Annotated in this window: 45 protein-coding genes, 1 pseudogene and 1 CRISPR repeat array (2 of these 47 cut by a window edge); of the genes and pseudogenes, 29 read left to right on the forward strand and 17 right to left on the reverse strand. The window is 35.0% G+C overall.

The genetic code is table 11. The features are described from left to right. Positions 1–1,478, reverse strand: the 5' portion of a protein-coding gene (ycaO, locus tag GYM75_RS07270; RefSeq protein ID WP_220215312.1) for a 30S ribosomal protein S12 methylthiotransferase accessory factor YcaO. It extends 286 nt beyond the left edge of the window; the window shows 1,478 of its 1,764 coding nt (coding positions 1–1,478); the start codon lies at positions 1,476–1,478; its stop codon lies beyond the left edge, outside the window. A 148-nt stretch (positions 1,479–1,626) separates the two neighbouring features. Here ycaO and GYM75_RS07275 point away from each other — a divergent pair, with 148 nt between their 5' ends. Beyond that, the gene (locus tag GYM75_RS07275) at positions 1,627–1,914 is read left to right on the forward strand and encodes a DUF4282 domain-containing protein (protein ID WP_220215313.1); all 288 of its coding nucleotides are present in this window, start codon (positions 1,627–1,629) and stop codon (positions 1,912–1,914) included. A gap of 36 nt (positions 1,915–1,950) precedes the next feature. Here the strand turns inward: GYM75_RS07275 and tsaD are convergent, their stop codons facing one another. The 4 genes from tsaD to coaE are packed head-to-tail and all read right to left on the reverse strand — an operon-like array spanning position 1,951 to position 4,571. Beyond that, the gene (gene tsaD / locus GYM75_RS07280) at positions 1,951–2,973 is read right to left on the reverse strand and encodes a tRNA (adenosine(37)-N6)-threonylcarbamoyltransferase complex transferase subunit TsaD (RefSeq protein ID WP_220215314.1); all 1,023 of its coding nucleotides are present in this window, start codon (positions 2,971–2,973) and stop codon (positions 1,951–1,953) included. After that, positions 2,970–3,191 carry a DNA gyrase inhibitor YacG gene (gene yacG, locus GYM75_RS07285; protein WP_220215315.1) on the reverse strand — a complete coding sequence of 74 codons (222 nt, stop codon included), beginning with the start codon at positions 3,189–3,191 and terminating at the stop codon, positions 2,970–2,972. The genes tsaD and yacG overlap by 4 nt, the downstream gene beginning before the upstream one ends. Positions 3,192–3,222: 31 nt before the next feature. Beyond that, complete coding sequence (zapD, locus tag GYM75_RS07290) at positions 3,223–3,960, reverse strand: cell division protein ZapD (protein WP_220215316.1); 738 nt, start codon at positions 3,958–3,960, stop codon at positions 3,223–3,225. Between the two features lie 11 nt (positions 3,961–3,971). Continuing rightward, positions 3,972–4,571 (reverse strand): dephospho-CoA kinase, encoded by a 600-nt coding sequence (coaE, locus tag GYM75_RS07295; protein WP_220215317.1) that lies wholly within the window; start codon positions 4,569–4,571, stop codon positions 3,972–3,974. Positions 4,572–4,959: 388 nt separating this feature from the next. Between coaE and lexA the strand changes: the two genes are divergently transcribed. Together lexA and GYM75_RS07305 are read left to right on the forward strand one after the other, a co-directional pair. Further along, positions 4,960–5,583: a transcriptional repressor LexA gene (lexA, locus tag GYM75_RS07300; protein WP_220215318.1), complete on the forward strand. Its 624-nt coding sequence runs from the start codon at positions 4,960–4,962 to the stop codon at positions 5,581–5,583. Between the two features lie 47 nt (positions 5,584–5,630). Further along, positions 5,631–5,999: a hypothetical protein gene (locus tag GYM75_RS07305; RefSeq protein WP_220215319.1), complete on the forward strand. Its 369-nt coding sequence runs from the start codon at positions 5,631–5,633 to the stop codon at positions 5,997–5,999. A 181-nt stretch (positions 6,000–6,180) separates the two neighbouring features. Here the strand turns inward: GYM75_RS07305 and ptrA are convergent, their stop codons facing one another. Next, on the reverse strand, positions 6,181–9,078 hold the full coding sequence (gene ptrA / locus GYM75_RS07310) for a pitrilysin (protein ID WP_220215320.1): 2,898 nt from the start codon (positions 9,076–9,078) through the stop codon (positions 6,181–6,183). Between the two features lie 333 nt (positions 9,079–9,411). On the opposite strand from ptrA, the gene GYM75_RS07315 reads away from it, so the two are divergent. The 4 genes from GYM75_RS07315 (at position 9,412) to GYM75_RS07330 (ending at position 14,177) form a co-directional block, all read left to right on the forward strand. After that, positions 9,412–10,602: a YaiO family outer membrane beta-barrel protein gene (locus GYM75_RS07315; RefSeq protein WP_220215321.1), complete on the forward strand. Its 1,191-nt coding sequence runs from the start codon at positions 9,412–9,414 to the stop codon at positions 10,600–10,602. Continuing rightward, positions 10,590–11,513, forward strand: a complete 924-nt coding sequence (locus GYM75_RS07320) for a hypothetical protein (protein WP_220215322.1) — start codon at positions 10,590–10,592, stop codon at positions 11,511–11,513. Before GYM75_RS07315 ends, GYM75_RS07320 begins: the two co-directional genes overlap by 13 nt. A gap of 5 nt (positions 11,514–11,518) precedes the next feature. Then, positions 11,519–12,952 (forward strand): glycosyltransferase, encoded by a 1,434-nt coding sequence (locus tag GYM75_RS07325; protein ID WP_220215323.1) that lies wholly within the window; start codon positions 11,519–11,521, stop codon positions 12,950–12,952. 70 nt (positions 12,953–13,022) lie between these two features. Then, positions 13,023–14,177 (forward strand): hypothetical protein, encoded by a 1,155-nt coding sequence (locus GYM75_RS07330; RefSeq protein ID WP_220215324.1) that lies wholly within the window; start codon positions 13,023–13,025, stop codon positions 14,175–14,177. Between the two features lie 73 nt (positions 14,178–14,250). Here the strand turns inward: GYM75_RS07330 and prfC are convergent, their stop codons facing one another. Continuing rightward, positions 14,251–15,843: a peptide chain release factor 3 gene (gene prfC, locus GYM75_RS07335; protein ID WP_220215325.1), complete on the reverse strand. Its 1,593-nt coding sequence runs from the start codon at positions 15,841–15,843 to the stop codon at positions 14,251–14,253. A gap of 198 nt (positions 15,844–16,041) precedes the next feature. Here prfC and ilvY point away from each other — a divergent pair, with 198 nt between their 5' ends. Further along, positions 16,042–16,947, forward strand: a complete 906-nt coding sequence (ilvY, locus tag GYM75_RS07340) for an HTH-type transcriptional activator IlvY (RefSeq protein WP_220215326.1) — start codon at positions 16,042–16,044, stop codon at positions 16,945–16,947. Positions 16,948–17,051: 104 nt separating this feature from the next. After that, positions 17,052–19,139, forward strand: a complete 2,088-nt coding sequence (locus GYM75_RS07345; RefSeq protein WP_220215327.1) for a D-(-)-3-hydroxybutyrate oligomer hydrolase — start codon at positions 17,052–17,054, stop codon at positions 19,137–19,139. A 63-nt stretch (positions 19,140–19,202) separates the two neighbouring features. Here GYM75_RS07345 and GYM75_RS07350 read toward each other — a convergent pair whose 3' ends face one another. The 3 genes from GYM75_RS07350 to fsa form a co-directional block, all read right to left on the reverse strand. Continuing rightward, positions 19,203–19,772, reverse strand: coding sequence for an ACP phosphodiesterase (locus GYM75_RS07350; RefSeq protein ID WP_220215328.1), 570 nt, complete (start codon positions 19,770–19,772; stop codon positions 19,203–19,205). 15 nt (positions 19,773–19,787) lie between these two features. Continuing rightward, a complete protein-coding gene (locus GYM75_RS07355; RefSeq protein WP_220215329.1) occupies positions 19,788–20,576 on the reverse strand; it encodes a siderophore-interacting protein in 789 nt (262 codons plus the stop codon). A gap of 145 nt (positions 20,577–20,721) precedes the next feature. Then, the gene (gene fsa / locus GYM75_RS07360) at positions 20,722–21,384 is read right to left on the reverse strand and encodes a fructose-6-phosphate aldolase (protein ID WP_220215330.1); all 663 of its coding nucleotides are present in this window, start codon (positions 21,382–21,384) and stop codon (positions 20,722–20,724) included. 279 nt (positions 21,385–21,663) lie between these two features. Here fsa and GYM75_RS07365 point away from each other — a divergent pair, with 279 nt between their 5' ends. The 7 genes from GYM75_RS07365 (at position 21,664) to GYM75_RS07395 (ending at position 29,494) form a co-directional block, all read left to right on the forward strand. Further along, entirely contained in the window at positions 21,664–22,548 is an 885-nt protein-coding gene (locus GYM75_RS07365; RefSeq protein WP_220215331.1) for an AraC family transcriptional regulator, read from the forward strand. A 74-nt stretch (positions 22,549–22,622) separates the two neighbouring features. Beyond that, the gene (locus GYM75_RS07370) at positions 22,623–23,117 is read left to right on the forward strand and encodes a MarR family winged helix-turn-helix transcriptional regulator (protein WP_220215332.1); all 495 of its coding nucleotides are present in this window, start codon (positions 22,623–22,625) and stop codon (positions 23,115–23,117) included. Between the two features lie 17 nt (positions 23,118–23,134). Further along, complete coding sequence (hlyD, locus tag GYM75_RS07375) at positions 23,135–24,124, forward strand: secretion protein HlyD (protein ID WP_220215333.1); 990 nt, start codon at positions 23,135–23,137, stop codon at positions 24,122–24,124. 5 nt (positions 24,125–24,129) lie between these two features. Continuing rightward, complete coding sequence (locus GYM75_RS07380; RefSeq protein WP_220215334.1) at positions 24,130–25,866, forward strand: ATP-binding cassette domain-containing protein; 1,737 nt, start codon at positions 24,130–24,132, stop codon at positions 25,864–25,866. Beyond that, a complete protein-coding gene (locus GYM75_RS07385) occupies positions 25,863–26,981 on the forward strand; it encodes an ABC transporter permease (protein WP_220215335.1) in 1,119 nt (372 codons plus the stop codon). The genes GYM75_RS07380 and GYM75_RS07385 overlap by 4 nt, the downstream gene beginning before the upstream one ends. Before the next feature lie 17 nt (positions 26,982–26,998). Next, positions 26,999–28,114 carry an ABC transporter permease gene (locus GYM75_RS07390; RefSeq protein ID WP_220215336.1) on the forward strand — a complete coding sequence of 372 codons (1,116 nt, stop codon included), beginning with the start codon at positions 26,999–27,001 and terminating at the stop codon, positions 28,112–28,114. A gap of 312 nt (positions 28,115–28,426) precedes the next feature. Beyond that, positions 28,427–29,494, forward strand: coding sequence for a hypothetical protein (locus GYM75_RS07395; RefSeq protein WP_220215337.1), 1,068 nt, complete (start codon positions 28,427–28,429; stop codon positions 29,492–29,494). 195 nt (positions 29,495–29,689) lie between these two features. On the opposite strand, the gene proP is transcribed toward GYM75_RS07395, so the two are convergent. After that, a complete protein-coding gene (proP, locus tag GYM75_RS07400; protein ID WP_220215338.1) occupies positions 29,690–31,183 on the reverse strand; it encodes a glycine betaine/L-proline transporter ProP in 1,494 nt (497 codons plus the stop codon). A gap of 428 nt (positions 31,184–31,611) precedes the next feature. Here proP and GYM75_RS07405 point away from each other — a divergent pair, with 428 nt between their 5' ends. After that, positions 31,612–32,466 (forward strand): neutral zinc metallopeptidase, encoded by an 855-nt coding sequence (locus tag GYM75_RS07405; RefSeq protein ID WP_220215339.1) that lies wholly within the window; start codon positions 31,612–31,614, stop codon positions 32,464–32,466. A gap of 21 nt (positions 32,467–32,487) precedes the next feature. Then, positions 32,488–33,270 (forward strand): 5'/3'-nucleotidase SurE, encoded by a 783-nt coding sequence (gene surE / locus GYM75_RS07410; protein ID WP_220215340.1) that lies wholly within the window; start codon positions 32,488–32,490, stop codon positions 33,268–33,270. A 47-nt stretch (positions 33,271–33,317) separates the two neighbouring features. On the opposite strand, the gene GYM75_RS07415 is transcribed toward surE, so the two are convergent. Further along, positions 33,318–34,523 carry an MFS transporter gene (locus tag GYM75_RS07415; protein ID WP_220215341.1) on the reverse strand — a complete coding sequence of 402 codons (1,206 nt, stop codon included), beginning with the start codon at positions 34,521–34,523 and terminating at the stop codon, positions 33,318–33,320. A 210-nt stretch (positions 34,524–34,733) separates the two neighbouring features. On the opposite strand from GYM75_RS07415, the gene GYM75_RS07420 reads away from it, so the two are divergent. Then, positions 34,734–37,046, forward strand: coding sequence for a zinc/cadmium/mercury/lead-transporting ATPase (locus GYM75_RS07420; RefSeq protein WP_220215342.1), 2,313 nt, complete (start codon positions 34,734–34,736; stop codon positions 37,044–37,046). Between the two features lie 176 nt (positions 37,047–37,222). Next, a CRISPR array of direct repeats spans positions 37,223–37,983; the repeat unit is 29 nt; unit sequence CGGTTTATCCCTATGTATATAGGGAACTC. A gap of 416 nt (positions 37,984–38,399) precedes the next feature. On the opposite strand, the gene birA is transcribed toward GYM75_RS07420, so the two are convergent. From birA to murB, 3 genes are read right to left on the reverse strand one after another with little or no spacing between them, the layout of a single operon-like run. Next, positions 38,400–39,353, reverse strand: a complete 954-nt coding sequence (gene birA / locus GYM75_RS07425) for a bifunctional biotin--[acetyl-CoA-carboxylase] ligase/biotin operon repressor BirA (protein WP_220215343.1) — start codon at positions 39,351–39,353, stop codon at positions 38,400–38,402. Next, complete coding sequence (locus tag GYM75_RS07430) at positions 39,328–40,470, reverse strand: MFS transporter (protein WP_220215344.1); 1,143 nt, start codon at positions 40,468–40,470, stop codon at positions 39,328–39,330. The genes birA and GYM75_RS07430 overlap by 26 nt, the downstream gene beginning before the upstream one ends. Before the next feature lie 11 nt (positions 40,471–40,481). Then, complete coding sequence (gene murB, locus GYM75_RS07435) at positions 40,482–41,489, reverse strand: UDP-N-acetylmuramate dehydrogenase (RefSeq protein WP_220215345.1); 1,008 nt, start codon at positions 41,487–41,489, stop codon at positions 40,482–40,484. A gap of 602 nt (positions 41,490–42,091) precedes the next feature. Between murB and GYM75_RS07440 the strand changes: the two genes are divergently transcribed. The 10 genes from GYM75_RS07440 (at position 42,092) to GYM75_RS07485 (ending at position 55,128) form a co-directional block, all read left to right on the forward strand. After that, the gene (locus tag GYM75_RS07440; RefSeq protein ID WP_220215346.1) at positions 42,092–43,321 is read left to right on the forward strand and encodes a phosphopentomutase; all 1,230 of its coding nucleotides are present in this window, start codon (positions 42,092–42,094) and stop codon (positions 43,319–43,321) included. A 41-nt stretch (positions 43,322–43,362) separates the two neighbouring features. After that, entirely contained in the window at positions 43,363–44,079 is a 717-nt protein-coding gene (gene deoD / locus GYM75_RS07445) for a purine-nucleoside phosphorylase (RefSeq protein ID WP_220215347.1), read from the forward strand. Positions 44,080–44,296: 217 nt separating this feature from the next. Further along, positions 44,297–45,562, forward strand: coding sequence for a nucleoside permease (locus tag GYM75_RS07450; RefSeq protein WP_220215348.1), 1,266 nt, complete (start codon positions 44,297–44,299; stop codon positions 45,560–45,562). 333 nt (positions 45,563–45,895) lie between these two features. Further along, complete coding sequence (gene add, locus GYM75_RS07455; RefSeq protein ID WP_220215349.1) at positions 45,896–47,065, forward strand: adenosine deaminase; 1,170 nt, start codon at positions 45,896–45,898, stop codon at positions 47,063–47,065. Between the two features lie 28 nt (positions 47,066–47,093). Beyond that, complete coding sequence (locus tag GYM75_RS07460; RefSeq protein WP_220215350.1) at positions 47,094–49,067, forward strand: bifunctional 2',3'-cyclic-nucleotide 2'-phosphodiesterase/3'-nucleotidase; 1,974 nt, start codon at positions 47,094–47,096, stop codon at positions 49,065–49,067. Positions 49,068–49,098: 31 nt separating this feature from the next. After that, a complete protein-coding gene (locus tag GYM75_RS07465) occupies positions 49,099–49,494 on the forward strand; it encodes a cytidine deaminase (protein ID WP_220215351.1) in 396 nt (131 codons plus the stop codon). A gap of 170 nt (positions 49,495–49,664) precedes the next feature. Continuing rightward, entirely contained in the window at positions 49,665–50,966 is a 1,302-nt protein-coding gene (locus tag GYM75_RS07470; RefSeq protein ID WP_220215352.1) for a pyrimidine-nucleoside phosphorylase, read from the forward strand. Positions 50,967–50,995: 29 nt separating this feature from the next. Beyond that, complete coding sequence (gene ushA / locus GYM75_RS07475; protein ID WP_220215353.1) at positions 50,996–52,681, forward strand: bifunctional UDP-sugar hydrolase/5'-nucleotidase UshA; 1,686 nt, start codon at positions 50,996–50,998, stop codon at positions 52,679–52,681. A gap of 55 nt (positions 52,682–52,736) precedes the next feature. Continuing rightward, positions 52,737–54,284: a YjjI family glycine radical enzyme gene (locus GYM75_RS07480; RefSeq protein WP_363317427.1), complete on the forward strand. Its 1,548-nt coding sequence runs from the start codon at positions 52,737–52,739 to the stop codon at positions 54,282–54,284. Next, complete coding sequence (locus tag GYM75_RS07485; RefSeq protein ID WP_220215355.1) at positions 54,259–55,128, forward strand: YjjW family glycine radical enzyme activase; 870 nt, start codon at positions 54,259–54,261, stop codon at positions 55,126–55,128. The genes GYM75_RS07480 and GYM75_RS07485 overlap by 26 nt, the downstream gene beginning before the upstream one ends. A gap of 231 nt (positions 55,129–55,359) precedes the next feature. Here GYM75_RS07485 and GYM75_RS07490 read toward each other — a convergent pair whose 3' ends face one another. Both GYM75_RS07490 and GYM75_RS07495 read right to left on the reverse strand, forming a co-directional pair. Beyond that, complete coding sequence (locus GYM75_RS07490; protein WP_220215356.1) at positions 55,360–56,811, reverse strand: hypothetical protein; 1,452 nt, start codon at positions 56,809–56,811, stop codon at positions 55,360–55,362. Between the two features lie 762 nt (positions 56,812–57,573). After that, positions 57,574–57,671, reverse strand: a pseudogene (locus GYM75_RS07495) (Tex family protein) (its annotated part continues 2,071 nt past the right edge of the window); the annotation flags it as partial.

Below are 57,671 nucleotides of genomic sequence, written 5' to 3' on the forward strand. Positions count from 1 at the left end.
GATTCATTCATTTCGATAGTCCAGTCAATCCACAATTTAGCTTGTTCTAAATCCTGAGCGGCTAGTGCAAGCATTGCTTTTAGTTCACCAACTCGTAACGTAAACCAAGCATTATCTTTACCCGTAGCAATCCCAAGTAGTTCACGAATTCGTGCAAAATCATCTAACCCTTCTTCATCTAATTGTTCAATAATGGCAAGATATTGTTCAGCAGAATATTTTTTTACCGGTAGTGACATAATAAGATCACGAAGATGAATCGCCATGTTGTTATTCGCAATTAAAAGATCTTCAGGCGGATATATTTCTGACATTCCGACAGCCAATATGCGACAAGCATATACACCTAAGTGCTCATAGTCCATAATTAATACTTCCGTATTTTGTTCATGAAAAATAGCCATAAGATTATTAAATTCTTGTTCCGTTGTCCCCGAAAAATCCCAATCCACAAATTCATAATCGGCTTTTTCTTTAAACAAATCCCATGATATTAAACCACTTGAATCAATAAAATGAGTTTCTAAGTTACTTAAATCCGCAATTTCATCATTATCAAAACTTGGTGGTGAGAAAACATCAAGATCTTTTAAACTTCTACCTTGTAATAGTTCCGTCACTGTTCTTTCAAGTGCAACACCAAAATTAGGATGAGCACCAAAGGAGGCATAACAGGTACCATTTTTAGGATTAAACAAGACGACACAAATCACAGGATATTTTCCGCCGAGAGACGCATCAAAGCAATATAGTGGAAATCCTTCATTTTCGAGTGATTCTATTGATGCTAACACGCTTGGATAGCGATGAATCACTTCTTCTGGAATCGTCGGTAAACTCACTGCTTCAGCAATAATTTTATTTTTAACGTAACGTTCAAAAATTTCAGATAAAGCTTGTACTCTAGCTTCATTACGTGTATTACCGGCTGACATACCATTTGAAGCATATAAATTAGCAATTAAGTTAACTGGTACATAAACAATCTTTTGATCGGATTGAGAGATAAATGGTAAAGCGCAAATCCCTCGTTCACGATTACTTGATTGTAAATCAATAAGATCGGTTGCACTTAATTCATTATTTGGATCATAAAATTGTAAAAGTTTTTCAGATAATATCCCTTCTGGCAAGGTATTATCGTCAGGCACTAAAAACCATTTTTCCGTTGGATAGTGAACAAAGCTAGCCGTTGCTGCTTGTTTCCCTAAATAAAAATCAGAAAAGAAATAATTGGTTGATAACCGTTCAAAATATTCGCCTAAAGCCGATGCTAATGCTGCTTTTTTGCTCGCTCCTTTACCATTAGCAAAGCATAAAGGACACTGCATATTTTGTATATGGACTGACCAGACATTAGCTACTGGATTAAGCCATGAAGCCTCTTTAACATCTAATTGATATTTAGCTAATTGTTGATGAAAATAGTGGATTGAATCTTCAAGGGCGGCATCTTTGCCTGTTATATATGTTTTCATAAATTTATTTTAAACTTTATTTGCATTGATTTATTCTAAAATATGTTATCTAATATACAATGATTATTTCAGATAATCATCAAGTAGTTAACATTAAATATATTCAAACCTTAAATATCATATATATAAATCAGTATTGAGGAAAGAAATGAAAGATTTTAAACCAATTGATTTACTGTTTTTTAACCGCTTAATTATGCCAAGTGTATTAACCTTTCTGTACTGGTTAATGTTAGCGTGCGTCACCCTGGGTGGTTTATTCAATATTTTTCAGGGTAGTATTCTTTATGGATTGTTCGGTATAATTAGCGGAGCTGTTCTTACCCGCATTTGCTTCGAATTAATCTGTGTCTCTTTTAGTATCAATAGAAATTTAGAAAAATTAGTTCAATTGCAATCAGATGGTAATCGTAAATCAACTGATTCAAATATCTAAGATTTTTAGCCGTAAAAAGTTAGAATATATCCAACATTAACTGTTGGATATATTTAAAGCCCATCTAGGATTGACTTCAATTGCCAATTCGCTGTTTAGTTTCTGTTTTAAATGAATCATACCCGCATAAGCAATCATTGCACCATTATCAGTACAAAACGCTAGTCTAGGATAATACACTTTTCCTTTTCTTTGTTGCATTAACTGTGTTAATTTACTCCGCAAAGTTTTATTTGCACTTACACCGCCAGCAATCACTAAACGTTTGAAGCCTGTGTGGTCGAGTGCTCGTCTTGATTTGATGACTAAGGTATCAACTAAGGCATCTTCAAAAGCACGTGCAATATCGGCTTTAGTTTGTTCATCTATAATACTCTCTTTACTGTGCTGATGAATGGCATTAGCTGTGGCTGTTTTAAGACCAGAAAAACTAAAATCAAAACCGGGTCTATCTGTCATCGGTCGAGGAAAATGGAATCGAGAAGATATGCCTTGCTCAGCTAATTTTGAAAGTTTTGCTCCACCAGGATAATCAATTCCTAACAGTTTAGCTGTTTTATCAAATGCCTCGCCTGCGGCGTCATCAATGGATTCACCAAGTAACTGATATTCCCCTACTCCAGTCACACTAAAAAGTTGAGTGTGCCCTCCGGATACTAATAAAGCCACAAAAGGAAACTCAGGCGGATTGTCTTCAAGCATAGGGGCAAGTAAATGTCCTTCCATATGATTCACAGCAATAGCAGGTACATTCCATGCATAGGCAAGTGAACGCCCTATTGATGCGCCTACCATTAACGCGCCGATTAATCCAGGCCCCGCCGTATAAGCCACGCCATCAATATCGCGCGAAGTTAAATTAGCTTCTTTTAAGGCCGCTTGAATCAGTGGTACTGTTTTACGAATGTGATCTCGTGATGCAAGTTCTGGTACGACACCACCATAATCAGCATGTAATTTGATTTGTGAATAAAGTTGATTAGCCAGTAATCCATGATGATCATCATAAATTGCTACACCTGTTTCATCGCAAGATGTTTCAATACCAAGGATCTTCATGAGTTTTTACCCGAAAAATTTAATTTGTCATCTTCACTCCAAAGATCTTGTTCGCTTATCTCTTTATCAGCAATGCGATGCTCTTCTGCCGCCCATTCACCCAAATCAATGAGCTGACAACGCTTGCTACAAAATGGGCGATAAGGACTTTTATCTGACCACTCAACTTGTTTTCGACAAGTTGGGCATTCAACTAAGGTTGTTGTTTGATTATTCATTTAATTGTGTATAATTTTCTCTCTAAGTTTATTAGCAACATGCTAATTCAAATTCAATTGTATCTGTTGTACTATTTTCACAAGTTTCAAGAGGTAAAAAACGCACGCTGTAACGCGACATATGCCCAGAAACTTGCGGATAAACTTTTTTATCTAAAGAAACACGAATACGTATCAAATTAATTTCACCATTAGTTTCTTGAAAAAAGTTATTGGTACAAATAAATTTCTTAAATTCACCTAATTGTCTAATTAGTTGCATACATGATGATAAAGACTCATCAAGTAATGATAAATGTTTTAACCACTTTTGTACTTGCTGTGCTCGTGACTCAACTGGCAATTTTAGCCAAAGATAAAAAAATGGAAGGTCAAAACTGCAACAACCTCCTGGAATCATCAAACGTTGTCGTATTGATGTAATGAAACGATCGTCTTTTAAAGCTTGTCCTAAACGAATTGTAGCATTAAATTGGGTAAGGTAAGAATCAAATTTTATTAATAATCCATTGATCAATTCTTTATCTACTCCATCAACATTCAACCAAACAGTTAGTTTTTGCTTTTGAGATTCAATTTCCTTAATTAGATCACTTCTTATATCACTACGTTCAATGATTTCTAAAAGTTCTGATAACGCATGAAAAAAAAGTAGCGCATCATCTTCTTGAAAATGACAATGTTTATTAATTTGATTCAACAAAAATTCAAGCCGTAACCAAGTACGCATTTTTTCATTTAAAGGATGTTCAAAAATAATATCATTCATGTTAATCCATTCTATTTTCTAAATTTATTTAAATATTGTTGGTGTAATTTTCCAACTTGTTGTTTTAATGAACTTAAATCACCATCATTATCAATCGTATCATCAGCATAAGCCAATCGTTTGGCTGAACTTGCTTGCGAAAGTATCATTTTTTTAGCTAGCGATTCTGAAATATGATCTCTTTTAACAAGTCGCTCTAATTGTAATGATTCTGGAATATCAATCATTAAAACCCGATCTGCAAAATTATGTAAGTTATTCTCAACTAACAATGGCACAACCCAAATGATGTACTCAGCTTTTTGTCTGGCAATTTGACGTTGTGTTTCTTGATGTATAAGGGGATGTAATAAATTATTAAGCCAAAGACGCTCATGTTCATTGTTAAAAATAATTTCTCTTAATTGACTTCGATCCAGTTCTCCATTTGGGAGTAAAATCTCTTGGCTGAAATGTTTAACAATTTGAATAAAGGGTTCTGTTCCAACTTTTACTATTTGCCGAGCAATAATATCAGCATCAATGATTGGCACACCCAAATTTGCAAATAAACTTGCAATGGTACTTTTACCACTAGCCACTCCACCACTAAGCGCTACAACATTTGGCATGGGACATATTCCAATCAAACAAAAATCTTACTAAAGTATATCATATAAATAATTGTCATTATATGCTCTAATTCACCTAAACAAAATAAACAAAACTTATAATTTAATTAAATAATTAAATATAACTATAAATAACATCTATACAATATACCTTTAATAAATATATGTTAAATTTGAAAAACTATAATTAGTTAAAGTTTTTATTGTTAAATAATATTAAAAATAGATTTGATAAACAATTTAATTATTAGTAAAAGTTTTCAATTTTAAAATTAAACTTCATAATCTCTAATCCGCACAGATTTAAAATAAATTCAATAAACTATTGGCATTATTATTATAGCTGTATATAATCACATATATCTGTATATATACACAGGGAAAAACCATGAGACCTTTAACAGAACGCCAGCAGCAAATATATGATTTAATCAAACAAAACATACAGACCACAGGAATGCCACCTACACGAGCAGAAATTGCTAAAAGCTTAGGTTTTCGTTCAGCTAACGCAGCTGAAGAGCATTTGAAAGCATTAGCCAAAAAAGGCGCTATAGAAATGATTGCTGGCTCATCCAGAGGGATTAGACTCTTGCTTGAAAACAGTGAAACTAATGAGACAGAAGGATTACCACTCATTGGTCAAGTCGCTGCCGGCTCACCGATTCTCGCTCAAGAACATATTGAAAGTTTTTATCAAGTTGATCCCCATTTATTTAAACCCACTGCGGATTTTTTATTACGTGTTCATGGAATGTCAATGAAAGATATAGGCATATTAGATGGTGACTTACTAGCAGTACATAAAACACAAGATGTTAAAAATGGGCAAGTTGTTGTTGCACGCATTGATGATGAAGTAACCGTTAAACGATTATCTCGTAAAGGTAAATACATTCATTTAATTGCCGAAAATACTGAATTTTCACCAATTGAAGTCAATCTTGAACAACAAAACTTTGCCATCGAAGGAATTGCTGTAGGGATTATTCGTAATGGATCATGGATGTAAGTTAGTATAAAATACTCACAAATCATAGCTAAAGCAGGAGAAATAGCATGTGGCTATTTTGGTTGTTTGAATTTTTAGGTTTTTTAGCTGTTCTACTGGCTATTTTTCTATATTGTCGATTGCGTAAACAACGATTTTGGTCATTTATTTGGCAAAATTTAAAGTGGGTGGCAATATCTATACTTGTGGTTTGGCTTGCAATCGCAATATTGTGCCGAAATCATTTATTTAGCGCTGCTCATTGTTATTTTCGTGGTGAAAGTATGCATGCTAATACAAAATATTCAATCTTTTTGAGTGAGTGCCAAGTAGAAACACCTAGTGGGAGTTATGTGCCAATCGAACGATCCCGGGCTATACCCGGTTCAAGCGATACTCATGACAATCATGGAGCTGATGGATATATTCCTTATTAATCTTTTAAACTCAAATAAAAAAGGTAATTTTAAAAATTACCTTTTTTTATTGTTTTATTTCTATCTATTATTTTAGACTCTTCGAATGTTATGAATTAAAGAGCCTCACTGTTAATTATAGAGTCAATGATTTTAATATTCATTGAACATCTATCAATTTACTTATTGACTAATATGCTATCTATTTATTTAATTCCTCTAATAATAACTTTTGCAAAGCAGAAGCATTTTCAAATGAAGTATAATCATTATTATTGATGGCCTTAGGCTGCTTAGTATTATCCGATGATTTACCCAATACTTGTGAAGCAAGCACCAAGCCAGTTTGTTCAGTTATCGAATGTTTATAAAAATCAATCAAATCTTTCTTATTGATTTTTTTGATTTTTTCTATTTTTTTACTTCTTGAATCAAATGTAAAACGTGAAAAAAGGAAATCGCTTACGTAATACTCCAGTTCCTCATTCAATGTTTGAGGAGGCATAGTGAGTTCATCAAGTATTGCTTTTTTATATTCATCAATATCTTTATTGGATAAAGCCTCTAAATTATTTAGCATTGTAGGATAAAAATGTTGATAACGCTTTAATAAATAATCAGGATCATATTGATTACTTTGAAGAATAAAACTCAAGCCTAAAGATTGACCAATATTGACAGGTACTGCAAATACGGCATAACCAAGTTGTTCTTTGGTGCGTAATTGCTCGAAAAACCATGGTGAAATAATTTTTGAAAGGGTATAACTTAGCATTCCGCCAGTAACTCGATCATAATTAATGGGTATATAACTCATTATCAATGCATTATCTGTACTTGTAGCATGTTGCGTAATGATAGCTTTGAGTGGTGCATTGATTTCAATGTTTTTAAATGGCGTGAATTCTGCTTTATCAGATAGCATTTTTTTTATGGAATGATAAAGATTTAACGAGTTTTCAGCAGAAATATTGCCTAAGCTTAACATATAAGGAACTGAATTAGTTAATAAACTCTTCCGGTAAGTTAAAATATCATCTATGTTAATCTCTTTAATAATTTGACGTTTCACATCACGCTCAAAATAATGTGGATATGTCGATAATGCTGAAATAGGTTTGTAGGCTAAATTGTAACTTTTGGCATGATCAGCTTGATCAAGTTCTTGTAGATACCATGATTTAGCTAAATTGAGACTTAGCTCATCAACATTAGTATTTCGATATTTGTCTAGTATAGCAGTTATTATATCGGGCATATGTTGGTTAAATCCACTAGCAACTATCATCAAACCATTATCCTTACTACTTGATAATTCTATACCAGCTTCACTTGCTTGAAATACTAACTGATCTAATTCCCGACTAACAATATAATCAAGTAATTCAAAGGACACTTGAGATTTAGCATCACTAAAAGCTTGATTATTACGCAGAGAGACTATAATAGCGGCTTTGGGTTCATCGTTGAAATATTGACTTGCAAAATGAAAATGATTACCCCGCTTATTAAATTCATTCGTTTGCAATGGATTAGTATCTTGTTTAACAATTGTAAAATCATCAGGTATATATGGATTTGTAGTTGGCAAAGAAAATGAATAAGTTTTGGCAAAATTTTTCCAATTTATTTTCTGCTCTTGAGTGATATTATCTATTTGATAAGGTACGTTAAGCGAATAAGCTATTTTGTTAGTAGTTTGATCTGGCGATATAACCCATAACCTAACATTATCAGGTGTTAAACTCTTCAACCTAGCTAAAACAGCCGCTTTATCAAAATGAGTTGCAATATAATCAGAATTCAAAATGTTTTCTACCGGATAAGCTAACATTTGATCTGACAGCCACTCAACATACGACATGTCACGCTCTATATTTTGGTATCTAAATTTTAGCGCTAATACTTTCTTTAATTCCTCATAATAAATATCTGAAACCCCATCTTTCTGAATTAATTGCAAATAATTAAAGATTGCCCCAATCACTTTATCTTTTTCGGCAAGTCCTTGATCGGTTAAACTGACATTTATACTAAAGATACCACTATTTCCATAGCGAATTGGGTCGAAAGACGCACTGATACCTTCAATCAAACCTTGTTTTTTTAACTGATCAGACAGCGTATTTTTACTACTGTTAGTAATTAAATAACTGATAAATTCATCACTTTTATTAGCAAAATTAGCTAAATTATTTTCCATTGGAAACTGCAAATAAAGTGTCTTTTTGGGCTGAGCTGGTATCATTGAAATTTGTTTATCAACAGATTCCTTAGTGATTGCTTTTTCATCAATTTGGGGGACAGTAATATTTTTATTAGGAATTAGACCAAATGTTTTTTCAGCTAATTTTGCTAATTTGTTAATACTTTGGTTGCTATATAATACACCGACCATAATGTTGGCTGAATAATAATCGGCATGAAATTTTACTAAAGCGTCTTGTAATTTACTGTTTGGTTTATCTGCTAAAGTCTCTAAATTTCCAATAAAAAAATGTGATGAAGGATGATTTTGATTAATTGTTTCTGAATCAACTTGTCCAAAACGCAAACCATCTTCAGATCTTCCCATTGTCATCTCAGCATTAACAGCATTGCGTTCTTTGTCGGCATATTTTGGGTCTAATATCGGTTCGGCAATCGCATCAGCTAAATAATCTAATGCTGTTTCAAAAGCGCTATTTTCAATTTCAAAATAAAATGATGTTCGATACCTCACCGTACTTGCATTATATTGTCCTGCATGTCGATTTAAAAATAAAGAAAAGCTAGCTGGTTCAGGATATTTCTTTGATCCCATTAAAACCATGTGTTCAGTGTAATGAGCGAGACCTTGATGCGCTGTTGGATCTTGTAATGCGCCCACTGGTAGCGCTATTGAAGCTAAAGATTTAACCGCTTTTGAATCAGAAACGAGTAATACTCGCATTTTATTTGGCAATTCAATTACTTCATATTGTCGATTATCGCGTTCACTTTGTTGCACTTTTTCTAATAATACAGGATGAACAAGTTTATTTTCGATGGCAGAAGATGAATTGGAAATAATTAATGATAATGCAGTTAAAAAAACAACTTTGACTTTCATTTTTTTCATATAATTCTCCAAGTTAAAAGTATCATTATATTCACAATTTAATAATTAAGAAGAAAAATATACAAAAAATAAACAACCCAAACTATAGTTAACAAAAATCACCAAATATAACTATTTTTTGCTGCCTATATTTTATATAATTTTCAACCCATTTAGATAATTGAAACCGTGTAACGAAATGTTTTAAGCAAGTTTGCTGAACCAAAAAATTTCCAATTTATCAAGGCTGTTCAATGAATCTAATTGTTATTCTATTGACCGAATGATCTTCGATTCTTTCACAACTAAAACAATAAAATATAATTATGAAATATATAGAATTAAGGTGGTTATATGTATTATAAGTATGTCTTAATGATAGGTCTTTTCGCTTACAGTTCCACTTCTTTTCCTAACCTAAATAATCATGACAAAGCCGTTAAAGCAGATAAATTATTAAAAGAAAGTATTGAAGCAAAGAAAACTCAAAATTTTGAACTTGCTTTAACTAAGTTACAGGAAGCTCATCGGCTATTTCCTACTAACTCTGACATTTTAGTGCAACTTGGTTTTAATTATTATGCCAGACAAGAATTAGAACTAGCAAAACAATCATTTCAAAATGCTTTAACCATAGCTCCCAATTATGTTGATGCACAATATGGTCTAGTAAGTGTAATTCTGGCGCAAAATAGTGATACGCCATATGCGGCAGAGCAATTACTTGATCAATATTTAAGTCAATCACCAAATAACTCTGAATTATTAAAATTAAAAAAAACGATAAATGAAATTAAAAGTAATATTCATAATTGGACATTAAATATTTCTGGCACACACAGCCATTTAACAAAATCTTATGCAGATTGGAACGAGGCAGATATCGCATTATCTTACAAATTGTCAAAAAATAGTACTATTACAGGTCATTTAGCTCAATCCCATCGGTTTAATATGAATGACCAACGATTTGGCACAACATTTTGGCATACGATGAATGATAGAGCTTATGGCTACTTATCTGGCTTTGCAGCCTCCTCAAAAAAATTCTTTGCTCGCTATACGGTAGCAAGTGGTATTGATTATATGTTATTTAAACCGACAAATGAATATCTTAATTCTCTTCACATCACGCTAGATTTAAAGTTTGACCATTATGATGACGGAAATATTAAAAGTATTACACCAGGTATAGAACAGTATTTCTTTAATGATCGATTATCGCTTGCAGGTAAGTGGTACAATACTTATGACCAAGACAACAATCATACCAATGGTTTTTTAATTAAGTTATCAGTCATCCCGACTGAGAAAATGCACCTATTTCTCGGTTACTCTAATTCTCAAGAAACGTCTGACCGTTCAAATCGTTTTAATCAATCTTTAATCGAGGCGAAAGCGCATTTTGTGGGACTGTCCTATGACATTTCCAACCGATTTAGTGTGAATTTTAACTACACAACTGAAGGACGAAAAGACACAAATCGCAATCGCCGATTGTATAACAAAAACACTTTAGGATGTGGTATAAAATGGATATATTAATACGGTATATCAACATTTACAATGTAAGTATGATTCTTACAGGGATTTTAATTGTTATCTTAACTTCAATTATTTATATTAAGCGAAGATATCAACAAAAAAAATTTGCAAATCTAAAATTAAAATTAGTTAATTTGATTAATGCCAAAAACCGCACGTATTCATTTAGCTCTAACAAAATATTAAAACATTCCATAAATTCAGTCGCATTGATTGCCGCATTTTTTGCTGAAAAAAAGAACAGTGAGCTTGAACCGATAATTTCGATTTTTGAAAATGAATTATTTCAAAAAAAATTGCGCAGATTATTGAAAAAAGGAACAACAAAAGAGCGCATTGATGCAGCAAATATGTTGTCTTATTACCCAACAGAAGAGACTTTTTTTGCGCTAAAAAAAGCTTGTGAAAATCCTAATCCAGAAATTGCTATTGCAGCAGCCCTCAGTTTAGCTATTAGTAACCCAGAAGTAACACTTGCAGAACTCATAATTATATTGTCTAAATCAATACCGCAAGATGGTTTATTTTGTTTTCTACGACTTGTTCCATCAAGTAAACTTTTAGAATTTGAAACCGACATAATAAATCAACAATTTAGTAATATTGATGAAAATTTATCGAATATTCTCACTCAAATTTCAAATAATTATATTACGCCTTACGCTATGTTAGCCAAAGAAGATCGGCGGGAATACATGTGTGCTTTTTATGATGCTTTAATCGAACTACAAAGTAATTCTTCAGGTATTATTCATAGTTGCTATCTAATTAATTTTATTAACGAATTCTGTTATCAAGAAAAAATATCTAGTATTGAAGAATTAATTACAGAATATTTTGATTTTAGTTCTAAACAATTTGTCCATATCCTCGATAAAAACAATAATATTTTCAAAATTAAACACGGGTAAACTTTATGAATAATGATTTATACTATGCAATAAAGATTTGCATGGAAGTACTGGTTATTCTCATAATGATTGTTGGGCTTTTACAAATACTCATCTATTTCTTGCAACTTATCATTTCTGTTTATGTTCTAATTAAGGATCGAGATAACGATAAAAAGATACAAAATATTAAAAAAAACGAGGGAATTTTACCTGCTATATCTATTATTATGCCGGCCTATAATGAAAGCGTTACCATCATTGATAGTATTGAATCAATGCTAGCTACAGAATATCCTAATGTCGATATTATTGTGATTAATGATGGTTCGACCGATAATACCTTCCAACTAATTTATGAGCATTTTCAACTGCAAGAAATCGTACATAATTTAAATAATGCAGATCAAAACCACCTTTCCCACGCAAAAATAAAAGGTGTCTATATTTCTCGAAAAGATAGCCGTCTACGCATCATCGACAAAGTCAATGGTGGAAAGGCAGACGCTCACAATGCCGCAATCAATTTAAGTCAAGCACCTATCGTTTGCCTTATTGATGCTGACTCGATTTTAGAGCCCGATGCATTAACTAAAGCTGTCATTCCCTTTATTTATAGTCCTCAAACAATTGCTGTTGGCGGAACAGTACGAGTTGCTAACAGTTGTCTGATAAATAAAGGCGTGGTAACAAAAATAAAACTTTCAAAAAAATACATTGTTCAATTGCAAGCATTAGAATATATGCGTTCATTTTTAATGGCGAAAGTCGCATGGAATCATATTAAGATATTACCTATCATCTCTGGGGCTTTTGGTTTATTCCGTCGAGATTTAGCCATCAAAATTGGGGGATTTTCGGCTGATTCGGTTGGTGAAGACTTTGACTTTACCGTCAAACTACATAAACTAATCTATGACACTAAAGGTCATTACAAAATAGAGTATGTTCCAACAGCCGTTTGCTGGACTCAAGTTCCTGAAAAATGGAAGGTTTTAAGGAATCAACGTATACGTTGGCATATTGGTGCATTGCAAACCTATTTGCATTTTAAAGAATTTACTTTTAAGATAAAATATAAACGACTAAGTTTTATACTGTTACCTTTTTCAATATTAACGGATATTTTAGGTCCCATAGCTGAATTATTGGGCTATGTATTGTTACCACTTTTTTGTTATTTCAACGTTATTGATGGAAATCTTATTCTATCCTATTTTTTACTTGTTATTAGCTACAATATATTAATTACTTCGACCGCTATTGCTATTGATGGATTATTACTTAGAGGGCTAGATAAGATTAAATATTTTATATCATTACTGTTTATTTCACTCATTGACAATTTTGGCTATCGACAAATCTGTTTATATTGGAAATTCAAAGGTTTTTTTAGGTTAAAAAAAGGTAAATTATCTTGGGGAAAAATGGAGAGAGTTAAATTTGATAAAAAAAATTAAGCGATTATATAACAACCTATTATTTATCCTAATTCTTTTTATTCCTTCAATATGTGCAGGTGATGTTTTTATGTTGAATAGCTTTAAGAGTCCAGCTTCCGTTCAATATATTACATCATCAAAACAATATGAGATGTATGATAAAAATAAACCTGTTTTAAGACCTATCGATAACACAAATTACATAACTAAACCAAGGCAAATGATTTCTAGTATTAATACATTCTTTCATAACAAAGCGTTATCGTTTATTAATGCATCAATGTTGCAAAATAGTTCCAATCCTTCAAAATTGAATATCGAACAATTAACACCTCGTGCTAACTCAAAAGATAGTTCAACAAATTCAGAAAAAAAACAAAATATTGCTATGTGGAATTGGATAGCAACGACCTGGAATAACTCACCTAACCAATTTATCTCAAAGATAAAATCAAAAGGAATTAATCGGATCTATTTACAATTATTTATTGAAAATCAACAAATTGAATATAAAGATCAGCTAATAAATCTAATAGATATCGCATTCCAAAATGGTATAGAAATCATTGCTGTTGAAGGAGCAGCAGAAATGATACTTGAAAGTGGTTTACAAAATGCGATTGAACGTAATCAAATAATTAAACAATTCTGTCAGCAACGTATAAGTAAACCTTGTCTTGCTGGAATTCAATATGATATAGAACCCTATTTATTACCAGATTATGACCAAAATAAAGATCAGATTTGGCTACAATGGACACAAGCGATAAAAAAACTGAGTGAAAGTTGGGGAGGAAAAATTGAGGTTGTAGTCCCATTTTGGTTAAAAGATATTAGCCATGGCATGCAAATTATCCAAAATATTGAACCTTATACCCTAAAATACATTGTCATGGTTTATCGTACTGATTATAAACTCATTTATGATATTAGTGCTAAGTGGTTATCATGGGGAGATGAAAATCTTCATAAAATCGTCATTGCTCTTGAAAATGGTATACTCAGTGAAGAATTCGAAAAATATTACTCCTATGACCAAACGAATAGTGAAATCGAAGAAGGGTCAAATGATGAGAATTCTGATGTTAATTCAACTGATCATATTGTGGACTTCACAGAAATTAGCTTTGGTGGTAAGGAAGATGAACTATTTGATATGATTAATAGACTGACTAAGGTATTTTCAAATTGGAATTCTTTTGATGGTTTTGCCATTAATGGACTATTGGTTGAAGAAGAGTAAATAAGAGCCAGGTTGACTAGCTCTTATTGCTGATCTGATTTATGAAATCAATAAAGTTTTAACTTAACCTTAATTAATGCTCACGTGTTTTTCTAAATTCAATATCAGGATAGCGTTCCTGTGTTAAATTTAAATTCACCATGCTTGGCGCAATATAAGAAAGATTATCACCACCATCAAGGGCTAAGTTTTGCTCGCATTTACGTTTAAATTCTTCCAATTTTTTCACATCATTACATTCAACCCAACGGGCTGTTGTGACGTTTACCGGTTCATAAATGGCTTCTACATTGTATTCCGATTTTAAACGCGCAACCACCACATCAAATTGCAGCACACCGACCGCCCCGACAATCAAATCATTGTTGGATAATGGTCTAAATACCTGCACAGCACCCTCTTCTGATAACTGCACCAATCCTTTTAATAGCTGTTTTTGTTTAAGCGGATCTTTCAATCGTATCCGTCTGAACAATTCAGGCGCAAAATTAGGGATGCCAACAAATTTAAAATCTTCACCCTGCGTAAATGTATCACCGATTTGAATCGTACCGTGATTGTGCAATCCAATAATATCACCGGCATAAGCTTCTTCGACATGTTCACGATCACCTGCCATAAATGTCAAGGCATCGGAAATATTCACATCTTTGGCAATCCTCACATGACGTAACTTCATGCCTTTTTCATATTTACCCGAAACGATACGCATAAAAGCAACTCGGTCACGATGTTTAGGGTCCATATTGGCTTGAATTTTGAACACAAAGCCACTAAATTTTTCTTCTGATGATTTGACTTCACGTTTGTCAGTCTGACGAGGTTGTGGCGTTGGCGCCCAAGCTGTTAAGCCATCAAGCATATGATCGACACCAAAATTACCTAACGCTGTACCAAAAAAGACAGGGGTTAAATCACCAGATAAAAAAGCATCCAAATCAAACTCATTTGATGCACCTTGAACCAGTTCCAGCTCTTCACGTAGTTGCTGAGCTAAATCTTCACCTACCGCTGTATCTAATTCGGGATTATCTAACCCTTTAATAATACGTACATCCTGAATAGTATGACCTTTACCCGATTGATAAAGATAGGTTTCATCTTTATTAAGATGATACACACCTTTAAATAACTTACCACAACCAATTGGCCAAGTGATCGGTGCACATAGGATATTAAGCTCGTTTTCAACTTCGTCAAGCAGTTCCATTGGGTCACGAATATCACGGTCTAACTTATTCATAAAGGTTAAAATTGGGGTATTACGCAACCGTGTCACTTCCATCAATTTACGAGTACGATCTTCCACCCCTTTAGCGGCATCAATGACCATTAAACAGCTATCTACTGCTGTCAATGTTCGATAAGTATCTTCAGAAAAGTCTTCATGCCCAGGTGTATCAAGTAAATTGACTAAACAATCGTTATATGGAAATTGCATCACAGAAGTTGTGATAGAAATACCACGTTGTTTTTCCATCTCCATCCAGTCAGATTTAGCATGTTGAGCATTCGCACCACGCCCTTTGACTGTCCCAGCAGTTTGAATTGCGTGACCGAATAACAAAACCTTTTCGGTAATCGTTGTTTTACCCGCATCAGGGTGCGAAATGATAGCAAAAGTGCGACGAGCATTAACTTCGTCTAGGTAAGCTTGTTCTGTCATAAAATTAATATTCATTAACCTGTACAAAAATAATCGAGCATTTTAACAGGTATCGCTATCCATTGCCATGAATGTATTAACAATGGTTTGCCTTATTTAATTATCTATGCATAATATCTTCATTTGCCTAGCTAATTAGAGCATTTACAATAAAATAGCGTTGAGCTAAGCATGTGATTTATCAAAACGGAACTTTCTATGAATATTCGTGATTTGAAATTATTTTTACATTTATGTGAAACGTGCCATTTTGGTATGACAGCTAATGCTATGCATGTTAGCCCATCGACTTTATCACGACAAATTCAACGATTAGAAGAATATTTTGGTCATCCGCTTTTTATACGTGATAATCGGCAAGTTCAAATCACTCAAATGGGTGAAAAAGTTAAACGTTTTGCTCAACAAGTTATTAATCAACATCAACAGTTGATGCAAGAATTAGAACTATCAAATCAACAGCTCGTTGGTGAATTAAGACTCTTTTGTTCTGTAACGGCAGCTTATAGTCATTTACCAGAAATACTCGATCAGTTTCGAATACACTATCCTTTAATTGAAATTAAACTATCCACTGGCGATGCGGCTGATGCAGTAACAAAAATTCAATTAAATGACGCTGATGTTGCTATAGCAGGAAAACCAAAGCAACTTCCATCAGGAATTGAATTTTTAAAATTCGGTGAAATTGAAATGGTCTTGCTTATTCCAAAACTGAATAGTTCATTCAGCGATAAACTTCACCAAAAAATTCCGGATTGGGATAATATTCCTTTCATTTTACCGGATCATGGACCAAGCAGACAACGAATAGATTTATGGTTCAAACAACAAAAAATTACCAGCCCCAAAATTTATGCAACGGTTGCCGGACATGAAGCCATTGTCTCGATGGTTGCATTAGGCTGTGGTGTTGCATTATTACCTAAAGTTGTGATGGAAAACAGCCCTGAAAGAATAAGAGAACGCATTACAGAATGGTCAACCAACTTAATGCAACCTTTTGACATCGGAATTTGTGTCCAAAAAAGACGGTTATCCGAAAAAATAATCGCCGCATTTTGGAACGTATCGAGTTTGAGTCATACAAAAAATAAATTATAATAAGTATTAGCAATTAACAAACCAAGATTAATTGGATTAATTTTGTTTTTCAAAATAGATCAAATTACCTCTCTACTCTTGATGATCAAAAAGGAATATTTGCAATGAAATTGAGGAAAATTAAAGTTAAAACTTTGTCATTGATTATTTTGTTCACAACAATATCGGTTCCTATTGCGTTTCATGTCCATGCTGATAATCAAACAATACCCGCATCTACCGACAATCGATCAATTAAAGCACCAGATTGGTTAAAAGTTGAAGATACTGTTTATTATGATGGTGAAAGTGATGATTTAGTGACTGCTGGTTTAGGTTTTACCATTTTATCATCATCTATTTTTAAGCCTAACTTCAGTGATCCATCCAAACCAACGTCACAAGAGCTTCGACAGGCTAAACTTAATCGTTTTATTGATATCAAAACTGGGGAAGGAGTATTATTTGGTTTTAACCGCCAAGAATTAAGCCCACTGTTTGATGGGAAAATTCCCGGTTTTGAAGTTTTGGCAACTTTGCAATTAAAAGAAGAAAAAGTAGGAATGTTATTACAAATTCCACTTGATTTTGATAAAAACAATCCTTGCATTATTGCTATACCATCTGTTGATAGCGATGGTCTATATAATTCGAAAGATTTACAAATACGTGGTCTATGGGGACTAAAACATAATTGTGCTGTAGTTTATAATGACAAAGGTTTGGGTAATGGTATTTATGATATTGAGAATAATCGGGGATATGCCATAAACGGACAAACTCAATCGACAGATTTACTCTTCGAACCAAAATTTCATAATCGTGATAAATTTATTGAAAAATATCCAAATCGTTTTGCAATTAAACAACTGCATTCAAGGTTGAATTCAGAAGAGAGATGGGGAGAATTTGTATTAAAATCGATAGATTTTGCATTCTATGCCCTTAACACCCAGTTTCCATCTAATTCAGATTTTACTTTTAACAAAGATAACACATTAGTATTAGTTTATGGCGCTAGTGATGGCGCTGGAGCGGCTTTAAAAGCGGGAGAATTAGACAAAGAACACATCATAAAAGGGATTGTTGCTGTTAATCCTCAAATCCAGCCAAATGCTGAAAGTAACTCTGTTTCAATACAATTCAACAAAAATAAACCTCAAAAAATAGCTTTTAAATCAATCGCAGAATATAGCACTTTTGCCTCGTTATATATTCCTTGTGCGTTACCAGCTATTGTTCTCAATAATGCAAAAAGTTACATACCATTGGCGGATAAATATTTATTTTCCCAAAATCGTTGTGATGAACTTAAAAAAGCAAATTATTTAACAGAAGGAACCCCTCAAGAAGCACTTAACAAACTGCGTGAATGGGAGTGGACTGCCGATATGGATATCCAACTTCCTTATTTTTATTATAAAGAAACTATTGGCTTACCCTATCAATATATTAGCGCTTATGGACATTATGAATTGACCGAAAGAATGTGTGGCTATTCAGTCGCGAGTACTCAACAAGCACCTATATTTTACCAAGGTAAAGTCGCACCATTAACGGAAGTGACTTTTGAACAAATGTGGAGTTTCGCTAATGGACACTTGCCGTTATGGATTGGAGACGACTCAACAATAATTGCACTAGTTAATAATGAAGATGTTCATTCTCCAAGAAGGGACTTCTTTTCAAGTTCAGATAATGATAAAGCAATCAACTATAATGCTAAAGGTGCGATTTGTTTATATCAAAAATTAACCGATCCTCGTGTTAAATTTGGTATGAGTCAAGTTACAGCTACAGGCAATTTAAATGGAATTAAAACAATTATTGTTCACGGTCGAAACAATGTTAAACAACTCCCAAACTATACTTCCCGTGCTTATGTCGCATTAAACAGTCTGGTTGAAGGACAATCATCGCAACTTCGTTATATAGAAGTTGAAAATACGAGTTATTTAGATGGTGGTTATCCTTTTGATAATGTAATGATACCGATTGACTATTATGGTGAAGATGCGATGCAGATGCTATGGAATCATTTGACTAAAGACACTAAGTTACCTGATAGCCAACTTGTTCGTGCAAAATCCCGAGGCGGTAAAATAGGCTTTGCACCTGCATTAAACAAAAATACGATCGTACCAATATCACCATCCCCTGCTAATCAAGATAAGATAACAGTGTTAAATGGTAAGATCAATTTACCCCAATAATTATCCTACCCCATCAATTGAAATACATCTTCAATAATCTAATATAAAATTATTGAAGATGGGCTAGTTAAAATTTCGACACATTTTAGGATACAAAATAAAAAACAGCGCTTCGAATTCTTTGTAGTGCTGCTTAATATCATAAATAGTCTCTTTTAATAACCATAGCTTTGGTCGTCGGGTGGCCATACCATTAAGCACTTTTCCAACAAACTCAAGATTTGCGTAATTTTCTAACCATTTTCCATGCCACATAGACTGCATAAAATGCTGATAATTATTAGGATATAGATGAATAAAGGGCTGAATTTGTTGTCTGGTGTATTGGTCAAATTCAGACACTGATTGACCCATGCCATAATCAGTCCAATGTTTAGATAAAAAATGATCCCATACAATATCAAGTGCAATCGGTGCGACACGTTGATGCGGTTTGATAAAGTGTGTTTTGGCTCGTTTCACTTCTGTTAAACCATCGACCATGCTATCAATTTTACGATGTAACATAATACCGTCGGCTATCGTCTTCGGATAAACGAGATAAGGATCCCCTTTAACAAAATCAGCCACACTATTGCCAATTAAGGAGCTATTAGCTAAAGTGGCAAGATGTAAATGAGCCAGAATGTTCATCTTAATTACGCGTTACTATTCACGATGTTTAAACTCCTCTTCAGCAAAACCTTGTCGCCAATAACTAATAATATGAAATGCATCGGGGGTTAAATGAGGATAATGATCTTTAAGCGCATGTCGAATTTGCTGGGCTAAATCCCGTTCCATTCCACCCCAAATAAGTAAATTATCACTATGGAAAATATTCGCTTTTTTTATTGTTTCAACAAGTTGATTTGGCTGATTAACATCTTGTATCAGCCAGTTAACATGTGTATTTAGACTATTTGGTAAAGCCATAATATCTGTTGGGTGATTAACTTCGATAAACGCTTGAACATTAACATTGTTAGGTAGGTGTTCTAGGGTATAACAAATAGCTGGCACAGCTGTTATATCACCAATCAACATCAAATTTTGCTGATTAAACATGAGTTTTGCCGCTGTGCCAACTAAACCTATCTGATCATTGACTTTAGCCTGCTGAGCCCAAACCGAAGCTAATCCCTCTTGATGAATGGCAAAATCAATCGTTAATTGCTGTGCCGTTTCATCATAATGACGAATACTATAACTTCGAGCCAATTGACGAATCTTGTCATTTATCAGAATTTTATTATTGTCGTCTAATTGTGGAAAAATTATCGTTCCCGTTGAAGGATCAGCAAACAATAATTTTAAATGAGGACAAATCCATAAAGGATTAACCGTCAGCTGTTTATCACAACTAAAGTTAATTCGAATAAAACTATGCGATAACCTTTCAATTCTCAATACTGTTAAAAGTGCGTTAACAATAGATGTTTGTTTTTTTCCTGTCATTATGGCTAACCTAATATTTCATTTTTAACTATCATACAGCAAAACTTAAATTTTTAGGGTATCTTTTCAATTATTGCTCAGAAACACAGACAAACACACTCCACACAATTAGGCGGAATGTGATAACAGATGATGACAGTTTAAATTAATAAGTCAGTGAACCAAACGCATTACGCCAATCTTGTTCAAATTTTACTATCGCTGCATCTACAGCTGGATCGGAGATAAATAGTTCAGCTACATCCACCGGTAAGGTAATAGATTCACATCCGGCTAACAAACAATCTAATGCTTGCCTAGGTGTGCGAAAACTTGCCGCCAATACCATGGTTTGAGGACAATGTAACGCTAACAGTTTTTGTAATTCTTGCACGGTATCTTTACTGTTGCCGCCTTGGGCATCAATTCGATTGACATAAGGCGCAATATATTTAGCCCCGGCTAGCGCACCTAATAATCCCTGCCCTGCGCCATAAACAGCAGTACCTAAAGTAGGGATTCCTTGTTGTGTTAAAGCTCTAATCGCTTTCAGTCCTTCTGCATTAACAGGAATCTTAGTAACAATATTGGGTACGACACTTCTGAGTTGTTCTGCCTCTTTTATCATGGATGATGCATCGCTTGAAAGTACCTGTGCAAACAGTAATTTATCGGCGCCTAATAAATCATGCAGTGTCGATAATAAGGTAAAGAGTGATTGACCGGATTTTGCCACAATGCTTGGATTGGTTGTGACGCCTTTAATCGGTAAAATGGGGGCTAGACGTTTAATGGCTTCAATATCGGCGGTATCTAAATATAATTCCATGGTTAACTCCTGCTGAATGTTCAAATCATTAATCACTGTATTGGTACCATACTAAGTAATCTGTAACCGATAGCCTAGATGACAATCCTGCGATTTACTGGATATTTGTACGCTTGATAAGAAAATGTGAGTGAGATCACACTAAAAACATTTTAAGAATAACCTATTGATAAAATTAACGATTTACTTGATACTTTAAAATACTATTTGGCAGTATATAATCATGATTACGATACAAAACTAGATTTATCTACGATATTATTTTATGAAGATAGCGATATGGCGATAACGATCAATGAAGTGTTAGCAAAATGCCTTAATCATCAACAAACGAATCAGATTTATTTTGCTAATTATGCTCAATCAGCACCACTACTTGCTGATCAAGTCAGTTTACCCAGAATAGAAATCATGATAGAGGGAAAACAATCCATACAATGGGCAGACTATCAGGGAAACATTATTGAAAAAACGTTATTTCCTAGCGATCTTTTATATATCACAGCACAAAGTTGGAGCAAACCCGCTTATACAACCCCCTTCACCACATTAAGCATCCTGTATGATAAACAACAAATTAGCATGACTATCAACCAGTGGGACGGTCAAGCACTGACATCTTATGATCAAATTAATGTGCCTAGGCGAGGAGCACGTATTGGGGCGTTTATCATTCAAGCGCTAGCTGAACTAACTTGGCAGCATCAGCCTTGCGAGCATGCTCCTACCGCTTATCATCTTATTCAAAGCTTATTAAGTCATACCTTCGACTTACTGAATGTTGATGTCGAAACCTCAAGCAAAACAGCTAGCTTATTTGAGGCAATTCGGCAATATATTGATAGCCATTTTCGTGACGATATCACCCGAGATTTTCTCGCTAAAATGTTCTATATTTCACCCAATTATCTATCTCACCTATTCCAGCGAGAAGGTAAAATAGGTTTGAATGAATATCTTACCCATGTACGTCTGGAATATGCAAAAACTCGCCTTAGAGACTATGATTTAAATATCAAAGATATTGCCTTAGCATCAGGTTTCAAAGATAGTCACTATTTTTGTCGAATCTTCAGAAAAAAAACTGAACGTACCCCTACCGAATACCGTCGCCAATATCATAGTAAATTATTACCGATGACGGATAACAACAAAACTAGTTAACTAAATTAAATGGTTGTAAAAAGTAATTTCATTTGATATGGTTTCAAATGAAATTATCTAAATAAGGTGATGTGATGGCAATCCCGATAGCAACCGTTGAAAAACTGATTGAAAAATTTAAAGCTCGTGGACTCTCTTCAAACTATGACGAGATTTTTTTAAGTCGCTTATTGCAATTTAGTACCGAAGCACTATTAGAAAATTTGAATCAAACTTACCGACATTATGAATTAGATGATAAATTATTTGCGGTTTTATTAGTGATTAACGCCTTTCACCCTGAAGGGGTAAAACCATCGCAAATCAGCGAATTAGCCAATTTTACTCGCGTACAAATTACACGTTTTGTTGATACACTGGTGGGAAATGACTTAGTCGCCCGCCAAGCTGATCCGCATGACCGCCGCTCACATTGTTTAATTTTAACCAAAAAAGGCATCCATTTTTTTCAACATGAACTACCACCCATGGAAAAAAAAGTGGTTCAAGCTTGGCAAGTTATTACCCAAGAAGAACGTCAACAGTTACGCACAATCTTATCTAAACTTTTAAAACATCTTGCCGAGTAAACTAAATGAGAATATCCATGAAACAAAAAGGGCTTATCGCCCTGTTAATATTAATCATTATTGCAGTAATTTGGGCAATTTGGTTCATGTATAAAAGTCCTTCATCGCTGATTTTATATGGTAATGTAGATATCCGAACAGTAAACAGTAGCTTTCGTGTATCAGGACGCTTAATACAATTAAATCACGAAGAAGGAGATTCGATTAAACAAGGTGATCTATTAGCTAAACTGGATGCAAAACCTTATCAAATCGCTTTAAATAGAGCGAAAGCAAATTTAATGGTAAAGCAGGCGCAACTTGATTTAATGATAACCGGATATCGTAAAGAAGAAGTTGCCCAAGCAGCAGCACAAGTTTTACAGTACCAAGCGAGTTATGATTATGCTGAAAATAACTACCAACGCATGGTCAAATTGATGAAATCATCATCCATATCTAAAGATCAACTTGAAAACAGCTTAACTTTGCGTAATCAAGCTAACGCTAATTTACAAACAGCAAAGCAAAAACTTGATCAACTTACTAATGGTTACCGAAAAGAAGAAATTGAAGCTGCACAAGCCACCGTGCAAGCGGCTAAAGCCGAGTTAGACCAAGCGGAACTTAATTTATCGGATACCGAACTTTATGCACCAACCGACGGCACCATTTTAACTCGAGCAGTAGAATCTGGCACAATGTTAACTGCAGGAACCCCGATTTATGCTATATCTATAGATAGACCTGTCTGGATACGTGCTTATATTGACGAGGTCAATTTACATCAAGCCATTCCGGGTAGAACTGTCTATATTTATACCGATTCACAGCCAGATAAACCTTATATTGGACAGATTGGTTTTGTATCGCCTACGGCCGAATTTACACCTAAAACCGTCGAAACCCCTGTATTACGTACAGATTTAGTTTACCGCTTACGTATTCAAATACGTCAAACTGGTGACGGTCAAGCGAATGATATGTTGCGCCAAGGCATGCCGGTAACGATTAAATTTGCAGAATAATCGCTATGACTAAACAAAATCGCCAGCAAATCAAACTCACTCATGTGACCAAAGTGTTTAAGCAAAAAAATCAGCAAGTCACTGTCGCACTAAAACCTTTATCGACAACAATTTTTGCACAGGGTGTGACAGGATTGGTTGGCCCTGACGGTGCAGGGAAAACAACACTATTGCGTATGCTGGCAGGCTTGCTTTCGCCAAGTGCAGGTCAAATTAATGTTGCGCAATATAATCCGACTGAAGATCGGGAACAATTGCGCGCAATTTTAGGCTATATGCCTCAAAAGTTTGGTCTTTACGAGGATTTGACGGTTATTGAAAACCTTAATTTATTTGCAGATCTGCGACATATCAAACAAGAAGAACGTCAACAAATTTTTGCCAAACTCCTAAAATTCACCGATTTAACTAAATTTACCCAACGTTTGGCAGGCAAGTTATCGGGGGGAATGAAGCAAAAACTGGGGTTAGCATGTACTTTGCTTGGCGATCCACAAATATTATTACTTGATGAGCCAGGTGTTGGCGTGGATCCTATTTCACGCCAAGAACTTTGGCACATGGTTCATCAACTAGCCAAAGAAGGGATGTTAATTATCTGGAGCACCTCTTATCTTGATGAAGCCGAGCAATGTGAAACAATTTTACTGATGAATCAAGGTGAATTACTCTTTCAAGGTCAACCCTCATGTTTAACTGAACGTGTCAAAGATCGGGTTTACCTGCTCACTTCGCCAACTTCACATCGTCGGTTATTACAAAAAGCCTTAAAACTCCCTGAAGTCAGTGACGGCGTGATTGAAGGTGACCGTATTCGCTTAATACTCAAGCCGAATCACGCCATTGAACAAGTCATAGCAAAACTTGGGACACTTAACATCACTTATCAACCTACCTTAGGACGGTTTGAAGATGCGTTTATTGACCGATTAGGCGGAATAACTCAAAAAGAATCAATATTAACTAAAATTATGCCGCAGGTTGCCGGTCTGCCAAACGATATTGTCATAGAAGCAAAAGATCTTACCCGAACTTTTGGTAATTTTATTGCAACGGATCATGTTAATTTTGCCATAAAGCGTGGTGAAATATTTGGTTTATTAGGGCCCAATGGCGCAGGTAAATCGACAACATTTAAAATGATGTGTGGTTTATTACCGATTAGTGATGGGCAAGCGTTAGTATTGGGATTTGATCTCAAAAAAAGTGCAACTAAAGTACGTGAACGCATTGGCTATATGGCACAACGTTTTTCTTTATATGACAGATTAACTGTAAGCCAAAATTTAAGCTTCTTTTCAGGTATCTACGGCTTAATGGGCAGTGAACAAACACTGCGCATGAATGAGATGATAACCGCATTTAATTTTGAGCCGATTTTAGACAAAACACCAGAATCACTCCCCTTAGGATTCAAACAGCGATTAGCTTTAGCCTGTGCGTTAATGCATAAACCCGATATTGTGTTTCTTGATGAACCGACATCTGGCGTCGATCCTATCACTCGTCGTGAGTTCTGGATCCATATCAACAGTCTAGTCGAAAAAGGAGTTACGGTCATGGTCACCACTCACTTTATGGACGAAGCCGAATATTGTGATCGCATTGCATTAATTAATGGTGGCAAGTTAATTGCTTTGGGTTCCCCCAACCAACTTAAACAATCGGTCGCAAGCAACGCCACCATGGAGCAAGCCTTTATTAAATTGGTTAACGACGCTAACTCAGGGGCAACAAAATGATATTTTCACTATCTCGAACATTAACACTGTGTAAAAAAGAGATGAAACAGATTATTCGTGACCCGAGCAGTTGGATTATGTCAATTATTATTCCATTGATATTACTCTTCTTATTTGGCTATGGTATTAGTTTAGATTCCAATAAAATCCGTGTTGGGGTATTAGTTGAACAAAAAAGTCAACCTGCCCATGATTTTGTCCAAGTATTAAATGGTTCCCCCTATATTGACCCCATATATCTGGATAATCGTTCAGCATTATCGGCAAAATTAAATGCTGGCGAAATTCGAGGTATGCTTATCATTCCAGTTAATTTTGCTCAACAAGTGCAAAATAGGCAAGCAGCCATTCAGTTAATTACCGATGGAAGTGAGCCGAATACCGCTAATTTTGTACAAGGTTATTTAACCGGCGTGTGGCAAATCTGGTTACAGCAGCGCAGTCAACAGCAATTAATGAGTAGTCAACCAATGATCGACATGACTTCGCACGTTTGGTTTAACTCCGCAGCAATCAGCAAAAATTTTATTTTGCCTGGTGCAATAACCATTATTATGACGATAATTGGCTCGATATTGACGTCGCTAGTCATAGCTCGAGAATGGGAACGTGGCACAATGGAAGCATTGCTCTCTACCCCGATGACCAAGTTGGAGTTCTTATTATCTAAATTGATTCCCTATTACTTAATCGGTTTAATAGCCTTAATTATCTGTTTTATTGTCACCGTAGGCATTATGCATGTCCCTTTTCGTGGATCCTTTACGTTATTGTTACTACTCAGCAGTCTATTTTTATTGGTGATTTTGCAACTTGGTTTATTAATATCCACCCTTACGCGGAATCAATTTAATGCCGCAATGATAGCGTTAAACGCGGCCTATTTACCTGCGGTCATGCTGTCAGGTTTTGTATTTGAAATCAATAGTATGCCTGCTATCATTCAACTGGTTACCTATATCATTCCTGCACGTTACTACGTCAATATTCTACAAACCCTCTTTTTAGCGGGCGATATTTTTTCAGTCATGCTGATTAATGCAGGCTTTTTACTGATGTGTTTATTGCTGTTATTTGTGGTGATTTTCAAAAAAACCCGAATGCAATTAGATTAAGGTAAAGAAGTAATACTATGTTAAAATTTTTCAACACTATCGCCTTTTACCGCACATTAACTCTAATCAAAAAGGAGTTAGCCCTACTTTGGCAAGACAAACAGACACGCATTATCTTAATCGTGCCAGTATTGCTACAAATTTTTATCTTTCCCTTTGCTGCAACCTTGAATGTCAATAATGCGACCATTGCCGTTTATCGCCCCACGATTGATGAACCGACGACGGAGTTAATCGATCGTATAGCCCATGCCAGCAGTTTTTCAAACGTATTGATATTAGATTCACAGCAAGCCATTACTGACACGATTAATCATCAAAAGGCCTTAGTGGTTGTACAATTTCCTGCTGATTTTTCTCGCAAGTTACTGAATGGACAATCGCCACAAATCCAAATAATTTTAGACGGTCGTAAATCGAATAGTGCCCAAATTGCCGCTAACTATATTCAACAAATTATTATGCAATATCAGCAACAAAATATGAATCAAGATAAGGGCGGATTAATCGTTCGTCACCATTATAACAGTAATTTAGACTATAAACATTTTATCTTACCTTCGCTGGTTGCACTTATTACCACCATTGGCGTTATGATCGTAACCTCGTTATCAGTAGCGAGAGAACGTGAACAAGGTACGCTTGACCAACTACGTATTTCACCTTTAATGACATGGCAAATTTTTGTTGGTAAAGCGATACCGGCAATCATTGTGGCAACATTACAAGGAACAATCGTACTTATTGCCAGTATTTTTATATATCAAATCCCGTTTCAAGGATCATTTATTTGGTACTATGTCTGTATGATGAGTTACGGACTCTCTTTAGTGGGATTTGGATTATTTATATCAGCACTTTGCTCAACTCAACAACAGGCCTTTATCGGTATTATTACCTTTATGGTGCCTGCTATTTTACTATCTGGTTTTATTGCGCCAATCGAAAACATGCCACTCTGCTTACAGTATTTAACTGAAATCAATCCAGTGCGTCACTTTATCGAATTGACTAAACAGATTTATTTAAAAAACGTCAATTTTTCAATCATCTGGCAAAGTCTATGGAAGCTCTATGCAATCACCATACTATTAGGCGGTATGGCTTATTATTTATTTAAAAAATATATGTAAATAGAAAAAAAGTATTTAACAATATTAAAAATTTAAACAAATGAACTAGCTAAACTTGAGATTATTTATCCTAAAATCACTTAAAATCAATAATCAAAAATTATCAATAAAACACTTCTTTTTGTTTTAATTAATTCATGATGTTTTTGCATTTTTTATGGCAATTTATTGTTTAGCGATTTATAAAACACCTTCTTGTTTAATTTAAATATTATTGACCTAATGACAGTTCATTTGTCATCATATTAGTAAACTGCAATATAAAACAGTATTTCGTTACTCTTTTTTATATAAAATAATATTGATTGAGTAATGATTAAAATTACAATAAACAATTATCAGGATGCACAATATATGGATTATTATTTTCAAATTATGACTGGTTATATATCAGACCTAAAAATATTCAATAACACCGAAACTTTCCTTGAAGCGACAAAAACAGCTGGTTTAACAGAAACAGATATATTAAAAATAGGCAATATGAATCAAGTTCATGAGCTCAATCTTATAAGAAACAGAAACCCTGAATTAACTGAAAAAGATAATTTAGTGCAATTTTTTCAATGTAAATTAGGCAACAATATTATTGAAGGAGTATTTTCAAGAGTTTATTTTCATGATGGTGATTATGTTGAAATGGTTGTAGATCCTATACAAGATGGTAACTATTTTGCTTATGCTGTACGCCGTCCGAAAGACTTTCATTTATGGCTACACCCTTTTGCAACTGAAGGATCGGAATCCATGATGCGATATTCATCATTTTGGGATGATGCAATGATAATTATTTCAATTTCGTTAGTTATTCCTTTGATTTGTCTTATAATGGAAGTCGGGAATAATCCCCTTTTTTTAATATCATTGAGCTTAATTTCTGTTTTATTATCGCTTCATGTTTATCGTAAAAAAAAATCTTATAAGCACACCCTATTATCAAAAACTCAGGTTGCAGAAAAAATATTTAGAACTTTAGGTTATCAAACTCCAGAAAAAGTTGATTTGATAAAAGATGAAAGAGAGTATTTTTACAAAAAGTTTAACGCGTTATTTGATGACTATATTGAAAACTATTTCGACTGGGATGAAGAAGACATTGAAGAAAGAAAAAAGTACGCTAATTATAATGAAGAGGGTTTAAATTGCAATTCATTCGATACACCAGCTATAGATAGATATGAAATCTTAAAAGAGTTTATTGAAATTTACAAAAATGAGGTATCATCAGACGATAATGAACGAGATAAATTAGTTAAACATTTTTTACGTGAAGTTCCCTCTGAAGGTGTTTCATGGGTTGTTTTGTATCACAATGCGCCTTTAATTCCATCTTATATAAAAAAAACACATACCGAAAACTCAATAAAAACGACAAATTAAATGGCTAATAAATGATTAATCAAAACCAACCAATCTTATTGATATAATTTAAAAAAAATGGGGATTAGAATTAATCCCCCTCAAATTATCTTATTCATTAAATTTTTCACATACGACCACTAAAAATGACTATAGATTGCTATTGTGTTAAACGAGCTATCGGTAGACTCCCTAATAACTGGAATCATGTAATTTTCAATCTAACTTAGGATGCTGATCCACTAAATCTTGACGCTGTTCTTGCAGATTCTCGATTTGTTCGTCAATATCTTCAACTTTTTGTTCAATTGAATCAAAATGATCCGATAAAATTTCTTTTGCTTCTCGACGATTTGAAGCGGCTGGTGTGGCGCCTCTTAATGGTTGATTTGCGGTTTCTCGCATTTTTAAACCAGTGACTAATCCAACAATTGCTACAACCATCAAATAGTATGCAGGCATATATAAGTTATTGGTTTCTTCGACAAGCCAAGCTGCCACTGTTGGGGTTGCTCCGGCAATTAATACCGAGATATTAAAAGCGATAGCTAACGCACTAAACCGGATATTGGTAGGAAAAATAGCGGGTAAAATAGATGCCATCACACCTGTAAAGCAATTAAGTAGTATGGCAAGTATTAGTAATCCCAAAAAGATTAAACCAATATTATCACTATTAATCATCATAAAGGCCGGATAAGCAAGAATAAGTAACCCCACACTACCGCCAATAATAAAGGGTTTTCGCCCAATTTTATCACTTATTAAGCCAATCATAGGTTGAACAAATAGCATACCAATCATTATCGCAATAATCAGTAATACACCATGATCGGAATGATAATTTAAATCGTGCGATAAATAACTTGGCATATACGTCAGCAACATATAATAAGTAACATTGGTCACGATCACTAAGCCCACGCAGACCATAAAACTCTTCCAATATTGGGTTAAAATCTGTTTTAACGTAATTTTAGTTGGTTTTTCAGACCGTTGTTCATTAGACTCAGATTGTTGCTGAAAAGTGGGCGTTTCCTCAAGCGCATGACGCAAATACAGACCAATTACCCCTAAAGGTAACGCAAAAAAGAACGGGATACGCCATCCCCAATCTCGAAATTTGGCATCACCTAATAAAGTAGATAAAATGACAACCAACCCTGCACCAATTAAAAAGCCTGCAATTGACCCAAAATCCAGCCAACTCCCCATAAATCCTCGTTTACGATCAGGCGAATATTCAGCCACAAAGGTTGCCGCTCCAGAATATTCACCACCAATTGAAAATCCTTGTGCTAATTTCGCCAGTAACAATAAGATTGGTGCGGTAATCCCAATAGTTGCATAAGAAGGAATTAAGCCAATACAAAAGGTACTTAACGACATAATCACAATTGTCATAGACAGCACCTTTTGCCGTCCTAATTTGTCACCTAATAAACCAAACACCACACCGCCCAATGGACGCACTAAAAAAGGGACTGAAAAAGTGGCTAACGCAGCGACAACTTGAACACTGGGCGATGCATTTGAAAAGAACACCTGCCCTAATATATAGGCTAAGAAACCATAAACACCAAAATCAAACCACTCCATCGCATTACCGAGTGCAGCAGCCGTAATGGCTTTTTTAAGCTTACTATCATCAATAATGGTAATATCATTAATATTCAAAGGTTTTGTAATTGACTTTTTTGCCTTCTTCATAAAAAACCGCCTATTTTCATGCAAATTATGGAATAAGTTGAATACAATTTTGATAAAGACTTGCTATAGTGCTTTAGTGACAACAAATGGTTTATTGATTACTTAAATTTTGAAGATATACAAGGAACAGAAAAAGAATTAAACGATTTATCGTTATTACTATCAATCAATTAAGTTTGATAATTACGTTTAGTTTGACAAAAAATAGGCTTTAATTATAGCAACATAAGATCAGGTTGTAAAATTACAACCAATCTGATAGTTGAAAGTTTCACGTCAATATATTCGACACAATTCTGGTTAAATTTTTTTAAAATAGCTGTTCTACTCTTTTCTAAATCGTTCACCTGTAACAAATTTAACTTTACCTAGTATCCCATGAAATAATCCTTTAAAATGACGTTACTAAAACTGATGAGGTAATTCCTATGCGCTGGAGAGACCAAAGAGAGAGTGATAATATTGAAGATCGCCGCTCACAATCAGGAAGTGAACTAGGAACGCGAATTCCTATTGGTGGTAAAGGTAGAGTTGTTCTATTCATTGTTGTTTTAATCGCCGGCTATTATGGCGTTGATTTAACGGGTTTACTCAATTCAGATGTTATTGATCTTAATAGCACTCCACAAAACAGCGCTGAGTATGCGATTGATGATCCGCAAGCAGCGAAATTTACGTCGGTCATTTTAGCCAGCACCGAAGATTATTGGAGCCAGGAATTTAAACATCTCGGCAAAACTTATATCCCACCCAAATTAGTTCTTTATACAGGCTCAACGCAAACCTCTTGCGGTACCGGTCAAACCTTTATGGGGCCGTTTTATTGTAGTATTGATAAAACGGTTTATCTGGACACTTCTTTCTATCAAGAGATGAAACAGCGACTAGGCGGTGGCGGTGATTTTGCGCAAGGTTATGTCATTGCCCATGAAATCGGTCACCATGTGCAAAATCTACTCGGCACATTTAATCAACTAAAACAATTTAAACAATATTCCGATGTTAGCGATAATCAATTATCAGTAAGATTAGAATTGCAAGCCGATTGCTATGCAGGGTTATGGGGAAATGCAGTTCAAAAACAGAACTTACTTGAAGTTGGTGATATCGAGCAAGCACTGAACACAACCGAAGCCATTGGTGATGATCGCCTACAACGACAACGTGATGGCTATGTAGTACCCGATAGTTTTACTCATGGCACGTCGAAACAACGTTACGCTTGGTTTAAAAAAGGGTTTGATAGTGGTTCAATTGAACAATGTGACACTTTTACTGAGTAACGAACAACATAAGGAAACAAAATGGATGTCAAATTAGTGAATCGTATTTTATTAGTGAATGATGACGGCATCGATGCCCAAGGTATCAAAATATTAAAAAATGTGGCGGAAAAACTGGCTCATGAAGTTTGGGTAGTGGCGCCAATTATAGATCAAAGCGGCGTTTCTTGTTCCGTCAGTTTAAAAGCCCCATTCAGAGTTTCTAAACGTTCTCATACCGAATACGCCGTTTATGGTACGCCAGCAGATTGCATGTTATTTGCATTAAAACATCTAATGACAGACCAATTACCTGATTTAGTCTTATCCGGTATTAATAATGGGTCTAATGTTGGCTTTGAAACGATTTTATCGGGTACCGTTGGGGCAGCCATGATGGCGATGACCCTTGGCGTACCGGCAATGGCATTAAGCCAAGTGAGCAGTGAAGATAATCAACCGACAAATTGGCATTGTGCCATTCACCATGCTGAAAACGTCATTCGAAAATTGCATGGGTTATCAATGCCTAAAAACATCTGTTTTAATGTCAATTTTCCAGATTGTAATGCTGATCAAATAAAAGGATATAAACTCACCAAACAAGGGGAACCGGATGTAAGCGAACTGATACTCACCCCGACTAAAGACCCAGAAGGACATGACTATTTTTGGTTCAGAGCTAAACGAAATCAAACCGCTTGCCATGAAGACAAAGAACTGGATATAGCAAACAGTGGCTATGTTGCAATCACGCCTATGAGTTATGAAAGAACACATTATCCTAGTCTTAACACATTGCAAAATGCGTTAAATTTTGACTAATGCTTAATGCGTACGTCTTTCCTATATCGAAAGACGTACAAAGACTATTAAGGATTTGATTTTGATTCGTTAACAAAAGCACAAAACAGGAAAGAAACCGTCACCATAATTAAAGCGATCCAATATATCATTTCATGTCCAAATGCTTTAGAGACGAAACCTTGAATCAGACCGGCAATGATAACGCTACACGTTATACCATTATTAAAAAGCGTTGAAGCAACGCCCATTCGGGTAGGAAGAAGATCTTGGAAATAGATAATTCCAATATTCGCCACAATACCGATGAAAAGTGCATTAAAAATTTGCAATGAAAATAGTGCTACTTCATTTTTGAACAGGATGATGCCAATATAAAACAGAACACCACAGCCAATTGCAATAAAAAATAGATTACGTTTTCCTAAATAAGGTACTAAAAAACCAGCAATTAGCATAACCGGAATTTCGATTCCTGCAGCAAGCCCCATTAACTGACCCGGCAAGGAATCCGACAGATGTAAACTCGATTTTATATATAATGGCATATCGATGATATACATCATATTCGCCGTCCACATAAATACGGTTGATAAAAATAAAAAAACCACATTTTTATTTTGGAATAACGGTTGATTTATCTCCTGCTGATTTATAGCTTGAGTTTGCTGTGTAGCCGGATTTTTTTCGACTGAAGGCAAAAAAATGGCAACAAAGATCATCGCAACAAAAAACATCCCCATTGCACTTAGATACATGGTAGTAAAACCATACTCAATCGCTAGAGTAAATGACAAAGGTGGGCCAATAACCCAAGCCAAGGAAAGTTGAGCTCGAATAAGTGAGTTAAATGCCACAACATTACGACCCGTTTTAACCGCATACTCACGTGCTAACGCAAAAATTTGTGGCATTGCCGCTGAGGATAATGCCGCAAATAACACACCCAACGTAATCAAAAAGATATAGTGCCGAGAAAAGGCAAAAATCAGACTATTGAAAACACCCATTAAACAACAGAATATGACAATGAGTCGTCTGTCCCCTTTTTTATCCGAATATTTCGCCAACAAGAAACTCCCCACAATACTGGCAATCGCATTGACTGAATAAAAAAGACCGACAAGAATGGGATCAACATTGACTTCATCAGTTAAAAAACGACTTAATGTCGGAGATTGTAAAGCGCCTGCGATCCCGATAATGAAAGTAGTAACAAGAAAAGCAGTAAAAATTACCCCTTTTAATTGTCGAAAAGATGAAGTACTCGGCATAGTGATTTCCTGTATATAGAATGAAATAATTATATACTGAAAATAAGCATAACAAAAAACATGTTAAGCATTCGGGTTTAATCCCACATGATTTGTTTTCAATCCTTTTTAATTAAGACAAACCAAACCTTGACAAATATCATTAAAAAAAGATTTATTTTTAATGATACAAGCGTACAATAAAAATCATCGACTAGCCGAGGTAACGTTATGTTATATAATAACAAATCCACTCATCAGCACGCTGATCATCACTGCCATGATAGCTGCCAAAACATCACACATAATCATGCACATAATTCACTTCATGCCCGTAATATTAATAAAAACCATCAATCCAATCTGGGACGTGAAAATCATGATCATATTCAAACGCAAACCAATGATCTTGATCCTCCACCCGATGAACCTGACCAGCAAAGCCCAACTGTCAAATTAACATGGAAAATTCAAGGCATGGATTGTGCGCATTGCGCCCAAAAAATTGAAAATGGAATCAAAACGTTACCCGATATCAATCAAATAAAAATAACGTTTTCAACTGGAAAACTCATGGTATTTGTGCCCAACAAAAATAAAGAAATTATCAAACTCATTGAAGATAAAGTGGTTGAATTAGGTTATACCCCTATTTTTGAATCCTCACCACATCATCATGAGCATTCACACAGTTTGGATAAAAAAGCACTACTGCCTTTAGTGACGCTAGGTATCTTAATTGTAATAAGTTATATCATCCTGTTAATCAATCATGATATAGGTAAATATGCCTTCATTGTTACGGCTATTATTGGCATCATTCCAATAGCCAAAGAAGCCATCACATTAACCCGTAGTGGCACTCCTTTTGCCATTGAAACGCTAATGAGTATTTCGGCTATTGGTGCGCTATTTATCGGTGCCGCAGAAGAAGCCACCATGGTGATTTTTTTGTTTATGATTGGCGAAATGCTTGAAGGGATTGCCAGCAATAAAGCTAAAAAAGGTATTTCCTCACTGGTTGAATTAATGCCAGAAGAAACCGTGATTGTTGTTGACGGAAATCGAAAAACGGTGGCAAGTCATAGTCTTAAACCAGACGATATTATCGAAATATCATCAGGCGGTCGATTACCGGCAGATGTGATCTTAATCAGTGAGCAAGCCAGCATTGATGAAAGCGCACTAACAGGGGAATCGATTCCAGTCAATTATTTATATGGTGATAAAATTTTAGCTGGCTCACTAGTGGTAGATAACACCATTCAATTAAAAGTTGTCTCAGAAACAGGACAAAACGCTGTTGACCGTATTTTACAACTTATTGAAGATGCTGAAGAACGCAAAGCACCGATAGAGCGATTTATTGATCGATTTAGTCGCTATTATACCCCTGCTATTGCCCTATTATCGCTATTAGTAATGGTTATTCCGCCTCTATTGATTCAGACTGATTGGTACACATGGATTTATCGTGGATTAACGTTACTACTAATAGGTTGTCCATGTGCGTTAGTGATTTCAACACCGGCTGTTATTACTTCTGCGTTATCGAGTGCGGCTAAATATGGTGTTTTAATTAAAGGCGGTGCAGCCCTAGAACATATAGGTTCAATCAAAATGATTGCTTTTGATAAAACCGGAACCCTGACCGAAGGCAAACCTCAAGTTACCGATGTTATCAATCGTGATATCACAACCGAACACTTGTTAACTGTTGTTGCTGCGGTGGAAAGTGGATCACATCATCCGTTAGCCAAAGCTATCCTTGACTATGCTAAACAAAATAAGATTGTTTTTACTGAAGCCAATAATCGTAAAGCGATTGCTGGGGTCGGTATTCAAGGAGATATCAATCAAGAGACTTTTTACGTTGTAGCCCCGAATAGACTCGACACCCTATCAACCCAATTACCCCAAGAAGATGCACAGCTTATACAACAGCTTGAAACTGAAGGAAAAACGGTTGTCGTTGTAGTATCTCATCAAAAATTATTGGGTATCATTGCTTTGCAAGATGTACTTCGCCAAGATGCGGTCAGTGCACTCAATCAACTTCATCAATTAGGCTTAAAAACCTTGATGCTAACAGGTGATAATGAACGAGCAGCCAAAGCTATTGCCCAACAACTCAATATTGATTACCGAGCGGAACTTTTACCGGCCGATAAATTAAATGAAATTGAAAAAATAAGCACCACAACCGCTATTGCCATGGTTGGCGATGGTATTAATGACTCCCCTGCCATGAAAGCCGCTACTGTAGGTATTGCAATGGGTAGCGGAACAGATGTCGCACTCGAAACAGCCGATGCGGCTTTAACCAAAAATAGTTTATTGAGTTTACCAAAATTGATACGTTTAACACGCTTTGCTAACCGTAATATCAAACAGAATATTACAATTGCTTTAGGCATTAAGTTGATATTTTTAATTACCAGCCTATTTGGTATTACAGGACTTTGGCTTGCTGTATTAGCAGATTCGGGGACAACAGCGATTGTCACAGCCAATGCTTTAAGATTGCTTAAACTTAAAAAATAAGGATCATAAATGACAAGTTGCAGAAACGCCATTGTCAAAAAATGAGTTTTAGACGTTTTGAAAACCATATGGCATCTATCTACGCCCACCAAGCAGGGATTTTTAAAAATTGCCTGCTTGGCGCTATTATGAATAAAAGAAAACTTACCTATTATCCATTTTTGTTCGCATGCGAACAGTTTATCCCTATGTATATAGGGAACTCTGAGTATATGCTGGATTGCTGGGGTAAAAAAACGGTTTATCCCTATGTATATAGGGAACTCTGTTGTAGCTCTGTTAACCCCTGCTCAATCCCCGGTTTATCCCTATGTATATAGGGAACTCCTGCGCCGATCTTGCTTTTCAGCAATCCAAGGCGGTTTATCCCTATGTATATAGGGAACTCCAAAGTTAGATTTACTTTTGTTTTTATTTCGACGGTTTATCCCTATGTATATAGGGAACTCGCATTAAGACGGTCTAGCTCAATGGCTTTTAACGGTTTATCCCTATGTATATAGGGAACTCTGAGCCATTAATTGACTGATTATCTACACCAGCGGTTTATCCCTATGTATATAGGGAACTCTTGTATTCAATATCATCGCATTCACTTAAAAGCGGTTTATCCCTATGTATATAGGGAACTCTGTTAGATAATAAACACCATCTGGAATATCCGCGGTTTATCCCTATGTATATAGGGAACTCACGCTCAGTTTCTGGAGACTAGAAAATTTCAACGGTTTATCCCTATGTATATAGGGAACTCACGCTGCGCATTAAGACGGTCTAATTCAATAGCGGTTTATCCCTATGTATATAGGGAACTCTAATTTAAAAAATAGCTCGGGCTCGTTTTTTACGGTTTATCCCTATGTATATAGGGAACTCGGGTGTACATTTCGTCTTGTTTTAATCTAAAACGGTTTATCCCTATGTATATAGGGAACTCCCTAATTATAACCTATTGTTTATTAATTAAAATAGCAAAGTGTAAAATTCTACCAACTTTTTTGTTGTTTTTTTACTCAGTTGGCTTTTAGATATTTTAAACACATTAACTTATATTAATCAGTTAGTTAATTGAATTTAGCTAGGAGTTTAATGCGCCTATTCTTCTTGTAATTTATTTGTGCACCGACCAATTTCTAATTACAAGCTCATTTCTCGGTTTTGGGAATGGATTTTGATGAATTGCTGTGAAATATTTTTCCTTTTTGTACTTTGTCACATTCTACTTGTTATTAACAGGGTAAAGCCATTAACTCACTTGGTAGCATTTTTATCCAAAAGTGGAAAGTTGATAAACATGATATTTATTGAACTTTATAAGCATTTATTATCCCTGTGTATACAGGGAACACTTTGTTACTCATCACTTCGTAAAGAGATTTCGCCACCAATATATGCTTCGATTTTGCCATCTTGTTCAAGCAGTAAAGCACCCTGATCATTTATACCTTTTGCAATACCTCGAATAACATCATCACCAATAAGTAATTTAACAGGACGATGAATAAAATTATCGAGATGATTCCAATCATCAATAAAAAATGCTAATCCGTTTTTTTCAAATTTTTCGAGATTTTCCCGTAATGTTTTTGCAATTTTGGCAACTAATAAATTACGATTGATATTCCCTAAATTAGCCCATTTTTGATTGACAATATTCGTGTCAGGATTGGTCATGTTCAAATTAACCCCGATACCAATCACAACATGGGCACAATCCCCTGTTTTACCTGCTAATTCGACCAAGATACCTGCTAATTTTTGGTCATTAAGATAGAGATCATTAGGCCATTTTACTTTGATATCTTGACCCGATAATTCTCGTAAAGTCTGCGTAACAACAATACCGACAACTAAACTTAATCCCATTGCTGCTGCAATGCCTTGCTCTAAGCGCCAATACATTGAAAAATAGAGATTGGTACCAAAAGGTGAAAACCATTGTCGCCCTCGTCTTCCTCGTGCTTTTGACTGAAACTCGGCTATACAGCAATCTCCCGATTTTAAATCGGGTATTTTATCCAGTATATATTGGTTAGTTGAGTCGATAATCGGTAAAATTTCAACGCGACTATCAGCTTGGTAATACTGATCTATCTTGGATTTATTAAATAAGTCCATCGGTATTTTTAAACTATAGCCTTTACCTTGTATGGAGGATAATTCAATTCCCCATTCACGGAGCACTTTAATATATTTGTTTATTCCGGCACGCGTAATACCAAAATCTGATGCTAGCTCTTCGCCGGAATGAAAATTTCCGTCGGCTAGAATTTCAATTAATTTAAGGGGATTCTGGTAACTGCGCATTTGCTCCTCGCTTGTAGAATAATAAAATAATGAAATAAAGTGAAATTATAGCAAAACTGATGAATAAATAAGAGTTATTGGTTATATCCATTATATAAGCAATTATTGCTGGTGCAATAAGACTTCCTAAAGTATTGGTTAATAACATTGCTTGATTCATTGATACAATATCTTGTTTTCGTACACAAGAACAAGCCCATGCCATGGATATTGGATAAATAGTGTAGATCGTTGTGCCTAATAAAATAATGGCAAAGACATCAAACAAGTTAAATATCAATAATAAACATGCAACTAACATGACCAAAGATTCAATCAGTAACACCACTCGACGACCATATTTATCTGCACACCAATTGGCAGGAAGTTGCGCAATAACACCAGATAAAATGAGTAGAATCATCCAATTAGCGACTTGGCTATCATTATAACCTAAATGTGAATAGTAGACAGGTAATAATGAATATAAAGAACCAATTAACATACCGGCAATCATACAACCGATAAGCCCTATCCGAGAAGGCTTATGTAAAATCATTGGAACAATATTTAAACCGCTTTTCTTTCTTTTAGGTAATTTATAATGAGTAAGTAAAATAAATAAAATAGCTAACGCCATTAATAGTGTAATAACCAGTCCAAAATAGAGTACTTCTTGCGGAAAATATCTTAACAGCGCTTGCCCTAACACCGTACCAATATAATAAGTAGTTAAATAAACCGCTAGCATTTTTCCTCGTGTACGAACTGTTCCGGTAACCAGTATACAACTTTCAATCACAACCCATGTCACCGCACAAGCCATACCAATCATAAAACGCCATATTGCCCAACTATAAAAATCCATTGAAAAACTTAATCCAATGGTGGCAATGGCGAAGAGAATACAACTATAGGTATAAGTATATCTAGCATTAAAATGACTAATTAACCAATTAGCCATGATTGTACCAAGCAAGTTACCAGCAAAATAACTTGACCCTACCAGACCAATTTGTCCTAAAGAAAACTGGTCTTTTTCTAACCACAGTGGTACTTGGGTATTTAATGCTGATAAAGCGATTGTTACAAAGAGTAAACTTGTTAATAAAATCGGAAATGAATAAGAGTGTTTCATAGTTCAAATGATTATAAAAAATTGTCTACATCAATTTCGCCTGTTGCACCGATAAAGCGAATTTCAGGGGAAAGATGTATCGAAAATTTGTTTAAAACGGCATTTTTAACATGACGAGCTAAATTAACCACATCTTGTGCCGTTGCCTTATTGATATTAACTAAAACTAATGCTTGTTGTTGATGAACAGCAGCACCACCAATCTGATAGCCTTTTAAACCACACTGATCGATTAACCAACCAGCAGCTAATTTAACTTGATTATTGGATTGTGGGTATATAGGCATTGCCGGGTAGATTTCAAGTAGTTTGTCAGCAATAACTTTTTCCACCACTGGATTTTTAAAAAAACTACCGCCATTTCCAAGTACGTTAGGATCGGGTAATTTACTGCGACGAATTTCACATACTTTATCAAAAATCATTTTAGGCGTGACAGTTTTAGCATCAAAGTTTTTTAATTCACCATAAGTGAGTACTGGCTGCCATTGTTTAGATAATTTTATACCGACATAAATTACCGCATAACCCTGCGAATAGTGTTGTTTAAAAATGCTTTCACGGTATCCGTATTGCCCGTCAGTCACCGTAATAATATTACCGGTTGTAAGTTCTAGCAATTCTACATAATCAGCAACTTTCTGAAATTCAACACCATAAGCACCGATATTTTGAATTGGTGCAGATCCGATACAGCCCGGGATAAGCGCTAAATTTTCTAGACCGGCAATATTTTGTGTGATCGTTTTTGAAACAATCTCATGCCAGTTTTCTCCAGCGCCTATTCTTAACAACCATTCGTTCTCCGTTTCGGTTATGGTAATACCTTTAATGCGATTAACGATAATCGTCCCTTCAAAATCACAAGTAAAAAGTGTATTACTTCCTTCACCTATAATCATAATCGGTTGATTGGCATTATCTTGCCAAACATTTTGTAGTTCCTTAACGCTTGATACCGTTACGACCTGTTTTGCAAAAACGTCAAGACCAAAAGTATTGGGGATTTTTTGATTCATTATTAACTACCTTTATTTTTATAAATAATTTAATCCTAAATGATACAAACGTAATAACTATTAATTAAATTGAAATTTGTTTAGCTTCAATACCTAATGTCAGTTTTTTGAAGTTTTTACATAACTTAGTTACTTAAACAGAACATGCTAAATGAAGTGAATTATTTAATATCTTGTTAAGCAAATGGAATATAAAAAAGCTCATCTTAACACAACACAAATTAGATTTAATTCATCATAATTAAATTTATCATTTAATTTCTTCAACAGTAATTTTCTGCAAATAGCTTAACAATACATTATTTATAAGCGCTATTAACCAATAATGTCATAATATTTTTTCAAAATCCGTTAATATTAATCAAATAATCAGCTAAAACGATGCTTAAATCTTTTCTGTTTTTTTTTATCATGTATTATAACTAACCTGAAAACCTTTTATTATAAAAGGCACAAAAAATAGTTTTAATAGTTTAAAAAGTACTATTGTTACACAATTGGCTTTAATTGCGTAAATAAATGTGTGCTAGATCACAATATTAGCAATGGTTATTCAATAACATAATTGCAAACTTAGTGATATTTGAGATTTAGAGGAAATTATGAAAAGAGTTTTTATTATGATCCTCGATTCCTTTGGAATTGGTGGAGCCGAAGATGCGAAAAAATATGGAGATGAAGGATCGAATACATTAGGTCATATTGCCGAAGCCTGTGCATTAGGTCAAGCCGATAAAGGACGCCAAGGTCCATTAAAATTACCTAATTTAGCTAAGCTAGGCTTAATCGAAGCAGCCTACGAATCGGCGGGTTATTACCCTAAAGGAATGCGCACAGAAGGTGAAATAATCGGTTCTTATGGCTATGCTAGTGAAATTTCTTCGGGTAAAGATACGCCATCAGGTCATTGGGAAATAGCTGGTGTTCCTGTACTTTTTGATTGGGGGTATTTTTCCAACACCACCAATAGTTTTCCTCAAGAATTATTAGATAAAATTGTAAAGCGCGCCAACCTATCTGGTTATTTAGGTAACTGCCATTCATCAGGAACCATAATTCTTGATGAGCTAGGTGAAGAACATATGACAAGTGGCAAACCAATATTTTATACTTCAGCAGACTCAGTTTTTCAGATAGCGTGTCATGAAGAAACGTTCGGTTTAGAGAGATTATATGAAATCTGCGAAATCGCGCGTGATGAACTCAATAAAGGTAATTATAACATTGGGCGTGTGATTGCCAGACCATTTATCGGTAAAAAAGCGGGTGAATTTGTCCGTACCGGTAACCGCCACGATTTAGCCGTTGAACCACCGGCTCCAACCATGATAAAAAAACTGGTTGATGAAAAACAAGGCACTGTCGTGTCAATCGGTAAAATTGCTGATATTTATGCACATGTTGGTATTACTAAGAAAGTTAAAGCAACCGGCATCGAAGCCCTTTTCAATGCATCAATTGAAGAGATAAAACAAGCCAAAGATAATACAATTGTGTTTACTAACTTTGTCGATTTTGACTCGTCTTACGGTCATCGACGTGATGTTGCCGGTTACGCTGCTGCGTTAGAATATTTTGATTCTCGCTTACCCGAAATGTTAGATCTTATCGAACCGGGTGATCTACTGATTATCAGTGCTGATCATGGATGCGATCCAACTTGGGCTGGCACAGATCATACCCGTGAACATATTCCAGTCATCGTTTACGGTGATAGTGTTCCCGTTGGTTCCCTAGGGCACCGTAAAACCTTTGCTGATATCGGTCAAAGCGTTGCCGATTATTTTGATTTATCACCAATGGAATATGGGCAATCTTTTATCAAAAAATAGGTAACAGAAATTTATTTTTCAAAAACTTTCAGGAGAAATTAATGTCTACCCCACACATTAACGCAATTGAAAATGCTTTTGCAGAAACTGTCTTAATGCCAGGCGATCCATTACGAGCAAAATTTATTGCAGAAACCTTTTTAGAAAATGCACAAGAAGCGACCAATGTAAGAGCGATGTTAGGTTTTACTGGCTATTATAAAGGTCAAAAAGTTTCTGTTATGGGGCATGGAATGGGCATACCATCTTGTTCTATCTATACAACCGAATTAATAAAATTTTATGGTGTAAAAAATATCATTCGTGTTGGTTCATGTGGTGCGATTAGCCCAAATGTAAACATTGGCGATGTGATTATTGGTATGGGTGCTTGCACAGATTCTAAAGTCAATCGTATTCGTTTTAAAGATCATGATTTTGCAGCTATTGCCGATTTTGATCTTACTTGCCATGCGGTAAATGCAGCCAAAAAATTAGGTGTTAATGTAAAAGTGGGTAACCTCTTTTCAGCTGATCTTTTTTATAGTGTTGAACCCGAACTGTTTGATGTAATGGAAAAATACAATATTTTAGGGGTTGAAATGGAAGCAGCAGGAATTTATGGGGTTGCCGCTGAGTACGGCGCAAAAGCATTAGCTATTTGTACGGTATCAGATCATATACGTAAAGGCGAAGCCATGACGGCTGAACAGCGTCAACTTGGTTTTAAAGAAATGATTACCGTTGCGTTAGAATCGGTTTTATTAAATCAAAACTAAAATGGCAGAATGACTGCCATTTTTTTTAAGTAATGAAAAGTATCTAAAAACAGATTATATCGTCATTTAACACAGCGGTTTAATTAAAATGATTCGATAATAATATCTATTGATACTTCACATTAATGTTATATAACGAATAATTGTTGCAATAAGTTTTTAATTATATTTTTGGGTAATACGTTATGAAAAAGTTAGCATTAAATAAGGAATCTAAATGAATACTAAGTTACAACTAAAAGTTATATTTTTTATGCAATTTTTCATCTGGGGATGCTGGTTAATAACATTGAGTTCTTATTTGGAAAGGCAATTAAATTTTACTGGTCTTGAAATAGCTTCTGTATATGGATCGATGGGGATAGCATCATTATTTATGCCAAGTTTGTTAGGTATTGTCGCTGACCGTTGGATACCAGCAAACCGGTTATATATTATTTGCCATTTTATCGGTGCGGTAACTTTATTTGTGGCGGCATCAATTAGCTCACCGGTGATGATGGCAATTGTCATGCTGATTCACTGTTTAGCATTTATGCCAACTATCGCAATATCAAATTCGATTGCTTATTCTTGCTTAGAATCAAAAGGATTAGACGTGATAGCTCACTTCCCAGGGATAAGAATCTTTGGCACAATCGGTTTTATTATTGCAATGTGGTTAGTCAGCTTTTTGAAGTTAGAATTAAGTAATATTCAACTTTACATTGCAGCTGGGGGATCAATCGTTTTATGTCTAGTCTCATCAAGATTGCCATTTATACCGACCTGCCAAAATGAATCTAAAGAAAAATCACTTATCAGTTCTTTAGGATTAGATGCTTTTGTATTATTCAAACAACCTAGAATGGTTATCTTTTTCCTTTTTGCTGTATTGTTAGGTGGGATTTTACAAATAACCAATACGTTTGGTAATCCGTTTTTACATAGCTTTGATAAAATACCAGAATATGCTGATAGTTTAACCGTCCAGTATCCTTCTGTTTTACTTTCAATTTCTCAGATTTCTGAAGTCGTATTTATCTTATTTGTTCCATTTTTCATGAAGCGTTTAGGAATTAAATATGTCATGTTAATCAGTATTTTAGCATGGGTTGCGCGTTTCGGATTATTCGCTTATGGCAATCCATCAAATATTGGATTTGTATTATTGTTGCTATCGATGATTGTTTATGGTTGCGCTTTTGATTTTTATAACATATCTGGCTCAATGTATGTTGAGAAATCAGTCAATAAAACAATACGTAACAGTGCTCAAGGATTGTTTATGGTGATGACCAATGGAATTGGGGCATCTTTAGGTACATTCATGAGTGGATTTATCGTGGATCGTTATACAACCGTTGTGGCAGATGAAAAATTTGTCGATTGGCATACTGTTTGGCTTATTTTTGCTGGTTATGCGCTGGTTCTGGCTGTCATTTTTATGGTGATATTTAAAAATGACACGAATGAATATAAAACTGCTGATGCCGCTAATTAACCATTAGTAATAAGTATAATTCAATACCAGAAGAATAATGATGATTACTCTTCTGGTACAAAACATATCCAAAATATTGACTTTAAAACATACAATAAAATCATTGTATTTAATGATAATAAGATGAGTTTAACTGTTATTAAATTATCAAGAATAATAACGATATCGCTCAAAAAAATAAGTCACACAAAATGTATGGAAAAAGGATACCTTATCAAGGTAAAATACAAAAGTGCAATTGGTAAAACTAAGAAGCCAACTAAATTTCATTGCGAGTGTTAAACATGACTGAATGTGAGACAAAAAAGCAGATTAAAAATAGATAACTATCTCATGAATAAACAAACTCTTCCTAAAGTTATATTACATGAACATGTCGAAGGTAGTATTACTCCCTTCATGGCTAAAAAATTAGCAGATAAAAATCATATTCCCTTTCCCCATTCGTTATGTTATCAGCCAGGTGAATATGATACTAACGAATACAAAAATGGACGATATCGCTATGATGAAACTGATTTTGTTCAGTTTATTCAAACCTATGATACCGTATCCAATTTTGTAAAAACTCCCGAAGATTATTACCTCATCACCTATGATTTCCTTTATCGAAATGCCAAACAAGGGCTAATCTATTGCGAACTCTTTCTTTCTCCTTATCACATTTGCACAACAGAAAAACAGGGTGAAATTTTTTGGGATGAAGAGCGATTTCACCAAACCTTACAGCAAATGGATGCAGCCATAGCTGATGTACAAAAAGAATATAATATCACGGTAAGATATCATGTGATTGGTGTCAGACATCTAGGTGCGAAAACGGTACATGATACCCTATTATTTATTGAAAAAAATCCTCATCCTTTTATTACCGGTTTTAATATTGCCGGTAATGAAAAAGCGGGTCACTTCGATGATTTTCAAGCGTCACACCAATTAGCCAATAAACTCAATTTAAAAAAATCTTATCATGCTGGCGAAATAGAATCCGCAGCAAGCATTATTCAAGCCCTCAAACATGGCGCAGATAGAATTGGGCATGGCATTCGAGCGATTGAAGATCAGGACTTAATCAATGAATTAGTTCGTCGCAACATAACATTAGAAGTTGCGTTAACCAGTAACCGCATTTTAGTCAATGAATTACAGGGAGATATTCATCATCACCCAGTAAGACAGCTTTATGATCAAGGTGTACGAATCACCTTAAATACTGATGATGCAGGAATTTTTGGCACTGACATAGAAAAAGAATATGATTTAGCCCAATCTATCTTTTACTTTACCCGATTAGAATTGTTTGATATCACACTGTGTGGAATTGATGCAGCGTTTGTTGAAGATTTGCAAAAAGTACGCTTAACCGATTATGTGCTGTCCTGTTTCACAGCCGATGATCAACTAGCATTACTGACAGCAATTAATGAAAACAAATATCACCCAGCCATTATTGAACGATTTGTTCATTACCAACATTTATTATTAAAACGGATGAAAAAATAGCATTACCGGAAATAAATAGGAGATTCATATGATAAAAAATAAACTCACTTTACCCCTTTTAACCCTATTGATTTCTGGAACGCTCCATGCAGCAACAGTCGATTTAAGGATAATTGAAACAACTGATCTACATGGAAACATGATGAATTTTGATTATTTTAAAGATCAATCAATCGATACCTTTGGATTAGCTAAAACCGCCAATTTAATACATCAAGCTCGTAATGAAGTCAAAAACAGTGTTCTGGTTGATAATGGCGATTTGATTCAAGGTAGCCCTATGGCTGATTATGCAGTAAATAAAGGGCTTAAAAATGGCGAAATCCATCCAGTCTATAAAGCCATGAATACGTTAAATTATACCGTTGGTAACATCGGTAATCACGAATTTAATTTTGGTTTAGACTTCTTGCAAAAAAGTCTTGCTGGTGCCAAATTTCCTTACATTAATGCCAATGTCTATGATGCAAAAACTGGGCAACCCTTTTTTAAACAATATATTATTGTCGACACGCCGGTTATTGATCGAGAAGGTAATCAACACACTATTAAAATTGGTTATATAGGATTTGTTCCACCTCAAATTATGCAATGGGATAAATTAAATTTGGATGGGAAAGTCGAAGTTAAAGACATCACAGAAACAGCTAAACAGTTAGTCCCGCAAATGAAAAAAGAAGGGGCTAATATCGTTATCGCTATTCCCCATTCGGGCGTTTCTTCAGAACCTTATAAAGCACTTGCCGAAAACTCGGTATACTATTTAAGTCAAGTAGAGGGTATCAATGCTATTATGTTTGGTCATTCACATGGCGTGTTTCCAAGCGACGATTTTAAATCATTACCTAATACTAATATTGAAACCGGCAATATAAATCATGTGCCTGCCGTTATGCCCGGACAATGGGGAAGCCATTTGGGCGTTGTAGATTTAGTCCTAAATGGTGACAATTCAAATTGGCAAGTGACTTCAGGTAAATCCCAAGCTCGCCCAATTTATGACGTGAAAACCAAAAAAGCACTGGTTGATGCCGATCAACATATTACTCACGTACTGAAAGAAGATCACCAAGGCACACGTGAATTTGTCGGAAAACCGATTGGGAAAATTGATAGTGATATCACCAGTTATTTGGCTTTAGTTCAAGATACCACGGCATTACAAATTATTAGTGATGCACAAATTGCGTATGTAAAACAGTTTATTCAAGGTGACCCAGATCTTGATGGTTTACCAGTTTTATCGGCTATTGCTCCTTTCAAGGTTGGCGGTAGAAAAAACGATCCGACTGCTTTTGTTGATGTAAAAAAAGGCGATCTTACATTTAGAAATGCAGCGGATATCTACTTATACCCTAACCTGTTATCAGTCGTCCAAGTTACAGGCAAAGAGGTTAAAGAGTGGCTTGAATGTTCGGCAGGGGTATATAATCAAATTGATACGAAAGTCACGACACCGCAGTACTTAATAGATTGGGATCATTTCAGAACGTATAACTTCGATACGATTGATGGCGTAAATTACCAAATTGATATTACTCAACCTGCCCGATACGATGGCAATTGCCAACTAATCAATGCTAATTCTGAACGAATCAAAAATCTAACCTACCAACAAAAGCCTATCGATCCAACCCAAACCTTCTTGATAGCAACAAATAATTATCGTGCTTATACTGGTGCTTTTCCAGGTACAGGAAGCAAAAATGTGAAATTTAATTCACCCGATGATTTAAGAGTAATTTTATCAGCTTATATCACTAATACTACCCATAAAAATGGAGAGGTGAAGGTGGCTGTCGATAATAATTGGCAAATTGCACCAATAACCAGTAAAACCAAATTAGATATTCGATTTGAATCGTCTCCAACGGATGAAGCAAAAATGGTTATTCAAAAAGATTCCTTATATCCAATAAGTTATCTTGATAAAGATGAGTTGGGATTTGGTGTCTATCGTCTGGACTTACAATCACCAATTAATGTAAACACAATAAATTAATCGAAAAAGGTAAAACCACAGGACTATCTTAATGAAAATTGAAAAACTCATTGAACTAGCTAAAACAGCACGCTCTAAAGCTTATGTACCTTATTCAAAATTCAAAGTCGGTGCGGTATTAATTACTGAAGATGACGAAGCGATTTTAGGTTGTAATATTGAAAATGCATCGTACGGATTGGCTAACTGTGCTGAACGAACGGCTATTTTCAAAGCAGTTTCAGAAGGCAAACGTAAATTTAAAAAATTAGTTGTCATTGGGGATACTGATGGCCCAATTTCACCTTGTGGCGCCTGTCGCCAAGTAATAAGTGAGTTTTGTGATAAAAATATGCCTGTAATTTTGACAAATATGCAAGGGAAAATACAAGAAACCACCGTTGGCGAATTATTACCTTGGTCATTTTCACCAAGTGATTTAGATTAGATAAATTTTTTAGTTAAAATTATCACTAAAAATGAGTAAAAATAACAACATTAAAGCATATTAAAATATACAATTTATAAGCAAACACTCTGACTTATAAAAAGAGTTTAACATTAGATAAATAGATATAGATTCTAACCTAATTTATTGACATTAAGAGAGAAAAATTAATGAGATTTGTAGATATTATTGAAAAAAAGCGTGATGGTAACCCACTAACTACTGAAGAAATCCAATTTTTTATTACTAATTATACCAATGGTACTATTCCTGATTATCAAGTTAGTGCATTATTAATGGCTATTTATTATCAAGGCATGACATCAAAAGAGTGTGCAGATTTGACCACTGCTATGATGTATTCAGGTGATACAGTCGATCTCTCTTCAATTCAAGGTATCAAAGTTGATAAACATTCAACTGGAGGCGTTGGCGATACCACTACCCTTGTGCTAGCTCCATTAGTGGCAGCCGTTGGTGTGCCTGTTGCTAAAATGTCCGGAAGAGGACTTGGTTATACCGGTGGTACCAACGATAAATTTGAGTCAATTCCTGGATTTAAAATAGAATTAGGTAAACAAGAATTTATTGATCAAGTTAATCAAAAAGGTGTGTCAGTTATTGGACAATCGGGTAATTTAACGCCTGCTGATAAAAAACTCTATTCACTTCGTGATGTAACCGGTACTGTCAATTCAATTCCACTTATTGCTAGCTCAATTATGAGCAAAAAATTAGCCGCAGGTGCCGATGCAATTGTTTTAGATGTAAAAACGGGTGATGGCGCACTGATGCGAGAGATGGCTGATTCAGAAAAATTAGCTAACGAAATGGTCAAAATTGGTAATCAAATTGGACGAAGAACAATGGCGATAATTTCTGATATGTCACAACCACTTGGTTATGCTATCGGTAATGCATTAGAAGTAAAAGAAGCTATAGATACCTTAAAAGGTCAAGGCCCCGCAGATTTAACGGAATTAGTGCTAACTTTAGGTAGTCAAATGGTGGTATTAGCCGATAAAGCTAAAACACTTGACGAAGCACGCATAAAACTTCAGGAAGCCATTAACAATGGCAAAGCAATTGAAAAATTTAAAACGTTAATTGAAGCTCAAGGTGGTGATAGCACTGTTGTTGATCATCCTGAAAAATTAGCAAGTGCCCCCTATCAAATTGCTCTACCAGCACTCAAATCAGGTTATGTTTCTCGGATTGTTGCCGATCAAATTGGTATTATAGCTATGCAACTTGGTGCAGGTCGAGCAACCAAAGAGGATGTCATTGACCCTGCTATAGGTATTGTATTGCATAAAAAGGTTGGTGATAAAGTTGAGCAAGGAGAAGCATTGTTAACTATTCATGCGAGCACAGATAAACTGGATGCTATCAAACAAAAACTTTATGACAATATTACCATTAGTGATAATGCGCACGAGCCAACATTGATTTATAAAGTCATTACGGAGTAGTGATTGTCTGTAAGGAATTAGGAGACACCATGTATTGTTTAACTATAACTAAAAAACTATCACTAGTCCTTGCTTTGGGTCTATTTTCGGCCAATTCAATAGCAGATGCTATCACGCAACAGCCAATAGCCCATTCTTGGAAAGAGAATCAATCCTACCAATTCACCATTTTACATACGAACGATCATCATGGTCGTTTTTGGCAAAATGAAATTGGTGAATATGGGCTTGCCGCTCAAAAAACAGTGGTAGATGATATCAGAAAAGAAGTTACCGCCAAAGGTGGAACATTATTACTTTTGTCAGGTGGTGATATTAATACGGGTGTGCCTGAATCTGATGTACTTCAAGCTAAACCGGATTTTATCGGCATGAACGAAATAGGCTATGATGCTATGGCTGTTGGTAATCATGAATTTGATCATCCGTTATCTATCATTCGTGAACAACAACAATTGGCACATTTTCCTTTTTTGTCTGCTAATACTTACTTCAAAGGCACGGATAATCGTGTCTTTGATGCCTATAAAATGTTTGACTTAAATGGTGTCCGAGTTGCCGTTTTTGGTCTTACCACTGATGATACCATTCATCTCGCTTCACCAATGAATACGCGAGGTGTTGAGTTTCGCCAAACATTACCCGAAGCACAAAAAGTGATTGCTCAAATTCAACAAAACGAACACCCAGATATGATTATCGCCGTGACCCATATGGGACACTACGAAAATGGCGAACATGGTTCAATGGCACCGGGGGATGTAGAATTAGCCCGAGGCTTAAAATCGGGCGAATTGAATATGATTGTAGGCGGACATTCTCAAAATCCGGTTTGTATGGCAAGTGCAAATAAACGAGTCACTGAATATGTTCCCGGTACACCTTGCGCACCTGATCAACAAAATGGGACTTGGATAGTACAGGCTCACGAATGGGGAAAATATGTAGGTCGAGCAGATTTTGAATTTCTAAATGGAAAATTGACACTTAAAAATTATCAATTAATTCCTATTAACCTTAAAAAAGAAGTGGATAATGGCAACGACACTAAACGTCTTGAGTTTTATACCACTGAGATCCCTCAAGATCCACAACTATTGCAGATATTGCAACCATATCAAGAACAAGGCAGAAAAAAACTGTCCATTAAAAGCGGCGAATTAGTCGGTCGACTTGAAGGCGATCGCCATATTGTCCGATATCAGCAAAGTAATTTAGGACAATTATTACTCAGTGCTTTTATCGAAAAAACAGGAGCTGACATCGGAGTAATGTCGGGTGGAATGATCCGAGATTCGCTTATTGAAGGAGACATTACTTATCGTGATATTTTAAAGGTGGAGCCTTTTGGCAATAGTGTTGTTTACTTTGATATAACGGGAAGTGAGTTAATTGAATATCTTAAAGTCGCAATGAGCAAAAATGCGGGGTCAGGAGGATTTGCTCATTTAAGAAATATTACTTTCACCCAAAAGGGAGAAAAAATTAGTAATATAAAAATTAATAATCAGCCTATCGAGTTACAAAAAAATTATCGAATAGCAACACTGGATTTTCTAGCGACAGGAGGTGATGGCTATCCGATAATGAATCTATTACCTACTTATGTGAATACAGGTTATCGTGATGCGGATGTTATAAAACAGTTTTTTGAGACACATTCGCCAATTAATGCTGCTGATTATGAACCAATACGGATGATTATCGAAAAATAATCATTAGGTTTACCATTTTAATTAAATAAATTTGCTTTTTAGTATCGAGGTTAATATGCACATGACAGAGTTTCAAAGCAGTTGTTATCAAATCGTCACCGACCCTAATTTATCACCAAAACAGAAAGCCAACTTATTGGCATTAGCGGCAGAAAATAATTTGCCTTATGTTGAACTTGATAATGAAACAAAGAAAGCGTTAGACGAAAATATCCTTTGTGATATGTTTGAAGGTCATGCGCCTTATAAGCCTCGATATGTGCTTCCTGATTATGCTAAATTTCTAAAGCAAGGCTCTGAGTGGTTAGAACTCGAACCCGCCAAAACGTTTGATGATGCAATAAATATGCTAACTATTGCTTATCATCATGTACCATCCGTTACCGGCATGCCTGTCTATCTGGGTTGTTTAGATCAAATATTGTTACCTTATGTTGGGCATCTCACTGAAGATGAACTTTATCAACGATTAAAACATTTTTGGATAATGTTAGATCGTAATTTACCTGATGCTTTTATGCATGCCAACATTGGTCCAACTGATAATGTTATCTGTCGTCTAATTTTACGTGTGGATAAAGAACTTAAACAAGTTGCACCGAATTTAACCTTTATCTATGATGAAAACATCACACCAGAAGCCTTATTATCCGTTGCAATTGGCAATATTTGCGAAACAGCAAAACCCCACATCGCCAATAATATGATGATTCAAAAAGATTTTGATGAAAAAGGCTATGGCGTTGTCAGCTGTTATAACTCCTTACCTATCGCTGGCGGTGGCAGTACTCTATCAAGAATTAACTTAAAAGAAGTGGCAAAGCGCAGTCAACATATTGATGATTTTCTGCAAAACACGCTACCCTATTATTGCCAATTACAATTAAATTTAATCAAAGCCCGTTCAGCTTTTTTATACGAAAAGTCAAACTTCTTTCAAAATAGTTTTTTAGTAAAAGAAGGATTAATTGATGCCAACCGATTTGCACCTATGTTTGGTATTTACGCCATGGCAGAAGCGATTAATATTCTACAAGAAAAATCTAACTTAACGGGTCGCTATGGTGTCGATGAAGATGCTAATGAACTAGCTACCACCATTTCTAAACAATTAGCCGACTTTATTGATCATCATAAAATTAACCATGCTTGGCAAGGTAAAGCAATGTTACATGCTCAATCTGGCATCAGCACGGATAGAGGTACCACCCCTGGCTTACGGATCCCTTATGGCCACGAACCGGATCCCGTTACCCATATTATGGCACTGTTTAAACATCACCATTATTACACATCAGGCATTAGTGATATTTTAACGATTGATGAAACCATTAAAAATAATCCTTCTGCTTTACTGCAAATTTGTAAAGCGGCATTTAAATTTGGTTTCCGAGAGTTTACCGCCAATATTAGTGGTAATGATCTGGTGCGAGTAACAGGCTATATGGTGAGATTATCAGATATCAAAAAATATAAAGAAGAAGGTTCACGGATTAATACCACATTTTTAGGAAGTGAAGCCGCACAAGATACCGTTAATAATAGCTACTTATGCCGTACTCCACGAGTGATCAGTCATGAACAAGTCATGGGCAATCGTTAATAAACTTTTACCCTTTTCTTGCGTTGATGGGCCTGGAAATCGATTAGTTATATTTTTACAAGGCTGTAATTTTAAATGCTTAAATTGCCACAATCCGTATACCATATCACTATGTCAGGATTGTGGTGATTGTGTTGCCACATGCCCACATCAGGCATTAACATTCAGTCATCATCAAGTTATCTGGCAAACATCAGCTTGCCAGCAATGTGATACTTGCCTTCAGACTTGCCAATATCACTCAACGCCAATGACTTTCCGATATAGTGTTGAAGATATACTAAACATCATTCGCAAATACCTACCCTTTTTAAATGGTATTACGCTCAGTGGAGGGGAAGCGACCATTCAATTACCTTTTATTGAAAAACTGTTTCATGCCATTAAACATGCCGATGACTTAAAACATTTAACCTGTTTTATTGATAGTAATGGTTATTTATCCCAAACGGGGTGGCAAAAAGTAGTGAATGTCATGGATGGTGCGATGATTGATCTTAAAGCTTGGGATACCCAAGTTCATAAAAAGTTAACCGGCAGAGATAATCATCGAGTCATAAAAACAATAGAATATCTTTCAAAGATCCAAAAATTACACGAAGTTAGATTTTTGATCATCCCAACTCATACAGATCTTCAAAATAAGGCAGAACAAATCGCGCACTTTTTATTGGCGTTGGATCCGAGTATCAGAGTGAGAATCAATGCATTTCACCACCATGGTGTACAAGGAATAGCTAAAACATGGGAACCAGCATCAAAACAACATGTCGAAAATTTTGCTACTGAGTTAAAACAATTTGGGCTGAAAAATATTATTTTGCCCACTGTTTACTTATCATGATAATTAAATAGTTTTGATTAATGTGAAAATAGCCAAAATATCAGGACGATGACGAGCTAATTAAAAAGATTGAGATATCGACCTACATCTTTATTATTGTAAAATTTTTACAATAAAAATGAGCAGGTTTTTAAATCTGCTCATTTAGTTGAAACCCAAAATTAAATTTAAAGATATTATCTTATCACTTTAACTGCGCTTTTTGAAAAAACAGATAATTTTATATATTTTCTAATATTTAACACATAAGGTATATGCTATATCTGGTTCAACAATAACGTTACCTTCTACAATCCCTACACTGTAGTATCGATTATTTCCATATATATCTTTCACTGATGATTGTTCACTGGTGAAATAGAAATCATAATAGATGAAATTTTTCAAATTTGACAAACCATCTAACATATCTCGACCAATAATATCTAAAGGTGCATAGAAGTAGACTTTACCCCATTCTGGCGTTAATCCTTCACCAATTGCTCTTTTGTACCCATTATTTTTTACATAATAGTTATCATTAGTGGTTGGCGTGTAAGCTAAAGACGAGTTTGTAATCTCAGCTCGTGTTGGCAATCTATCATTATTGTTTTGACATAATCTATTTGAATTTTGCCAATTACCCGGAAGGTTATTTAAGAAATATAACCAATGTTTTATAGAAAAAGTATAATAAAACTGTGCTAGCGTTCTATTATTGGTCACTAATATGACAAATTTATCACCTTGACCAGGTACATTGTCAGTAAATTTAAATTCACTTTTAGAATCAGCGTTTGAATCACGTGCAGTATTAACTAATGAATTATTTGGATTTTTGACCAAGGTATAACTATAATCAGATATAGGATTAACTGGTACAATTCTGAAACGAGCTTCCGGAAAAGCATAAGTTGGGAAATAATTACCATTTTGATCTTTTGCAGTGGCCTTAAAGCCTTGATGAATAGTAAATTGATCGCTGTTATAAGAAGGATTAACATCTATTGTATCAGCACCATAAGGCGCATAGTTCCCACCTTCATCCCAACCATTGTGAGTAATCAAAGCCAGTATACCGGGTCTGATAAAACAGATACCGTCATCAGCACTTACTTCAAATGTTTTTGATACTTCTCTTGGTTCTGAAGTATCAGGTTCACCGTACTGAGTTTTAGCAATAAATTGAATCGTCACTTTTACCGATGATTTTGCATTAGCAGTAGATGAGTTACACACATCACGACCCAAAAATGAAGTAGAGTTAGAAGGAATAATATTATTGTTCTGGTCTCGCCATTCAGCATTAATCGATTGAATGATAAAACTACCGTTAGTAGCCAATTTATCTCCATCCACATCATTGATATCACTATCATTCAAGCTTGAAGTATCGACATCAAATGAATAAAGACTAGGAGACGTATTGTAAGCAACAGAAATCTTATCGCTATTACCCGGCGAAATTATCGCTGGATCAAGACCATCAATATTTAATTTGACTTGAATTCCGTTTAAAACTTTTGTGTCAGCGGTTTCTAGAATTTCAGGTGGATTACCGTGAATATATTGCGCTGTAATAGCAGAAACTGATAATCCAGCTAAAGCGATGTGACAAAAAAGCCCAAAAAAAGCAACAACGGCAATATTCAATATTAATTGCATCAGATAAAGTTTTTTGGAAACAAACATATCACTATTCATGCTAATTCCTCTACCCATAAGCTTGTCTATAAGTTGAAACAAAGTTATTGATTTGAAGTTTTAGTGAACGACAAATTTATCAAAATTTGATAAAAATGTTACCGGTTACATTTTCAATTTATAAAAAAATTACAAGCAATCATAACCATTAGAAGTTGTTAAATTGTATCCATTTAAAGGCAAATTTTGTTGATAACTTGGCAACAACGGATCATTTCGTTATAAAAAAGTGCAATATTCGAATACCGTTAATTACTTTATTTAAGAATATTAAAATAAGAAATGCTAAATAAAAAGATCAGATTAAAACAGTTTAACTATACTAACTTACTGATTAATTAAAATAATTAATTGTACAAGATGACAAATAATTGAATTGATTTTATATAGTATATAATAATATGAGTAATATGGAATAGCTAAATATTGATTTATCATTATTTAATGGCTTTCAGATGAGTATTGGATGGAAAAATACACAAGCTAAATAAGTTAACCTAACTGATTTTATTTTAAGCCATTGTATTTATTATTAGTAATTTTATTAAAATGTTATGAAATAAACATTAAACAAAAAGAAGGCGTTAGCCTCCTTTTCGTTTTATGGAACACATATTAACGTCGCTATTTTCCCTTTTTAAAAGCAGCGGCAAAAGCATTGCCCATTGCACTATTGGTAACTGGCGTTGACTGTGTATTTTTAGCCGTGCTGATTGATTTATTCATTTTCGGTTTGCCACCTTCAGAGTTTGGCATTGTTGAATCATCAAGTCGCATTGATAAAGCAATACGTTTACGAGCAATATCAACTTCCATCACTTTAACTTTGACAATATCACCAGCTTTAACTACGCTTCGAG

The organism is Gilliamella sp. ESL0441 (assembly GCF_019469185.1).
In the GTDB taxonomy this organism is placed as follows: domain Bacteria; phylum Pseudomonadota; class Gammaproteobacteria; order Enterobacterales; family Orbaceae; genus Gilliamella.

Coding starts and splice junctions, on each gene's coding strand:
- GYM75_RS07275 (WP_220215313.1), top strand. CDS start 1,627: ATGAAAGATTTTAAACCAATTGATTTACTGTTTTTTAACCGCTTAATT.
- tsaD (WP_220215314.1), bottom strand. CDS start 2,973: ATGAAGATCCTTGGTATTGAAACATCTTGCGATGAAACAGGTGTAGCA.
- yacG (WP_220215315.1), bottom strand. CDS start 3,191: ATGAATAATCAAACAACAACCTTAGTTGAATGCCCAACTTGTCGAAAA.
- zapD (WP_220215316.1), bottom strand. CDS start 3,960: ATGAATGATATTATTTTTGAACATCCTTTAAATGAAAAAATGCGTACT.
- coaE (WP_220215317.1), bottom strand. CDS start 4,571: ATGCCAAATGTTGTAGCGCTTAGTGGTGGAGTGGCTAGTGGTAAAAGT.
- lexA (WP_220215318.1), top strand. CDS start 4,960: ATGAGACCTTTAACAGAACGCCAGCAGCAAATATATGATTTAATCAAA.
- GYM75_RS07305 (WP_220215319.1), top strand. CDS start 5,631: ATGTGGCTATTTTGGTTGTTTGAATTTTTAGGTTTTTTAGCTGTTCTA.
- ptrA (WP_220215320.1), bottom strand. CDS start 9,078: ATGAAAAAAATGAAAGTCAAAGTTGTTTTTTTAACTGCATTATCATTA.
- GYM75_RS07315 (WP_220215321.1), top strand. CDS start 9,412: ATGTATTATAAGTATGTCTTAATGATAGGTCTTTTCGCTTACAGTTCC.
- GYM75_RS07320 (WP_220215322.1), top strand. CDS start 10,590: ATGGATATATTAATACGGTATATCAACATTTACAATGTAAGTATGATT.
- GYM75_RS07325 (WP_220215323.1), top strand. CDS start 11,519: ATGAATAATGATTTATACTATGCAATAAAGATTTGCATGGAAGTACTG.
- GYM75_RS07330 (WP_220215324.1), top strand. CDS start 13,023: ATGTTGAATAGCTTTAAGAGTCCAGCTTCCGTTCAATATATTACATCA.
- prfC (WP_220215325.1), bottom strand. CDS start 15,843: ATGACAGAACAAGCTTACCTAGACGAAGTTAATGCTCGTCGCACTTTT.
- ilvY (WP_220215326.1), top strand. CDS start 16,042: ATGAATATTCGTGATTTGAAATTATTTTTACATTTATGTGAAACGTGC.
- GYM75_RS07345 (WP_220215327.1), top strand. CDS start 17,052: ATGAAATTGAGGAAAATTAAAGTTAAAACTTTGTCATTGATTATTTTG.
- GYM75_RS07350 (WP_220215328.1), bottom strand. CDS start 19,772: ATGAACATTCTGGCTCATTTACATCTTGCCACTTTAGCTAATAGCTCC.
- GYM75_RS07355 (WP_220215329.1), bottom strand. CDS start 20,576: ATGACAGGAAAAAAACAAACATCTATTGTTAACGCACTTTTAACAGTA.
- fsa (WP_220215330.1), bottom strand. CDS start 21,384: ATGGAATTATATTTAGATACCGCCGATATTGAAGCCATTAAACGTCTA.
- GYM75_RS07365 (WP_220215331.1), top strand. CDS start 21,664: ATGGCGATAACGATCAATGAAGTGTTAGCAAAATGCCTTAATCATCAA.
- GYM75_RS07370 (WP_220215332.1), top strand. CDS start 22,623: ATGGCAATCCCGATAGCAACCGTTGAAAAACTGATTGAAAAATTTAAA.
- hlyD (WP_220215333.1), top strand. CDS start 23,135: ATGAAACAAAAAGGGCTTATCGCCCTGTTAATATTAATCATTATTGCA.
- GYM75_RS07380 (WP_220215334.1), top strand. CDS start 24,130: ATGACTAAACAAAATCGCCAGCAAATCAAACTCACTCATGTGACCAAA.
- GYM75_RS07385 (WP_220215335.1), top strand. CDS start 25,863: ATGATATTTTCACTATCTCGAACATTAACACTGTGTAAAAAAGAGATG.
- GYM75_RS07390 (WP_220215336.1), top strand. CDS start 26,999: ATGTTAAAATTTTTCAACACTATCGCCTTTTACCGCACATTAACTCTA.
- GYM75_RS07395 (WP_220215337.1), top strand. CDS start 28,427: ATGATTAAAATTACAATAAACAATTATCAGGATGCACAATATATGGAT.
- proP (WP_220215338.1), bottom strand. CDS start 31,183: ATGAAGAAGGCAAAAAAGTCAATTACAAAACCTTTGAATATTAATGAT.
- GYM75_RS07405 (WP_220215339.1), top strand. CDS start 31,612: ATGCGCTGGAGAGACCAAAGAGAGAGTGATAATATTGAAGATCGCCGC.
- surE (WP_220215340.1), top strand. CDS start 32,488: ATGGATGTCAAATTAGTGAATCGTATTTTATTAGTGAATGATGACGGC.
- GYM75_RS07415 (WP_220215341.1), bottom strand. CDS start 34,523: ATGCCGAGTACTTCATCTTTTCGACAATTAAAAGGGGTAATTTTTACT.
- GYM75_RS07420 (WP_220215342.1), top strand. CDS start 34,734: ATGTTATATAATAACAAATCCACTCATCAGCACGCTGATCATCACTGC.
- birA (WP_220215343.1), bottom strand. CDS start 39,353: ATGCGCAGTTACCAGAATCCCCTTAAATTAATTGAAATTCTAGCCGAC.
- GYM75_RS07430 (WP_220215344.1), bottom strand. CDS start 40,470: ATGAAACACTCTTATTCATTTCCGATTTTATTAACAAGTTTACTCTTT.
- murB (WP_220215345.1), bottom strand. CDS start 41,489: ATGAATCAAAAAATCCCCAATACTTTTGGTCTTGACGTTTTTGCAAAA.
- GYM75_RS07440 (WP_220215346.1), top strand. CDS start 42,092: ATGAAAAGAGTTTTTATTATGATCCTCGATTCCTTTGGAATTGGTGGA.
- deoD (WP_220215347.1), top strand. CDS start 43,363: ATGTCTACCCCACACATTAACGCAATTGAAAATGCTTTTGCAGAAACT.
- GYM75_RS07450 (WP_220215348.1), top strand. CDS start 44,297: ATGAATACTAAGTTACAACTAAAAGTTATATTTTTTATGCAATTTTTC.
- add (WP_220215349.1), top strand. CDS start 45,896: ATGAATAAACAAACTCTTCCTAAAGTTATATTACATGAACATGTCGAA.
- GYM75_RS07460 (WP_220215350.1), top strand. CDS start 47,094: ATGATAAAAAATAAACTCACTTTACCCCTTTTAACCCTATTGATTTCT.
- GYM75_RS07465 (WP_220215351.1), top strand. CDS start 49,099: ATGAAAATTGAAAAACTCATTGAACTAGCTAAAACAGCACGCTCTAAA.
- GYM75_RS07470 (WP_220215352.1), top strand. CDS start 49,665: ATGAGATTTGTAGATATTATTGAAAAAAAGCGTGATGGTAACCCACTA.
- ushA (WP_220215353.1), top strand. CDS start 50,996: ATGTATTGTTTAACTATAACTAAAAAACTATCACTAGTCCTTGCTTTG.
- GYM75_RS07480 (WP_363317427.1), top strand. CDS start 52,737: ATGCACATGACAGAGTTTCAAAGCAGTTGTTATCAAATCGTCACCGAC.
- GYM75_RS07485 (WP_220215355.1), top strand. CDS start 54,259: ATGAACAAGTCATGGGCAATCGTTAATAAACTTTTACCCTTTTCTTGC.
- GYM75_RS07490 (WP_220215356.1), bottom strand. CDS start 56,811: ATGAATAGTGATATGTTTGTTTCCAAAAAACTTTATCTGATGCAATTA.